The organism is Labrys sedimenti, from assembly GCF_034424805.1.
In the GTDB taxonomy this organism is placed as follows: Bacteria; Pseudomonadota; Alphaproteobacteria; order Rhizobiales; family Labraceae; genus Labrys; species Labrys sedimenti.
Genome location: NZ_JAXOUF010000023.1, coordinates 1 through 43,188, shown reverse-complemented (window position 1 = coordinate 43,188; position 43,188 = coordinate 1). Strand labels below are relative to the sequence as shown.

The 43,188-nt window shown below is 64.3% G+C and carries 42 protein-coding genes; 24 read left to right on the top strand and 18 right to left on the bottom strand.

Annotated features, from left to right (window positions below):
- Positions 1 to 90: 90 nt before the first annotated feature.
- From ruvC to ruvB, 4 genes are all read left to right on the top strand, one after another.
- Positions 91 to 609 (top strand): crossover junction endodeoxyribonuclease RuvC, encoded by a 519-nt coding sequence (gene ruvC / locus U1R88_RS31265; RefSeq protein ID WP_068285683.1) that lies wholly within the window; start codon positions 91 to 93, stop codon positions 607 to 609.
- Positions 610 to 709: 100 nt separating this feature from the next.
- Entirely contained in the window at positions 710 to 1,528 is an 819-nt protein-coding gene (locus tag U1R88_RS31260; protein WP_322434810.1) for an isocitrate lyase/PEP mutase family protein, read from the top strand.
- A gap of 61 nt (positions 1,529 to 1,589) precedes the next feature.
- The gene (gene ruvA, locus U1R88_RS31255; protein ID WP_322434809.1) at positions 1,590 to 2,207 is read left to right on the top strand and encodes a Holliday junction branch migration protein RuvA; all 618 of its coding nucleotides are present in this window, start codon (positions 1,590 to 1,592) and stop codon (positions 2,205 to 2,207) included.
- The gene (gene ruvB / locus U1R88_RS31250) at positions 2,204 to 3,277 is read left to right on the top strand and encodes a Holliday junction branch migration DNA helicase RuvB (RefSeq protein ID WP_068285677.1); all 1,074 of its coding nucleotides are present in this window, start codon (positions 2,204 to 2,206) and stop codon (positions 3,275 to 3,277) included. Before ruvA ends, ruvB begins: the two co-directional genes overlap by 4 nt.
- 193 nt (positions 3,278 to 3,470) lie before the next feature.
- Here ruvB and pal read toward each other — a convergent pair whose 3' ends face one another.
- Entirely contained in the window at positions 3,471 to 4,001 is a 531-nt protein-coding gene (gene pal, locus U1R88_RS31245; RefSeq protein WP_322434808.1) for a peptidoglycan-associated lipoprotein Pal, read from the bottom strand.
- A gap of 361 nt (positions 4,002 to 4,362) precedes the next feature.
- On the opposite strand from pal, the gene U1R88_RS31240 reads away from it, so the two are divergent.
- The 6 genes from U1R88_RS31240 to U1R88_RS31215 all read left to right on the top strand — a co-directional run bounded on the left by U1R88_RS31240 (position 4,363) and on the right by U1R88_RS31215 (position 11,242).
- Positions 4,363 to 5,412, top strand: a complete 1,050-nt coding sequence (locus U1R88_RS31240) for a sulfate ABC transporter substrate-binding protein (RefSeq protein WP_425545511.1) — start codon at positions 4,363 to 4,365, stop codon at positions 5,410 to 5,412.
- A gap of 243 nt (positions 5,413 to 5,655) precedes the next feature.
- Positions 5,656 to 6,696, top strand: a complete 1,041-nt coding sequence (locus U1R88_RS31235; RefSeq protein ID WP_425545510.1) for a sulfate ABC transporter substrate-binding protein — start codon at positions 5,656 to 5,658, stop codon at positions 6,694 to 6,696.
- 162 nt (positions 6,697 to 6,858) lie between these two features.
- Positions 6,859 to 7,713, top strand: a complete 855-nt coding sequence (gene cysT, locus U1R88_RS31230) for a sulfate ABC transporter permease subunit CysT (RefSeq protein ID WP_068285671.1) — start codon at positions 6,859 to 6,861, stop codon at positions 7,711 to 7,713.
- Positions 7,706 to 8,611 carry a sulfate ABC transporter permease subunit CysW gene (gene cysW / locus U1R88_RS31225; RefSeq protein ID WP_322434807.1) on the top strand — a complete coding sequence of 302 codons (906 nt, stop codon included), beginning with the start codon at positions 7,706 to 7,708 and terminating at the stop codon, positions 8,609 to 8,611. The genes cysT and cysW overlap by 8 nt, the downstream gene beginning before the upstream one ends.
- 167 nt (positions 8,612 to 8,778) lie before the next feature.
- The gene (locus tag U1R88_RS31220) at positions 8,779 to 9,891 is read left to right on the top strand and encodes a sulfate/molybdate ABC transporter ATP-binding protein (RefSeq protein ID WP_322434806.1); all 1,113 of its coding nucleotides are present in this window, start codon (positions 8,779 to 8,781) and stop codon (positions 9,889 to 9,891) included.
- Positions 9,892 to 10,225: 334 nt separating this feature from the next.
- On the top strand, positions 10,226 to 11,242 hold the full coding sequence (locus U1R88_RS31215; protein WP_322434841.1) for a bile acid:sodium symporter family protein: 1,017 nt from the start codon (positions 10,226 to 10,228) through the stop codon (positions 11,240 to 11,242).
- Positions 11,243 to 11,329: 87 nt separating this feature from the next.
- On the opposite strand, the gene tolB is transcribed toward U1R88_RS31215, so the two are convergent.
- The 5 genes from tolB to ybgC all read right to left on the bottom strand — a co-directional run bounded on the left by tolB (position 11,330) and on the right by ybgC (position 16,440).
- Positions 11,330 to 12,634, bottom strand: a complete 1,305-nt coding sequence (gene tolB, locus U1R88_RS31210) for a Tol-Pal system beta propeller repeat protein TolB (RefSeq protein WP_245314653.1) — start codon at positions 12,632 to 12,634, stop codon at positions 11,330 to 11,332.
- A gap of 67 nt (positions 12,635 to 12,701) precedes the next feature.
- Positions 12,702 to 14,069 (bottom strand): cell envelope integrity protein TolA, encoded by a 1,368-nt coding sequence (gene tolA, locus U1R88_RS31205; protein WP_322434840.1) that lies wholly within the window; start codon positions 14,067 to 14,069, stop codon positions 12,702 to 12,704.
- Between the two features lie 147 nt (positions 14,070 to 14,216).
- Positions 14,217 to 14,672 (bottom strand): ExbD/TolR family protein, encoded by a 456-nt coding sequence (locus U1R88_RS31200; protein ID WP_068285661.1) that lies wholly within the window; start codon positions 14,670 to 14,672, stop codon positions 14,217 to 14,219.
- Between the two features lie 40 nt (positions 14,673 to 14,712).
- A complete protein-coding gene (gene tolQ / locus U1R88_RS31195; protein WP_068285660.1) occupies positions 14,713 to 15,432 on the bottom strand; it encodes a protein TolQ in 720 nt (239 codons plus the stop codon).
- A 564-nt stretch (positions 15,433 to 15,996) separates the two neighbouring features.
- Positions 15,997 to 16,440: a tol-pal system-associated acyl-CoA thioesterase gene (gene ybgC, locus U1R88_RS31190; protein WP_322434805.1), complete on the bottom strand. Its 444-nt coding sequence runs from the start codon at positions 16,438 to 16,440 to the stop codon at positions 15,997 to 15,999.
- 188 nt (positions 16,441 to 16,628) lie between these two features.
- Between ybgC and ybgF the strand changes: the two genes are divergently transcribed.
- The 4 genes from ybgF (at position 16,629) to U1R88_RS31170 (ending at position 21,787) form a co-directional block, all read left to right on the top strand.
- Positions 16,629 to 17,786, top strand: a complete 1,158-nt coding sequence (ybgF, locus tag U1R88_RS31185; RefSeq protein WP_322434804.1) for a tol-pal system protein YbgF — start codon at positions 16,629 to 16,631, stop codon at positions 17,784 to 17,786.
- 65 nt (positions 17,787 to 17,851) lie between these two features.
- Complete coding sequence (gene tilS, locus U1R88_RS31180) at positions 17,852 to 18,895, top strand: tRNA lysidine(34) synthetase TilS (protein ID WP_322434803.1); 1,044 nt, start codon at positions 17,852 to 17,854, stop codon at positions 18,893 to 18,895.
- Between the two features lie 244 nt (positions 18,896 to 19,139).
- Entirely contained in the window at positions 19,140 to 21,065 is a 1,926-nt protein-coding gene (gene ftsH, locus U1R88_RS31175) for an ATP-dependent zinc metalloprotease FtsH (protein WP_068285654.1), read from the top strand.
- 305 nt (positions 21,066 to 21,370) lie between these two features.
- Positions 21,371 to 21,787, top strand: coding sequence for a hypothetical protein (locus tag U1R88_RS31170; protein WP_082979612.1), 417 nt, complete (start codon positions 21,371 to 21,373; stop codon positions 21,785 to 21,787).
- A 99-nt stretch (positions 21,788 to 21,886) separates the two neighbouring features.
- Here U1R88_RS31170 and U1R88_RS31165 read toward each other — a convergent pair whose 3' ends face one another.
- Entirely contained in the window at positions 21,887 to 23,689 is a 1,803-nt protein-coding gene (locus tag U1R88_RS31165) for an ABC transporter transmembrane domain-containing protein (RefSeq protein ID WP_425545509.1), read from the bottom strand.
- Between the two features lie 334 nt (positions 23,690 to 24,023).
- On the opposite strand from U1R88_RS31165, the gene mgtE reads away from it, so the two are divergent.
- Positions 24,024 to 25,397 carry a magnesium transporter gene (gene mgtE / locus U1R88_RS31160; RefSeq protein WP_068285652.1) on the top strand — a complete coding sequence of 458 codons (1,374 nt, stop codon included), beginning with the start codon at positions 24,024 to 24,026 and terminating at the stop codon, positions 25,395 to 25,397.
- 147 nt (positions 25,398 to 25,544) lie between these two features.
- Positions 25,545 to 25,772: a 50S ribosomal protein L31 gene (rpmE, locus tag U1R88_RS31155; RefSeq protein ID WP_068285651.1), complete on the top strand. Its 228-nt coding sequence runs from the start codon at positions 25,545 to 25,547 to the stop codon at positions 25,770 to 25,772.
- Between the two features lie 236 nt (positions 25,773 to 26,008).
- Here the strand turns inward: rpmE and U1R88_RS31150 are convergent, their stop codons facing one another.
- Entirely contained in the window at positions 26,009 to 27,217 is a 1,209-nt protein-coding gene (locus tag U1R88_RS31150) for an MFS transporter (protein WP_322434802.1), read from the bottom strand.
- 113 nt (positions 27,218 to 27,330) lie between these two features.
- Here U1R88_RS31150 and U1R88_RS31145 point away from each other — a divergent pair, with 113 nt between their 5' ends.
- A complete protein-coding gene (locus tag U1R88_RS31145; RefSeq protein WP_322434801.1) occupies positions 27,331 to 27,960 on the top strand; it encodes a TetR/AcrR family transcriptional regulator in 630 nt (209 codons plus the stop codon).
- Here U1R88_RS31145 and U1R88_RS31140 read toward each other — a convergent pair.
- Both U1R88_RS31140 and U1R88_RS31135 read right to left on the bottom strand, forming a co-directional pair.
- Entirely contained in the window at positions 27,950 to 28,141 is a 192-nt protein-coding gene (locus tag U1R88_RS31140; protein ID WP_068285647.1) for a DUF1192 domain-containing protein, read from the bottom strand. The genes U1R88_RS31145 and U1R88_RS31140 overlap by 11 nt on opposite strands.
- A 19-nt stretch (positions 28,142 to 28,160) precedes the next feature.
- Complete coding sequence (locus U1R88_RS31135; protein ID WP_322434800.1) at positions 28,161 to 29,075, bottom strand: DUF1444 family protein; 915 nt, start codon at positions 29,073 to 29,075, stop codon at positions 28,161 to 28,163.
- A gap of 213 nt (positions 29,076 to 29,288) precedes the next feature.
- Here U1R88_RS31135 and U1R88_RS31130 point away from each other — a divergent pair, with 213 nt between their 5' ends.
- Positions 29,289 to 30,008 carry a DUF1013 domain-containing protein gene (locus U1R88_RS31130; protein ID WP_322434799.1) on the top strand — a complete coding sequence of 240 codons (720 nt, stop codon included), beginning with the start codon at positions 29,289 to 29,291 and terminating at the stop codon, positions 30,006 to 30,008.
- Between the two features lie 468 nt (positions 30,009 to 30,476).
- On the opposite strand, the gene U1R88_RS31125 is transcribed toward U1R88_RS31130, so the two are convergent.
- Positions 30,477 to 30,767: a hypothetical protein gene (locus U1R88_RS31125; protein WP_322434798.1), complete on the bottom strand. Its 291-nt coding sequence runs from the start codon at positions 30,765 to 30,767 to the stop codon at positions 30,477 to 30,479.
- A 130-nt stretch (positions 30,768 to 30,897) separates the two neighbouring features.
- Between U1R88_RS31125 and gcvA the strand changes: the two genes are divergently transcribed.
- Positions 30,898 to 31,818 carry a transcriptional regulator GcvA gene (gene gcvA, locus U1R88_RS31120; protein ID WP_068285639.1) on the top strand — a complete coding sequence of 307 codons (921 nt, stop codon included), beginning with the start codon at positions 30,898 to 30,900 and terminating at the stop codon, positions 31,816 to 31,818.
- A gap of 64 nt (positions 31,819 to 31,882) precedes the next feature.
- On the opposite strand, the gene U1R88_RS31115 is transcribed toward gcvA, so the two are convergent.
- A complete protein-coding gene (locus U1R88_RS31115; RefSeq protein ID WP_322434797.1) occupies positions 31,883 to 32,107 on the bottom strand; it encodes a YdcH family protein in 225 nt (74 codons plus the stop codon).
- A 367-nt stretch (positions 32,108 to 32,474) separates the two neighbouring features.
- Between U1R88_RS31115 and U1R88_RS31110 the strand changes: the two genes are divergently transcribed.
- The 3 genes from U1R88_RS31110 to U1R88_RS31100 all read left to right on the top strand — a co-directional run bounded on the left by U1R88_RS31110 (position 32,475) and on the right by U1R88_RS31100 (position 34,902).
- A complete protein-coding gene (locus tag U1R88_RS31110) occupies positions 32,475 to 32,654 on the top strand; it encodes a YdcH family protein (RefSeq protein ID WP_068285636.1) in 180 nt (59 codons plus the stop codon).
- A 172-nt stretch (positions 32,655 to 32,826) separates the two neighbouring features.
- Positions 32,827 to 33,996 carry a DUF6600 domain-containing protein gene (locus U1R88_RS31105; RefSeq protein WP_322434796.1) on the top strand — a complete coding sequence of 390 codons (1,170 nt, stop codon included), beginning with the start codon at positions 32,827 to 32,829 and terminating at the stop codon, positions 33,994 to 33,996.
- An 81-nt stretch (positions 33,997 to 34,077) separates the two neighbouring features.
- Complete coding sequence (locus tag U1R88_RS31100; RefSeq protein WP_322434795.1) at positions 34,078 to 34,902, top strand: creatininase family protein; 825 nt, start codon at positions 34,078 to 34,080, stop codon at positions 34,900 to 34,902.
- 146 nt (positions 34,903 to 35,048) lie between these two features.
- On the opposite strand, the gene U1R88_RS31095 is transcribed toward U1R88_RS31100, so the two are convergent.
- From U1R88_RS31095 to U1R88_RS31080, 4 genes are all read right to left on the bottom strand, one after another.
- A complete protein-coding gene (locus U1R88_RS31095) occupies positions 35,049 to 36,128 on the bottom strand; it encodes an ABC transporter ATP-binding protein (RefSeq protein ID WP_322434794.1) in 1,080 nt (359 codons plus the stop codon).
- A gap of 20 nt (positions 36,129 to 36,148) precedes the next feature.
- Complete coding sequence (locus U1R88_RS31090) at positions 36,149 to 36,934, bottom strand: ABC transporter permease (protein ID WP_068285630.1); 786 nt, start codon at positions 36,932 to 36,934, stop codon at positions 36,149 to 36,151.
- Positions 36,931 to 37,830, bottom strand: coding sequence for an ABC transporter permease (locus U1R88_RS31085; protein WP_068285628.1), 900 nt, complete (start codon positions 37,828 to 37,830; stop codon positions 36,931 to 36,933). The genes U1R88_RS31090 and U1R88_RS31085 overlap by 4 nt, the downstream gene beginning before the upstream one ends.
- A gap of 71 nt (positions 37,831 to 37,901) precedes the next feature.
- Positions 37,902 to 38,945 carry an ABC transporter substrate-binding protein gene (locus tag U1R88_RS31080; protein WP_322434838.1) on the bottom strand — a complete coding sequence of 348 codons (1,044 nt, stop codon included), beginning with the start codon at positions 38,943 to 38,945 and terminating at the stop codon, positions 37,902 to 37,904.
- A 451-nt stretch (positions 38,946 to 39,396) separates the two neighbouring features.
- Here U1R88_RS31080 and U1R88_RS31075 point away from each other — a divergent pair, with 451 nt between their 5' ends.
- Positions 39,397 to 40,686, top strand: a complete 1,290-nt coding sequence (locus U1R88_RS31075; RefSeq protein ID WP_068285624.1) for an adenylosuccinate synthase — start codon at positions 39,397 to 39,399, stop codon at positions 40,684 to 40,686.
- Positions 40,687 to 40,892: 206 nt separating this feature from the next.
- Positions 40,893 to 42,209, top strand: coding sequence for a hypothetical protein (locus tag U1R88_RS31070; protein WP_322434793.1), 1,317 nt, complete (start codon positions 40,893 to 40,895; stop codon positions 42,207 to 42,209).
- Between the two features lie 16 nt (positions 42,210 to 42,225).
- Here U1R88_RS31070 and rnk read toward each other — a convergent pair whose 3' ends face one another.
- Together rnk and U1R88_RS31060 are read right to left on the bottom strand one after the other, a co-directional pair.
- Positions 42,226 to 42,627, bottom strand: coding sequence for a nucleoside diphosphate kinase regulator (gene rnk, locus U1R88_RS31065; protein ID WP_322434792.1), 402 nt, complete (start codon positions 42,625 to 42,627; stop codon positions 42,226 to 42,228).
- A 273-nt stretch (positions 42,628 to 42,900) separates the two neighbouring features.
- Positions 42,901 to 43,188, bottom strand: a 288-nt coding sequence (locus U1R88_RS31060) for a hypothetical protein (protein WP_322434791.1), incomplete at its 5' end; no start/stop codon positions are given.

The following is a 43,188-nucleotide window of genomic DNA, read 5'->3' as shown; positions in this document are numbered from 1 at the left end:
ATCGCGACATGCTCGCATGTCGCGATGTCCGCTCTTGGAAGCCCGACCTTTTTTCGAAGAAAGAGCGGACAGGATGTCCGCGCTCCGATCATGTCACAGACCCCCATCCGCATCCTCGGCGTCGACCCAGGCCTGCGCCGCACCGGCTGGGGCGTGATCGAGGTGCTGGCCAACCGGCTGTCCTTCGTCGCCTGTGGCACGGTGTTTTCCGACGACAATGAGGAACTCGCCCACCGCCTGCTCGAGCTGCATACGGGTCTCACCGAGGTGGTGACTCGTTTCGAGCCGGACGAGGCGGCGGTGGAGAAGACCTTCGTCAACAAGGATGCCACGGCAACCCTCAAGCTCGGCCAGGCCCGCGGCATCGCCATGCTGGTGCCGGCCCAGGCCGGCCTTGCCGTCAACGAATATGCGCCGAACCTGGTCAAGAAGACCGTGGTGGGCTCCGGCCATGCCGACAAGAAGCAGATCCGCCTGATGATCAAGGTGCTGCTGCCCAAGGCCGACCCGAAGTCGGATGACGCAGCCGACGCCCTCGCCGTCGCCATCACCCATGCCCATCACCGCACCAGCCACAATCTGGCAGCGATCCTGAAGCGGTCCTCCTGAGACGCTGGCTCTCGCAGATGCCCGTGCTCCTAGTAAATAGCGCTTGCCACCCGGGTTTACCGCCCCTAGAACAAACCGTGAATTTATCCAAGGATTCGCCATGACCCAGGCTCGCCGTGCCGCCGCCTTCTCCGAACTGCACCAGCGCTCCGAACTTTTCCTCATCCCCAACGCCTGGGATGCCGGGTCCGCCAAGCTTCTGGATTCGCTTGGCTTTTCTGCCATCGCCACCACCAGTGCCGGCCTGGCCTTCACGGTGGGGCGCAAGGATGGCCAAATGTCGCGCGAGGAAACTCTCGCCAATGCCAGGGCCATCGTGGAAGCCACCGGCCTGCCGGTGAGCGCCGATCTCGAAAATGGTTTCGGCGACGCTCCCGAGGACTGCCAACGCACCATTCTCGCCGGCATCGAGGTGGGGCTTGCCGGCGGCTCGATCGAGGACGCGACCGGCCGGCCCGACCAGCCGATCTATGAATTCGGCCACGCCGTCGACCGCGTACGCGCCGCAGCCGAGACGGCACGCGCCGGAGGGTTCGTGCTCACCGCCCGCGCCGAGAACTTCCTGCACGGCATCGCCGACCTCGACGACACCATCCGCCGCCTGCAAGCCTTCCAGGAAGCGGGAGCGGAGGTGCTCTATGCGCCGGCCCTGACCCGTCTCGACCAGATTTCCAGCGTGCTTGCCGCGATCGACAGGCCGCTCAACGTCCTGTTCACCGTTGGCGGGCAGGATTTCACCGTCGCCGATCTCGCCAGGCTCGGCGTGCGCCGCGTCAGCGTCGGCGGCTCCTTCACCCGCGCGGCCTTCGGCGCCCTGAAGCGGGCCGCCCTCGAACTGCGCGACCAGGGCACCTTCGGCTTTGCCAAGGACGCCATGTCCTATGCAGAACTCAGCGCCCTGTTCGGCAAGGGCACCTGAGATTCGTGAAGCGGGCGCACGAATCAATCGAAACCGCTAGATATGGCCCGATGAGGGTCCCATGATCGGCAAATTGCGCGGCATCGTTGACAGCTATGGCGAGGACTGGGTGATCCTCGACGTGCAGGGCGTGGGCTACATCGTCTATTGTTCCAGCCGCACGCTCGGCACCCTGCCCTCTCCGGGCGAGGCGACCATGCTCGCCATCGAAACCCATGTGCGCGAGGACCAGATCCGCCTGTTCGGTTTCTCCAGCGACAACGAGCGTGACTGGTTCCGCCTGCTGCAGACCGTGCAGGGCATCGGCACCAAAGTGGCGCTCGCCATCCTGTCGACGCTCAAGCCCGCCGATCTCGCCTCCGCCATCGCCCTGGGCGACAAGGGGGCGGTGGCACGCTCGCCCGGCGTCGGCCCGAAGGTCGCCCAGCGCATCGTCACCGAGCTCAAGGACAAGGTACCGAGCTTCGGCCATGTTCCTGCCGACGTCATCAGCCTGCAGGCCGATATCGGTGAGCAGCGCGCCGCCGGTCCTGTCAGCGATGCGGTGTCGGCCCTGGTCAATCTCGGCTATGCCCAGACCCAGGCCTCGGCGGCCGTCGCCGCCGCTCTGCGGGAGGCGGGTGAGGGCGCCGAGACGGCCAAGCTCATCCGCCTCGGCCTGAAGGAATTGTCACGATGAAGCCCACGCGCAAGAGCGCCGGCGGCGAGGCGCCCAAATCCGCCCGCCTCCTGAGCGGCGATTCGCGCGACGAGGATGCGACCGATTCCAAGCTGCGCCCGCAGGACCTCGGCGAATTCGTCGGCCAGGCCAAGGCCCGCGAGAATCTGTCGATCTTCATCGAGGCCGCCCGCAAGCGCGGCGATGCCCTCGACCATGTGCTGTTCGTCGGGCCGCCGGGCCTCGGCAAGACCACCTTGGCCCAGATCGTCTCGCGCGAACTCGGCGTCAATTTCCGCGCGACCTCCGGGCCGGTGATCGCCAAGGCTGGCGATCTTGCCGCTTTGCTCACCAATCTGGAAGAGCGCGACGTCCTGTTCATCGACGAGATCCACCGCCTCAATCCGGCCGTGGAGGAAATCCTCTACCCGGCCATGGAGGATTTCCAGCTTGACCTCATCATCGGCGAAGGACCGGCGGCGCGATCGGTGCGTATCGATCTCGCCAAATTCACGCTGGTGGGCGCCACCACCAGGGCCGGCCTGCTGACCACGCCGCTGCGCGACCGCTTCGGCATTCCGATCCGCCTGCAGTTCTACACGGTGGAGGAGCTTGAGCTGATCGTGAAGCGCGGCGGCCGGGTGATGGGCACGCCGATCGCCGAGGACGGCGCCAACGAGATCGCCCGCCGGGCCCGCGGCACGCCGCGCATTGCCGGGCGCCTGCTGCGACGCGTGCGCGACTTCGCTTCGGTGCTCGGCGCCGAAACCATCACCAGAGCCATCGCCGACAAGGCCTTGAGTGCATTGGAAGTCGACCAGGCCGGGCTCGACGCCATGGATAATCGCTATCTCAACCTGGTGGCGTTGAGCTTCGGCGGCGGCCCGGTTGGTATCGAGACGATCGCCGCCGCGCTGTCGGAGCCGCGCGACGCCATCGAGGACATCATCGAGCCCTATCTGATCCAGCAGGGCTTCCTGCAGCGCACCCCGCGCGGCCGGGTGATGACGCCGCATGCCTATCGCCATCTCGGCCTGGCGGTGCCAAGCTCGACACCGCCGCAGATGCCGCTGTTCGGCGACGAGGATTGACGCAGCTCTTGGAAAACAAGAGGCGGACGAGACGTCCGCGGTCCCAGCATGGACGTTGCCGTTGCAAACCTCGCAAGGTTCGTGTGACCAACGCCTCGGCTGGGACCGCGGACATCACAGCGACATGCGTGCATGTCGCGATGTCCGCCTCAAAACACGCAGGATCAGGCGGGCCGAAAGGCCCGCCCTCGACTCAGGAATTGCCGCCGTTCAGCACGGTGACGGCGCGGCGGTTCTGCGACCAGCAGGAGATGTCGTTGCAGGTCGCGACCGGGCGCTCCTTGCCGTAGGAGATGGTGCGCATGCGGCCGCCCGAAATGCCCTGCGCCATCAGATAGTCGCGCACCGACTGGGCGCGGCGCTGGCCGAGGGCGAAGTTGTAGTCACGCGTGCCGCGCTCGTCGGCATGGCCTTCGATGGTGACGGAGTAGCGCGGATAGGCCTTCAGCCACTGGGCCTGCTTGTTCAGCGTCTGCTGCCCTTCGGGGGTGATGTCGGACTGGTCGACGAGGAACAGCACACGATCGCCGACATTCACGACGAAATCCTGCTGGCTGCCGGGCGAGGCTGCACCGCCAGCGCCATAGCCGCCGCCACCGGCGCCGCCAGGACCGCCGAGGCCGCCATCGGCTCCCGACTTGCTCTTACAGGCCGCCAGTGCGAGCACGCAGGTCATTGCAGCGGCAAAGCGCAGTGCGGGGACCGCGCGCAGAGACGTCATCATTCCGGTTACTCCTCCGGTCGTCAGAATTGGTAAATCAGCCATAGCGAAAGCTGGTTAATCGAACGTTCTGGAAACACGGCCCGCGGCGATTTCTTGGCGGTCGCGCAGCCATCGCGCTCTACCGCAAGAGCCAAACTGCCACTATGGTTAACCAAGTGCTGATCAATTCCGGCACAATGGTGGCCCCGGCTGGGCTCAAGCGAGGCGCACCGTCATTCCCGGCGACTGTCGCATTCATGTCACACATCCTCGACGTGTGAATTGCGACATAATACTTTTACTCTATGCATTTTATAGATTGACAAGGTTGATTGATTTAGTGGAGATTTGGTCAAGCTTCTCTCGACTGGAAACCGAACCCATGACGATCAAAACGCTTCGCCTGGCGCGACTGAGGGACACGCTCGGCGTCCTCCTGGTCCTCGGCCTCGTGCTCTGGCTGATTTTCGGCGCGCTCGCAGGGGCTCGCGCCGCCGAATTGCTGAATGTCTCCTACGACCCGACGCGCGAGCTCTACAAGGAGGTCAACGCCGCCTTCATCGCCGACTGGAAGGCCAAGGCCGGCGAAGATCTGACCATCAAGCAATCGCATGGCGGTTCGGGCAAGCAGGCGCGCTCGGTGATCGACGGCCTCGAGGCCGATGTGGTGACCCTCGCACTGTCCGGCGACATCGACGCCATCGCCACGGCAACCAAGAAGCTGCCCGACAATTGGCAGTCGCGCCTGCCGCACAATTCCTCGCCCTACACCTCGACCATCGTCTTCGTGGTGCGCAAGGGCAATCCCAAGGGCGTCAAGGACTGGGACGACCTGGTCAAGCCCGGCATCGCCGTGATCACGCCCAATCCCAAGACCAGCGGCGGCGCGCGCTGGAACTATCTGGCCGCCTGGAGCTATGCCTTCGACAAGAATGGCGGCGACGAGGCCAAGGCCCGCGACTTCGTGGCCGCCCTCTATCGCAACGTGCCCGTGCTCGACTCGGGCGCCCGCGGCTCCACCGTCACCTTCGCCCAGCGCGACACCGGTGACGTGCTGATCGCCTGGGAGAACGAGGCCTTCCTGACGCTGCAGGAGTTCGGCGCCGACAAATACGAGATCGTCTCGCCCTCCTCCTCCATCCTGGCTGAACCGCCGGTCGCCATCGTCGATGCCAATGTCGACGCCAAGGGCACCCGCAAGCAGGCCGAGGCCTATCTCAACTTCCTCTACACCCCGGCGGCCCAGAAGATCATCGCCCACAACTTCTATCGGCCGATCGATGAAAAGGCCGCCGATGCGGCTGATCTCGCCCGCTTTCCCAAGCTCAAGCTGGTGACGATCGATGACGCCCGCTTCGGGGGCTGGAAGACCGCCCAGCCCAAGCATTTCGGCGATGGCGGGGTCTTCGACCAGATCTACAAGCCGCAATGAGGCGACCGACCGAAGAAGCGAAACGGGCCTGCGGGCCCGTTTCTTTTTGGGAAAGCCCCGCAGAACGATCCCTGTCCTGCTCAGCCGTCCAGTCGGCGTTCTCAGCCAGCACAGCTCGCATATAACACATTATTATTGTGGATTTTAGCACATTTAACACATTGACAATGTCGATTGATTTAGTGGATATATAGAGAAGTTGTAAATTCTCCTTTCCCACTTCCAGGTTGTGAAATGACCGGCATGACGAGCCTCACCCGCCTTCGCGACACCCTTGCCGTGCTGCTGGCCCTCGGCTTCGTGCTGTGGATGACCTTTGGCGCCCCTTCGCGCGCCCACGCTGCCGAGCTCCTTAATGTCTCCTATGACGCCACGCGCGAGCTCTACAAGGAGATCAACAAGGCGTTCGCAGCGGATTGGAAAGCCAAGACGGGCGAGGACCTCACCATCAAGCAGTCCCATGCCGGTTCCGGCAAGCAGGCACGCGCCGTCATCGACGGGCTCGACGCCGACGTGGTGACGCTGGCGCTGTCCAACGACATCGACTCCATCGCCAAGGCAACCAAGAAGATCCCGGAGAACTGGCAGTCCCGCCTGCCGCGCAATTCCACGCCCTATGCCTCCACCATCGTCTTCGTGGTACGCAAGGGCAATCCCAAGGGCATCAAGGACTGGGGCGACCTCGTGCGCCCCGACGTTGCCGTGATCACCGGCAATCCCAAGACCGGCGGCGGCACGCGCTGGAACTATCTGGCCGCCTGGGGCTACGCCTGGGACAAGACCGGCGGCGACGAGACCAAGACCCGCGATTTCGTGGCCGCGCTCTACCACAACGTACCGGTGCTCGACTCGGCCGCCCGCGGCGCCACCATCACCTTCGCGCAGCGCGAGGTCGGCGATGTGATGATCGCCTGGGAGAACGAAGCCTTCCTGACGTTGAAGGAATTCGGCGAGGACAAGCTCGAGGTCGTGGTGCCCTCGATCTCGATCCTGGCCGAGCCGCCCGTGAGCATCGTCGACGCCAATGTCGACGCCAAGGGCACCCGCAAGCAGGCCGAAGCCTATCTCAATTTCTTCTACACCCCGGCCGCCCAGAAGATCATCGCCCACAATGGCTATCGCGCGAGCGACGAGGCAGCCGCCGATCCGGCCGATCTCGCCCGTTTCGCCAAGTTGAAGCTGTTCACCATTTCCGAGCCGCAATTCGGCGGCTGGGCCAAGGTCCAGGCCAAGCATTTCGCCGATGGCGGTATCTTCGACCAGATCTACAAGCCGAAGGGGTAAAGGCACGTCATCCCGGACGCGATGCGGCACGCAGTGACGCTTCGCAGAGCCAAGACCGAGCTCCGAATAGAGCGCCTTTCTCGTTTTACGGTCCCGTGTCTGCGACGCAGCATCTCATGCTGCGTCGCAGACACGGGATGACATTCCACCCAGGAACCGCCCATGGCTCTTGCCGCCACCTTGCGAGCGCCCTTCGTCAAGCCGACCGCCCTGCCGGGCTTCGGACTGACGCTCGGCTACACGATCTTCTATCTCAGCCTGATCGTGCTGATCCCCCTCGCCGCGCTGTTGCAGAAGGCGGCAGTGCTCGGCCCTTCCGGCATCCTGGCGATCGCGGCCGAGGGACAGGTTGCCGCGGCCCTGAGGGTCACCTTCGGCATTTCCCTCGTCGCCGCCCTGGTCAATGTCGTCTTCGGCGTCATCGTCGCCTGGGTGCTGGTGCGATATGACTTCCCAGGCAAGCGCCTGGTCGACGCCGCCGTGGACCTGCCTTTTGCCCTGCCGACAGCCGTGGCGGGCCTGGCCCTGTCGAGCCTCTATGCCACCAATGGCTGGATCGGCCAGTTCTTCGCCCTTGCCGGCATCAAGGTCGCCTTCACCACCAAGGGCATCTTCGTCGCCCTGGTCTTCATCGGCCTGCCCTTCGTGGTGCGCACGCTGCAGCCCGTGCTGGCCGAGATCGACAAGGAGATCGAGGAAGCCTCGGCCACGCTCGGCGCCACCCGCTTCCAGACCGTGACGCGCGTGCTGCTGCCCCCGCTCCTGCCCGCCGTGCTTACCGGCTTCGCCCTCGCCTTCGCCCGCGCGGTTGGCGAATACGGTTCGGTGATCTTCATCGCCGGCAACATTCCCTATGTTTCCGAGATCGTGCCGAGCCTGATCTTCCAGAAGCTCGAGCAGAACAAATATGCCGATGCCGCCGCCATCGCCATCATCATGCTGGCAATCTCCTTCGCCATGCTGCTGGCGATCAACCTGATCCAGGCCTGGAGCCGCAGGAGGATGGGCGATGCCTAATTCGACCTCCGAACTGGCGATCGAGCTTTATCGCGAACCGCCGGTCAGCCGCGAGCATGCGGTCACCACCGAGACGTCCTGGGTTCGCTGCATCCTGATCGGCATCGCCCTGGTCTTCCTCGCCGCCTTCCTGGTGCTGCCGCTGATCGAGGTGTTCTACCAGGCCTTCCGGAGTGGGGCTGCCGCCTATTTCGAGTCCTTCGAGGACCCGGATACCCAGACCGCCGTCTGGATGACCCTGATCGTCGCCCTGATCGCGGTGCCGCTCAACATCGTCTTCGGCGTGATCGCAGCCTGGGCCGTGGCCAAGTTCGACTTCAAGGGCAAGAGCCTGCTCATCACCCTGATCGACCTGCCCTTCTCGGTCTCCCCCGTGGTGGCGGGCCTCGTCTTCGTGCTGCTGTTTGGCGCACAGGGCCTGCTCGGCCCCTGGCTATCGGCCCATCGCATCCACATCATCTTCGCCCTGCCCGGTATCGTGCTCGCCACCATCTTCGTGACCTTCCCCTTCGTGGCCCGCGAGCTCATTCCGCTGATGCAGGCCCAGGGCAAGGCGGACGAGGAGGCGGCGCTGACGCTGGGCGCCTCGCCGCTCAAAATGTTCTGGACCGTGACCGTGCCCAACATCCGCTGGGGCCTGCTCTATGGCGTGCTCCTGTGCAATGCCAGGGCCATGGGCGAGTTCGGTGCGGTCTCCGTGGTGTCGGGCCACGTCATCGGCGGCACCAACACCATGCCGCTGCACATCCAGATCCTGTATGAAGGCGGAGGCTCGGCCGCGATCGCCGCCTTTGCCGTCGCCTCGCTGCTGGCGATGCTCGCATTGGTGACCCTGGTGGCCAAGACGCTGCTCGAATGGCGCTATGGCGACGAGCTCGCCCACGGCGCCAAACATTGAGGCCGGGATGACCAAGATCACTCCCTCTCCTTTGTCATTGCCGGGTTTGGCTCGGCAATCCAGCCGCTGGCGCGGACGCCGTGCAAACTGGATGCCTCGCCCAAGCCCTGGCATGACGAAACCGCCACTGTTTCTCCCCGAACTAACCCCGCCTTGAGGATAGATCCATGGACATCCGCGTTACGGGCCTGACCAAGAGCTACGGCGTCTCGCCGGCCCTGCACGGCATTGATCTCAATATCAAGTCGGGCGAGCTCCTCGGCCTGCTCGGTCCTTCCGGATCGGGCAAGACCACGCTGCTGCGCATCATCGCCGGGCTGGAGCGCCCGACCACCGGCACCGTCTTTTTCGGCGCCGACGACACCGCCGGCCTGACGGTGCAGGAACGCCGGGTCGGCTTCGTGTTCCAGCACTACGCGCTGTTCCGCCACATGACGGTGGCCGACAATGTCGCCTACGGCTTGAGGGTGCGTCCGCGTGCCAAGCGGCCCGCCGAAGCGGAAATCGTCAGGCGCGTGGCCGAACTCCTCGATCTGGTGCAGCTCGGCGCCTTCGGCCAGCGTTACCCGTCCCAGCTTTCCGGCGGCCAGCGCCAGCGCGTCGCTCTCGCCCGCGCCCTCGCCGTCGAGCCCAAGGTGCTGCTGCTGGACGAGCCCTTCGGCGCCCTCGATGCCAAGGTCCGCAAGGATCTGCGCAGTTGGCTGCGCACCATCCACGACAAGACCGGTCACACCACCATCTTCGTCACCCATGACCAGGACGAGGCGCTGGAGCTGTCCGACCGCATTGCCGTGCTGGACAAGGGCCGCATCGACCAGCTCGGCGTGCCGGACGAGATCTACGACCATCCGGCCACGCCCTTCATCTTCGGCTTCATCGGCGAGTCCAGCCGCGTGCCGGTGGCGATCTCGCAGGGGCGCATCCTGCTCGACGGCACGGCCCTGCCCTTCAATGCCGACGGCCTGCCGGACGGGCCGGCCAGCCTGTTCGTGCGCCCGCACGACGTCACACCGGTCGACCCGGGCGCTTCGGCCCTCAACGGGCTGATCGTGGCGCAGCGCCGCGTCGGCGCCACCCGCCGCCTTGAGGTCGCCCTGGGTACGCAGGGCACGGTGGTGGAAGTCGACACGCCGAGCCTGCGCAGCAGCGAGAACAACAAGCCGGTCGGCCTGAAACTGCTCAACGCCGCGGTTTTCGCCGGCAATGGCGAAGTCCGTTATTTCCGGGGCGCCGCCACCGAGCCCGTCGTGGTCCGGCCGAGCGCCTTCCAACGCGCCTGAACCCGTCGCTATAGCGTTTTGCGATTTGACGGAGTCACTTCGAATCGGAAAGACGTGTCGGAACAAGGAGCTAGAGAGAAATTGCGGTTCGCACAAACCGCACTTCGCTCCAATGCGGGGCCGCCGCCTCTGCGACATCTTTGCCCCGAGGCGCATGCATAGCAGGTCTGCGCCGGCCCACTCGCCGCGGGTGAGGCTTCCGCCCTTCGCAAGGATGGGTTAACGCTGAGCGGCATTCCAAGGCAGCGGTCTCGCCGCCGTCCGTTTGCGCAACGCCGTCTTTCCCGGTTAGGTGGTCATCAACTTGCTCTCGCGCTTCCGCCCCGACAATTTCATGCTGATGCTCCTGGGCGTCGTGGCGTTGGCGAGCTTCCTGCCCATCTCAGGACGGCCGGCCGAGATATTCGGAGCCCTGGCCAATGGTGCGATCGCCCTGCTCTTCTTCCTGCACGGCGCCAGGCTTTCGCGCGACACGGTGATCGCGGGCCTGTCGCATTGGCGTTTGCACCTGATCATCCTGCTCGCGACCTATGCCCTCTTTCCGGTGCTGGCGCTTGTCCTCGATTATGGCCTGGTGTCGATGCTGACACCGACGCTCGCCAGCGGCATCCTCTTTCTCGCCATCCTGCCCTCGACGGTGCAGTCCTCGATCGCCTTCACCTCGATAGCGGGCGGCAATGTCCCGGCCGCCGTCTGCGCGGCATCGGGCTCCAACATTCTCGGCATCTTCATCACGCCGCTGCTGGCCGGCCTGCTCTTCGCCTCGCGCGGCGTGGGCTTTTCGGGCTCGGTGCTGATCACCATCGTCACCCAGCTCCTGCTGCCGTTCGTGCTCGGCCAGGTGCTGCAGCCCTGGATCGGCGGCTTCGTGCGCCGGCACCGCTTCGTGCTTGGATTCGTTGACCGCGGCTCGATCCTGATGGTGGTGTATCTGGCCTTTTCCGAGGCCGTCACGGGCGGGTTGTGGCGGCAATTCTCGGCCACGGCCCTGCTCACCATGGTGTTCGTCGATGCTGCCCTGCTCGCTTTGGTGCTCCTGATCACCACCTATGGCAGCCGTCGCCTGGGCTTTTCCAAGGAGGACGAGATCACCATCGTGTTCTGCGGCTCCAAGAAGAGCCTGGCCACCGGCGTGCCGATGGCAACCGTGATCTTCGCCGGCCAGAATATCGGGGCGATCGTGCTGCCGCTGATGCTGTTCCACCAGATCCAGCTGATGACCTGCGCCATCCTGGCCCAGCGCTATGCGCGCCGCCTGAAGGCCCTCGCGGCGAGCAAGGAAGAAGACCCGACCGAGGATTGGCCCGAAATCGAGCCTGGCGCTCAGGAAGCGTCATCCCGGGCCAAATAAAAACCCCTCCCCGGCGTTGAAACCGGAGAGGGGAACTTTCGCGTGCACGGGCCAGGTTGCCCGCGCCTCGGGAGCCTGCCTCTTGCGTCAGGCCTGTTTGGACAGGGAAGCAGACCAAGCCGGGTCAGAGGCAAAGCCCTGCGTCGGCACCCGCTGCTCGGGCGTGCCGAAGATCGAGGCCTGCCAGAGCTGCGGACCCTGGCCGAGATCGCGGAACCACATCAGATAGAGGCCGTTCGGCGCCCAGGTCGGGCCTTCATTGTGGAAGCCCTCGGTGATCATGCGCTCGCCCGAACCGTCGGGATTCATGATGCCGATGCCGAACTGCCCCCCCTTCTGGCGGGTGAAGGCGATCAGGTCGGAGCGGGGCGACCAGACCGGCGTGGAGTAGCGGGCACCGCCCTCGCCGGAGGTGATGCGCTGCTGGTTTGAGCCGTCGGCACCCATGATGTAGATCTGCTGGGTGCCGCCGCGATCGGACTCGAACACGATACGGCCGCCATCCGGCGAATAGGAAGGCGAGGTATCGATCGCGCTGCCATTGGTGAGCTGCGTCGCCTGTTTCGTCTGCAGGTTGAGCAGCTGGATGGTCGAGGAACCGTTTTTCTCCAGGCTCATGATGACCTTGCGGCCGTCCGGCGAAAAGCGCGGCGAGAAGGTCATGCCGGGGAAGTTGCCGACAACCTGGCGCTGGCCGGTCTGGACATTGGTCAGGAAGACGCGCGGATCGGCATCGGCGAAGGAAAGATAGGTCAGTTCCTGCGTGGTCGGCGAGAAGCGGGGCGTCAACACCAGATCGGTGCCGCGGCTGAGATAGACGGTGTTGGCACCGTCCTGGTCCATCACAGCGAGGCGCTTCACCCGCTTGTCCTTGGACCCGGATTCGGAGATGAAGGCAATGCGCGTGTCGAAGGGACCGGGTTCGCCTGTTACCGCCTTGAACACGGCATCGGCAGCGACATGGCCCAGTCTCCGCCAGCTGTTGGCCGGTGCGGAGAACTGCTGGCCGGCAATCTGCTTACCCTGCGCGACATCCCAGACCCGAACCTGGATGCCGAGGCCGCCGCCTGCGGGCACCACTTGGCCTGCGACGACTACCTGTGCGTTGAGCGTCTGCCAGCTACCGAAATTCGGCGTGGCATTGGGGCCGACCTGTTCGACGAAGGCCTTGGAATCGATCGGCTGGAACAGGCCGGAGCGGCTGAGATCGTTGCTGATGATGCCGGAAAGATCGCGCCCACTGCCGCTGATGCCCATGACGGCAACCGAGACGGGCTGGATACCGCCCTGACCTCGGCCCCTGAGTTCCAGGATGGGAGCAGCCGACTGCGCCCAGGCCGGCACGGTCGCGAGGCCTGCGAGCGCAGAAATCGCCCCAGCGCTGGCCTGCATAAATCCGCGTCGATTCAGATTCATTCGCATGTGTCTCTCGTCACGTTCGGCCATGTTGCCCGGAAGATCAGAAGCCGCCGGGTTCATGGGTGTAGTTGAATTCTTTCCATGCCGCGTAGGTCTGCGGATTGAACGGCAGGGGGTTATCGGCGGTGATACAGCGCTTGATCGCCCGGATCAGGGCATTGCCGGTCGCGGCATCACTCGAATTCACCAAGCTCGGGGCAGCGGCGAGGGTACCGTCGGAGTTCATCGACAGCTTGACCTTGGCAAAGGCCGAGCCTGCATTCACGCCGAAGTTCGGCGGCATGCAACGCGTTACCTGCTTCTCGACCATCCGCCCCATCGCAGCCTGTTCGCTCAGGCTGAGCCTGGGCGCATTGGCATCCTGTCTGCCGGTCGTCCCAGTCTGGTTGACATTGTCGCGGGTATTACCAGCGCGGCCAGACGGCTTGCTCGGCGTCGTGGCGGGGCCATTGCTTGCCACCTGCGGGCCTTCCTTGGCCTTGCGCTTGGCCAGGATGCCATCGATGCCGTCGAGCTGCTTGGCGTTCTTGGCCGCGGCCGCCTGCTTGGCCGCCTCGGCCTTCTTGTCGGCAATGGCCTTGTCGATGGCAGCCTGGCGCTCGGCGTCAGCCTTGGCCTTGGCGTCCGCCAGCTGCTTCTGCTTCTCGGCCTCGGCCTTCTTCGCAGCCTCAGCTTCGGCGAGCTTGCGCTGCTTCTCGGCTTCCGCCTTCTTGGCTGCCTCGGCCTCGGCAATCTTGCGCTGCTTGTCGGCTTCCGCCTTCTTGGCAGCCTCAGCCTCGGCAACCTTGCGCTGCTTGTCGGCTTCCGCCTTCTTGGCCGCTTCAGCCGCCTCGGCGAGCTTCTGCTGGCGCTCGGCCTCCGCCGCTTCCTTGGCCGCAGCCTCGGCCTTGGCGGCAAGCTCGGCACGAGCCTCGGCCTGCGCCTTGGCAGCGGCATCGGCGGCAGCCTTGGCCTGGGCCGCCTTCGCGACGGCGTCCGCCTTGGCCTGCGCGGCCTTCGCTGCGGCAGCGGCCTTGGCCTGCTCCTGCGCCTTGGCAGCCGCCTCGGCAGCGGCAGCAGCCTGCGCCAGCTTGGCGAGGGCCTGCGTGTCCGGTTTCGGATCGGGCTTGGGCGTCGGCGAGGGCGGCGGGGCGGCGTCGGACGTGTCGGCGACTTCGGCATCCGGCACGTCACGCGAAGGCGGTGTCGGCGGAGCCTGCACCTGCTGCGGCGCTTCCTGCCCGCCGCCACCACTGGCCGACGGTGTCGGATCGCCCTTCATGATCTGGTCGTATTGTTCCGGCGTGACCATGTCCACCGGGACGGCCGGGGCCGAGTCGAGCGGCTTGGCGGCCGGAAACGCGAACAGCAACGCTCCCAGCAAAACTACATGCACCGCCGCCGAAACGGGAAGTCCATAATCACGCATCGTACTCAAACCGGCCTTTCAAACCCCAATCCCGACGTCATCGCCTGCTCGATATTCCGCGACGTCGCCAAGTTACCCCGTCTCCGTGCCGCCCGCCTGTCAGTGTGAGCATCAGCCGAAACGAGGGAAGTGCGAGCATTCCCGTTTCTAGCTCTGCGGCTGGGTCACCAGCGCTGCCTTCTTGAACCCGGCGCCGGTGATGTCGCTCATCACCTTGGCGATCTGATCCCAGCTCGCCTTGCCGTCGCCCTTGACGAAGATACGCTCTTCCGCCCCGGCCCCGTTCTCCGTCATCGCCTTGAGGCGACCGAGCAGATCAGGCTCCGGCTTGTCGCTGTCGTTCAGATAGGACTGGCCGTCAGCCTTGATGGAGACGGTGATCGGGCGCTTGTCCACCGAGATGGCCTTCGCCTGGGTCTGCGGCAGATCGATATCGACGCCCTGGGTCAGCAGCGGTGCGGCGACCATGAAGATGATGAGCAGCACCAGCATGACGTCGATGAACGGCGTCATGTTGATATCGGCGATCGGCGCCTTGTGACGGCGCCGGCGGCGCGTCCCGCCGCCCGAGCCGCCGGATCCTGTCGCAACACTTCCACCCATGATGCTTTCCTTGAATGAAGGACCGGAACGAGGCGGCCGCTCAGGCGGCCAGGCGCTCGTCGATCTGGCGCGACAGGATGGCGGAGAATTCGTCGGCAAAGCCTTCCAGGCGAGCCTGCTGCTTGGCGACTTCCGCGTTGAACTTGTTGTAGGCGATCACCGCGGGAATGGCGGCGACCAGGCCCATCGCCGTAGCGAACAGCGCCTCGGAAATGCCGGGCGCCACCGCTGCCAGCGAGGTGTTCTTGGTGGCCGCGATCGACTGGAAGGCGGTCATGATGCCGACGACCGTGCCGAACAGGCCGATGAACGGGCTGGAGGAACCGACAGTGGCGAGCACCAGGAGCTTGGATTCAAGACGTTCCACCTCGCGCTGAACGGTGACATCCATCACCTTCTCGATGCGGGCCTGCAGGCCGAGGAAGGAGCGGCCGGGCGATTCGAGAGAGCGCTTCCACTCGCGCATAGCCGAGACGAACAAGCCGGCCATGCCGTAGTTCTGACGCTGCGACAAGGACCGATAGAGTTCTTCCAGGCTCTGGCCCGACCAGAACACCTGCTCGAAGCGGTTCATCGCGGCACGCGACCGGGAGAACAGGATGGCCTTGTCGATGATGATGGCCCAGCACCATACCGAGGCTGCCATCAGACCCAGCATGACGATCTGGACGACCAGACCGGCATTCATGATCAATCCGAGCAAGCTCACATCGGTTACCGGAGCCAGGGCCGTCTGGGCCATATCGGCGGTCGCTTCCATTCCTTCAATTCCTCGTCCTGAGGCCGGCGGGCCAAAGCCGATCCCGTGGATCGGCGTCTTCTCAGTCTATCCGGTCCGCAGGGGATCGGCACATTCGTAGCTAGGCAGATCCGCGCAAGATCGGCATATTCGCAGCAATACTCGGCGAGCCCGATCTCGATCCTGAGCTTCAAGCCAAGATCAAGCCTGCCTCAGGCGCCGCCCCGGCACACACCAAACACTACTCGGGAAATCCACGCGCCTGATTGTGCAGAGCAACAACTCCAGGCGTCACGGGCTCCTTTTGACGTTTGAATGTGACCGCAGTACGGCACCCCTTCCCAACCGCGATACGCGGCGGATTCCAGGCCTATTGATCATCGGTACCGTTAATGTCGGGTTACGGCCGGCCTCGATTCGCGAATTCTTATTTACGATGCACCGCAACATTGATGGCCGCGACTTCAACGTCGAGCAATTACTGATACCGACTGAAACGTTCTGCGATTTGAGGACAACGACCCAGATCGCCAAGAAGTGTTGAAACAAAATGTTGGAGCCAAAAAGCGTTCACGCTGCGAGGCACTATGCCTTGGACAGCACAATGCGCAGACTCTCCGGCAAGCGCTGCGGCCTGCCGTTACGGATACAGACCACCAGCACCTTGGCGGTGGTCAGGACTTCGTCGCCCCGCCGGATGATCTGTTCGAGATGCAGCGAGGGCCCGCGTACCTCGTCGGCCTTGGTTTCCACCTCGATGATGTCGTCCATCAAGGCAGGACGCAGGAATCCGACCTCAATCGAACGTACGGCGAAGGCGATGCCCTCCTCACGATGAAGGGCGAGCTGGTCGACCCCGAGCGCGCGGATGAACTCGGTCCGCCCGCGTTCGAAGAAGCGCAGATAATTGGCGTGATAGACGATGCCGGAGAAATCGGTGTCTTCGTAATAGACCCGAAGAGGCAGCCTGTGGCAGATATCGTTAAGCACGCCACCGAAATTTGGCGGGGTTTGCGCCTTTTCTATCATGGGGAAAGCCGTTTGTTCAAAGTTTCGCCTGACTTGACCTGTGTGGTATCGACGTGACCGGAGCATGATGCGTTGTGATGAGAGCACGCCTTGCTCGAATGCCGAGTTTCGACCCATCCTTGCGATTTACGGCGATTCCGCCAGATCGCAGAACGCTTTGGATTGATTGCAACCGAATGAGCCGCCCTATGCTCCGCCCCGCTTCCGCCGCGCTTTTGCTGGCCGTGACCCTGGCCCTGCCCTCGGGCCTGGTGCGCGCAGCGTCCTATGACGAGGGACTGATGCCGCCTGGCAGCGTCGGGCAAGACCAGTCCGCGCAGGATAATGGCTACACGCCCGACCAGCCCTATCCCCAGCCGCCAGCCCAAGCCACCTACCCTGCCCAAACCGAGTATGACGGCAACGTCACCGGCTCGACCTATGAGCAGCCCACGGCGGCCACAGCCGCGGCGCCCAGCGCGTCACAAGGCGGCTATGTCGTGGCCCAGGAATCCACCATGGGCGATCTCCTCGTGCGCGTACAGCGGCTGGAGGGCGAGAACCGCCGGCTGCTTGGCACCGTCGAGGATCTGCAATCCCAGGTGCGCCGCCTCCAGGATGACATGAAGCGCCAGCAGGAGGATACCGAATATCGCCTGCAGGCTCTCGAAGGCGGCGGCAAGGCGTCCGCTCCGAAGCCGGCCCCCAGCGCGCCCTCGCGCCAGAAGAGCGGGCAGAACGCTCCCCCCGCCACGCAGCCCAATTCCCTGGGCAGCCTTCCCGCCGGCGGCGGCAACGACGTCGCCATGCAGGACTCCACCAGCGACGTTCCCGATCAGGCTCCGCCGCCATCGACGCCGCGCCCACGCAATTCCACCGTCTCCCCCGGCCTGCCGGGCATTGCCGTCGACACGTCGCGGCCGATGGCGAGCAATGAACCCAATGCCGGCGCCGAGCCGGCACCCACGGCCCCGGCAACCCCGGAAGCCGAATATGCCGCCGACTATCGCCTGATCGAGACCCAGCGCTACGATCAGGCCGAGGCTGCCTTTCGCAACTTCATCGCCAGCCACCCCAAGGACAAGCGCGTGCCCGACGCCGTGCATTGGATCGGCGAGAGCCTCTATCAGCGCAAGCAATATACCGACGCAGCCGAGCAGTTCCTGAAGGTCACCAAGAGCTACGCCAATTCCAGGCGCGCCCCGGCGAGCATGCTCAAGCTCGGCATCACATTGGCGGCCATGGGCGAGAAGGATGCGGCCTGCGCCGCGCTCCAGGCCGTCGGCAGCAAATATCCCAAGGCCGGCCCGACCATTCTCAGCGGTGCCGATCGCGAGATCAAGAAGAACGCCTGCAAGGTCGGGTGATCCCGGCCTTCGGCGCCCGGGACACCGCCATGGCGGATGCCAGTCATGCATCCGGGAGCCGTACCTTGTCCGCACCCATTGCCCTGGGAGAGCTTCGCACCCTCTTTGCCGATTTCGGCAATCGCACGCATGTCATCCTCGCGGTCTCGGGGGGCGCCGATTCCACCGCCCTGATGTTGCTGGCCGCACGCTGGCGCGAGCAAGACCCGCAAACCCGCCTCACCGTCGCAAGCATCGATCACGCCCTGCGTCCCGAAAGCGCTGGGGAATGCCGTATCGTTGCCACGAAGGCCGCGGAACTCGGCCTGCCCTGCATCGTCAGGCGCTGGGAGGGCAGCAAGCCGGCCGCACGCCTGCAGGAAGCTGCCCGCAACGCCCGTTATGCCCTGCTGTCTGAAACCGCGGCCGAAATCGGAGCGGATGCGATCGCCACGGCCCATACGCTCGACGACCAGGCCGAAACCGTGTTGATGCGCCTGATGCACGGCTCTGCCGTCGACGGCCTGGCCGCGATGCGCCCCGTCGTGCCTCTGGCTGGTCTCAGCCTCATCCGCCCCCTGCTCGGCACGACCCGAGCCCGGCTGGTAGCGACCCTCCAGGCCGCCGGCATGGCCTGGCTCGAGGACCCGTCCAATCGCAATGCCCGATTCGAGCGCGTACGCCTGCGCGCTCTTCTCGCCCAACTTGCCCCGTTCGGCCTCGATCCGGAGCGCCTGGGCCTGCTCGCCCGCCGGGCCGCACGCAGCGGTGACGCGCTGGAAGCCATCGCAGCCGAGCGTTTCGAGGTGCTCGTTCATCGGGAGCAAGACTGCCTGCGGCTCGACGGCCACGGCCTTGCGGCCTGTCCTGCCGATATCAGACTGCGCATCCTGGAGCGGGCCGTGCTCGATATGCGGGACAAGAGCCGGGGGTCGGCCTATGGCCTGCGCCTCGAGCGCCTGGAGGCGCTGGCGGCGGCGCTCGACCAGGCTCTCGACGCGAGGGAGGGTCAGGGTGGCCCCTGGCAGCGCAGCCTCGGCGGCACGCTGCTGCGGCTGGACAAGTCCGGCAATCTCCAGGTTACCCGCGAGCCCGAACGCCGGCGCGGCATCACGAAAACCAAGATGTAGAAATTGTCATTTTCCGCCAGCCTTGCCCTAGAAGCGGCAAAATAATGGCCTATTTCAAGAAATTAGTGGCGCATGCGCCACTCGAATCTTCACCGTGACAAGCCCTCGGCACTTCTATAAGGGAGCGCAGGGCTATCTATCCCACCGGCTTGCCTTGGCATTTGGCTCGCCTGTGCCTATTTTAGCCGCGATATGCTGTGGCGTCTCCTGCAGAAGGCAGGCCGTCCGCCGCGAAAGGCGAGAGATGAACGCGAACTTCCGAAATTTTGCGCTTTGGGTGATTGTCGTGCTGCTGCTGCTGGCACTCTTCACCCTGTTCCGGCAGACGGGCAGCCAGAGCGCCGCCGCCGACGGCTCGATCTCCTATTCGGAATTGGTGAAGTCCGCCAAGGAAGGCAAAATCAAGGATGTCACCATCCAGGGCAGCGAGCTCAAGGGCACCTACGTCAATGGTGGCACAGGCTTCACCACCCAGTTGCCCAATGATCCGAATCTGGCCAAGACGCTGAACGACCTCAACGTGCAGGTCAGCGCCGCCCCGCCCGCCGAAACACCGTGGCTCCTGCAGTTGCTGCTGCAGGCTCTGCCGATCCTGGCGCTGATCGGCGTGTGGATCTTCCTGTCCCGCCAGATGCAGGGCGCCGGCGGCAAGGCCATGGGCTTCGGCAAGTCCAAGGCCAAGCTGCTGACCGAGGCCCATGGCCGCGTCACCTTTGATGACGTCGCCGGCATCGACGAGGCCAAGGAGGACCTGCAGGAGATCGTCGAGTTCCTGCGCGATCCCCAGAAGTTCCAGCGCCTGGGCGGCCGCATTCCGCGCGGCGTGCTGCTGGTCGGCCCCCCTGGCACCGGCAAGACGCTGACGGCGCGTGCCGTCGCCGGCGAAGCCAATGTGCCCTTCTTCACCATTTCCGGTTCCGACTTCGTCGAGATGTTCGTGGGCGTCGGCGCCAGCCGCGTGCGCGACATGTTCGAGCAGGCCAAGAAGAATGCGCCCTGCATCATCTTCATCGACGAAATCGACGCGGTCGGCCGCCATCGCGGCGCGGGCCTCGGCGGCGGCAATGACGAGCGCGAGCAGACGCTGAACCAGCTGCTGGTCGAGATGGACGGCTTCGAGACCAATGAGGGCATCATCATCATCGCGGCGACCAACCGCCCCGACGTGCTCGATCCTGCCTTGCTGCGTCCCGGCCGCTTCGACCGTCAGATCGTGGTGTCGAACCCCGACCTCTCGGGCCGCGAGAAGATCCTGCGCGTGCATGTGCGCAAGGTTCCGCTCGCCCCCGACGTCGACCTCAAGATCATCGCCCGCGGCACGCCCGGTTTCTCCGGTGCGGACCTGATGAACCTCGTCAACGAGGCCGCCCTGCTCGCGGCGCGCCGCAACAAGCGCATGGTCACCCATCTTGAGTTCGAGGACGCCAAGGACAAGATCCTGATGGGTGCCGAGCGCAAGACCATGGCTATGTCGGAAGAGGAAAAGCGCCTCACCGCCTACCACGAGGCGGGCCATGCCATCGTCGGCCTCAACGTGCCCAAGGGCATCCCGGTGCACAAGGCCACGATCATCCCGCGCGGCCGCGCGCTCGGCATGGTGAAGTTCCTGCCCGAGGGCGATCGCTACTCGATGAAATATATCGAGTTTACCTCCCAGCTCGCCGTCGCCATGGGTGGTCGCGTGGCCGAGGAGATGATCTTCGGCAAGGAGAACATCACCTCCGGCGCCGCTGGCGACATCGAGCAGGCCACGCGCATGGCAAAAGCCATGGTCACCCGCTACGGCTATTCGGACGAGCTCGGTACCGTGATGTATGGCGAGAACCAGGACGAGGTCTTCCTCGGCATGTCCATGGGCCGCACGCAGAGCGTGTCCGAGGCGACGTCCCAGAAGATCGACGCCGAAGTGCGCCGCCTGATCAACCAGGGCTGGGACGATGCCAAGCACATCCTCACCGAGAAGCGGGATGACCTCGAAGCCCTGGCCCAGGCGCTGCTCGAATATGAGACGCTGACCGGCGACGAGATCCGCGACCTCCTCAACGGCAAGCCGCCGTCACGCGATCCGCTGGAGGAGCCCCAGACGACGCGGGGCTCGGCCATTTCTGCCGGCAAGCCGCGCCGTCCGCCGCAGCCGGAAGGCGGCATGGAACCAGCCCCCTCGGCCTGATGGGCCGTGACATCCAATCCGAAAAAGGCCGGTCTCTCGACCGGCCTTTTTCACGTCGCGAGTGGTTCCGCCAAGAAATGCTCCGTATCGCCCTGGCGGATGATCGCGATGGCGCCAACCGCAGAGGTCGCCAACCGGAACCACTTCGATAGTGTCACCGGCGAAACACCATCTTTTCTCACCTTGAATTGCCCCTGTTCAGCTCGCGGACGGTGAACTATGCAGCAATCGTCGCAGTGCCTCTGCAGGCGTAGCGGCGACCTCCTCCAGCCCAGCCGCCCCGGGCGGCAGACAGAGACAGTCCCATGCTGAAATATCTCGCCGGCGCCGCCGCGCTCGCACTCCTCGCTGCATCGCCTGCTGTAGCCCAGAGCTGCGCGCAGAACCTCAAGACCTCCGGCGTTCCCCTGCTCACCGGCCTGACTTACTCGACCTGGGCCGTCTTTCCCAAGGTCGCCCCCGCCAAGGCCCTCGACAATGTCGGGCGCGCCTTGTCCGCCGAAGGCATCGACGTCGTCAGCGTCGACAAGCGGGCCGGCGTGCTGATCGCCGACCAGGACAGCGCCAACAACGGCCGTCTCCAGACCATCCGCGTCACCGCCCGCAAGACCGGCAACGGCACCCGCATCGATCTGCAATTCCATGTGCAGGCCGGCCAGATCGCCACGCAGGACGCCCTGCGCTCCCACATCTGCCGCGTCGTGAACGCTGCGGGACGATAACAGCGCAGTTGGTGTGCCGATCTTCAGATCGGCGTCCGCGGAAACACCGCGTACATCGATAGGGGAAATGCCGTTCTGAAGACCGGCACACCGCTTGTCTCAGGCTGCATCCCTGAACTGCAGCTGCGCCAGCCGCGCATAGAGGCCGCCGCGTGCCACCAGGGCCTCGTGCGTGCCCTCTTCAACGATGCGACCATCATCGAGCACGATGATGCGATCGGCGGCCTGCACCGTGGCCAGGCGATGGGCGATCACCAGCGTGGTACGCTCGGTCATCAGGCCATCGAGGGCCGCCTGGACCGCCTTCTCGCTTTCGGAATCGAGCGCCGAGGTCGCCTCGTCGAGAAGCAGCACGGGCGCATCCTTGAGGATGGCGCGGGCGATGGCGATGCGTTGGCGCTGGCCGCCTGACAGCGTCACGCCGCGCTCGCCGATCGGGGTATCGTAGCCCTGCGGCATGGCACGGATGAAGCTGTCGGCCGCAGCCAGGCGGGCCGCTTCCTCCACCTCGGCATCGCTGGCATCGGGACGGCCGAAACGGATATTGTCGCGGGCGGTCGCCGCGAAGACCACCGGGTCCTGCGCCACCACGGCGATGCGCTGGCGCACGCGCTTGGGGTCGGTCTGCGGCAGTGCCACCCCGTCCAGCCTCACGTGCCCGAACTGGGGATCGTAATAGCGCAGCAGGAGCTGGAACAGCGTGCTCTTGCCCGCGCCGGACGGTCCGACGATGGCAACCGTCTCGCCCGCCCTCACGGCAAGATCGACATCATGCAGCACCGGCTTGTCCGGCTGGGTGGGATAGGCGAAGGTCACGCCCTCGAAGGCGACGGCACCGCGCGCCGGCTCGGGGAGGGCAAGCGGCCGGGCGGGCGCCGAGATCGCCGGCCTTTCGCCGAGAAGCTCACCCAGGCGCTCTGCGGCGCCGGCCGCCTGTACGATTTCCGCCCAGACCTGGCCGAGCTCCGAAAGGGCGCCGGCGCCGAACACCGCATAAAGCACGAATTGCGACAACGTGCCGGCCGTCATGGTGCCGGCGACCACGTCATGGGCGCCGAGCCAGAGCACGCCGACCACCGAGGCGAACACCAGGAACAGCGCGATCGCCGTCAGCACCGCGCGCGAGCGGGTCGAGGTCGCGGCAGCCTGATAGGCATTTTCCACTTCACCCGAGAAACGCCCGATGGCAAGCCGTTCGGCCGTGAAGGCCTGCACCACGCGCATTGCGCCGATGATCTCGCTGGCATAGGCGGAGGCGTTGGCCAGTGTGTCCTGCGCCTTGCGCGAGCGGGTGCGCACGGACCGGCCAAAGGCGACCAGCGGCAGCACGATCAGCGGAATGGCGATCAGCACCAGCGCCGAAAGCTTGGGGCTGGTCCACACCATCATCACCACGGCCCCGGCAAACAGGAAGAGGTTGCGCAGCGCAACGGAAGCGGAGGAGCCGAAGGCGGCCTTGATCTGCGTGGTGTCCGCCGTGAGGCGCGAGAGCACTTCACCGGTCTTGACCGTGTCGAAGAACAGAGGCGAAAGCTGGGTGAGATGGGCAAAGACGGCAGTACGGATGTCTGCGACCACGCGCTCGCCGAGGGTCATCACCAGATAGTAACGGGCCGCACTGGCCAAGGCGAGAATAAGCACCACGCCTGTCATGGCCAGGAAGTAGGAATCGATGGCGGCGGCATGTCCCACCGAGAAGCCGAAATCGATCATGCGGCGCATGGCGACCGGCACCACCAGCGTTGCCGCCGCCGCCACCGTCAAAGCCAGGAAAGCCAGCACGATGCGGCCGCGATAGGCCAGGGCATAAGGTGCCAGCGCCGCCAAAGGGCGCAGAGACCGGCTGTTCCTGGCGGTTTCCGCGGTATTCTCTCGGATTTTCGGGTCAGTTTCCGTGGCCACGTACTGTTCTTCCTTTCGAGCGCGCGGGACAATGCCCCGCTGTGGGCGCGGCTGCAATCGCACCGGCCCAAACCGCTTCAGTTTGCCGCGCTCTCCATATTATCGCGCAGTGCAAAAAAGCGCTTGACTGCGACGGCGCAGAGGCGCAAGTCGCGATTGTTCCGGCCTTTGGATTTATTCCAAAGGAATCGTCCCTGGCCGGGCCCCACGAGATCAACGAGATCATGCCAAGCGACAGTAGCAGTCGAATGTTCGCGCCGTTGACGGCTTGTAAGGACTGACCGTTCGCGGGCTCCTCCTTCCGGCTGGCAACGGCCGAGAGGAAGGAAGAGCCATGGAAGACCTGGCTGAAAAGACGGTTGACGTCGCTGACCGCGACATTCTCGAGGTGTGCCTTGGCCTCGAGCACGTAGCCGACATCGTCGAGTTGCTCAACGAGCAGGAGATCGAGGAGCAGGCTCGCGTCCTCGTGCACCTGCCCGACGAGCGCGCGATCGAAGTGCTCGACCAGCCCGGCCTGGATGATCCCGCCGCACTGATCGAGGCCCTGCCCGCCGAACGGGCGCTCAAGCTGATGGCCGGCATGTCCTCGGACCGTGTGGCGGATGTCTTCCGCTACATGGACGATCCGCCGCGCACCGATCTGCTCAACCGGCTCGATCCCGAGACCCGCGCCTCGCTCGACAGGCTGCTGTCCTACCCCGAGGACACCGCCGGCGCGCTGATGACCACCGAGTTCGTCTCCGTGCCCTCGTCCTGGACGGTGGAGCAGACGCTCGACCACATCCGCCGGGTCGAGCGCACGCGCGAGACGATCTATTCGGTCTATGTCCTCGATCCCAAGACCCGCCAGCTCCTGAAGGCCGTGGCACTGCGCCGGCTGATCACGGCCGACCCCAAAGCCTCGGTGCTGACGGCCGCCCGTTTCGACAAGCCGATCACCGTCGCCCCCACGGCCGACCGCGAGGAAGTGGCAAGGCTGATCGCCAAATACGACCTTCTGGCCGTGCCGGTGGTCGACGATGCCATGCATGTCATCGGCATCTGCACTTTCGACGACATCATCGACGCCATCGTGGCCGAAGGCACCGAGGACGCCCAGAAGTTCGGCGGCATGGAAGCCCTCGACGACCCCTATGACCAGATCGGCTTCTGGTCGATGATCAAGAAACGCGCTGGCTGGCTGTCGGTGCTGCTGCTCGGCGAGATGCTCACGGCGAGCGCCATGCAATTTTTCGAGGGCGAACTCGAGAAGGCGGTGGTGCTCACCCTGTTCATCCCGCTCATCATGTCTTCAGGCGGCAATTCCGGCTCGCAGGCGACCTCCCTGCTCATCCGTGCGCTGGCGCTGAGCGAGGTGAAACTGAAGGATTGGTGGCGTGTGGCCCTGCGCGAGCTGCCCACCGGCATCGTGCTCGGCGCCATCCTCGGGTTGATCGGCATCGTGCGCATCGTGGTCTGGCAGAAGGCCGGCTTCTACGATTACGGGCCGCATTGGGCGTTGCTGGCCCTGACCATCGGCTGCGCCCTCACGGCGATCGTCACTTTCGGCTCGCTGACCGGTTCCATGCTGCCTTTCCTTCTCAAGAAGGTCGGCTTCGACCCCGCCAGCGCCTCGGCCCCCCTGGTGGCCACGCTGGTCGATGTGACCGGTCTCGTCATCTACTTCACCGTTGCCCTGGTCATTCTGAGGGGAACGTTGCTGTAGCCCGCGCAGAAAGGCGGTTTCCGCATGTGAGAAATGCGGGGCCAGTGCTTGTATCCGGACCGAAATTGCGCTATCGAGCCGCCCACTCATTCGAATTTGACTTGTCCGACCGGGGTAGCGCTCCGGCACAGAGCAGGATTTGACCCCATGAAGGCCGACATTCATCCCGACTACCACAAGATCAAGGTTGTCTTCGTCGACGGCACCGAGTTCTACACCCACTCGACCTGGGGCAAGGAAGGCGACACCCTTCAGCTCGACATCGACCCCAAGACCCATCCGGCTTGGACCGGCGGTTCGCAGCAGCTCCTCGACCGCGCTGGCCGCGTGTCGAAGTTCAACCAGCGTTTCGCTGGCATCAGCTTCAAGCGCTAAGAACAAACATTCGGATATCGACGCTAGCGGGCCTTCGGGCCCGCTTTTGTTTTGGACATGTGCCTGCGACGGAACATCGGCATAAAAAGAAGCCGCGATAAGATATCGCGGCTTGTCCAAGTCGAAACAGGGAGGCGTCAAACAGAGTGAACAGGAGCCACTCGAACATCCAGCAAGCTGGAATGGCAGCGAGGCTATCGCAGAAGTCTTGATATTCGGTTAACGCTCGATTCTGATCAGGCAGCGGCCGCGCAGAGCCCGTCCTCCTTCGATACTGGCGTCAACCGGCACGAACCCAGCAGTGCAGCCGTCAGCGCAACGATGCCGGCTGCAAGCGAGATCCAGAAGCCGTCGGCGGCGCCAAAACGGTCGATGACCCAGCCCGAGGCGAAGGACCCGGCCGCCATGCCGATGCCGATGCCGGTCATCGCCCAGGTGATCCCCTCCGTGAGCTTGGCCGCCGGGACATGCCGCTCGATCAGGCCCATCGCGGTGATCAGCGTCGGCGAGATCGACACACCGGACAGGAACAGCAACAGCGCCAGCATCCCTACATTGGAGACGAACAGCAGCGGCATGGTGGTGGCCGCGGCGACCGCAATGGCGATCACGAACTGGCGCTCGAGCGCCATCCTCAGCTTCAGCGCCCCGAATACCAGGCCGACGACGAGCGAGCCTGCAGCATAGCCGGCGAGCACGAAGCTGGCCGCACCGGCCTGCCCCAATTGCCTGGTGAAAGCGATCACGGTGACCTCGGCCGTTCCGAAGATGGTGCCGATGGCAACCAAGACGAAGGTCAGGATCTGCACCGACGGCAGGCGGATGGCCGAGGAACCGCCGCCTTCGGCGAGCCGGACGGGCGGCTCGGTGGATTTCTGCACCACGAACAGCGCCGTGCCGACGGCAAGAAACACGGTCGAGACCAGGGGACCGGCTTCCGGGAACCAGGCCACGCTCAGGCCGACCGAGAGGATCGATCCAGCCATGTGGACGACCTCGTCGGCTACCGATTCGAAGGCGAAGGCCGTGTGCAGTTGGGGCGTGTCGCGATAAAGCTCCGACCAGCGAGCCCTGACCATGGCCGGCATGCTGGGCATGGTGGTGGCGAACAGCGCCGCGGCGAACAGGACCCAGGCCGGCCAGTTGAAATGTGCGGCCAGCAGCAGAATAGAAAAGGCGGCAACCGACAGGCTGGCGGCGGGAACGAGGACCCGGCTCTGGCCGTAGCGATCCACCAGCCGGGAGATCTGCGGGGACATGAAGGCATTGCCGAGGGCGAAAGTGGCCGATACGGCGCCGGCCAGCCAATATTCACCATGGGTCTGGGAGATCATGGCGACGATCCCCATGGTCACCATCGCGAGCGGCAGTCGCGCCAGGAAGCCGGCGGCCGCGAAGGCCTTTGCCCCCGGCGCTCGAAAGATCTGGCTGTAAGGATTGGACATCGGGCACTCCAAAGGGGAAGAGAATGCATTGACATACGTAGCGTATGTATTCGACATAGTTGCATACGTATCGTATGTCAAACAATATACGTGGCGTATGTGAAAGAGATGACATGACCCGTAGGCCGCGAGCCCAGATGATCGTCGAGACTCGTGCCAAGCTGGTCGCCGCAGGGCGCGCGGCCTTCGGCACTTTCGGTTATGCGCAGGCGTCGATGGACGATTTCACCGCGGCGGCCGGCCTGACGCGCGGCGCGCTCTATCATCATTTCGGCGACAAGAAGGGCCTGTTCGCGGCGGTGATCACGGAACTCGACGCCGAAATGTCCAAGCGGCTCTCCGCGATTTCAGCCCAGGCCGACGATCCCTGGCAGGGTTTCGTCGCCGAATGCTCGGCCTATATCGAAATGGCATTGGAGCCTGAGATCCAGCGCATCCTGTTTCGCGACGGTCCGGCCGTCCTCGGTGATCCATCGCAATGGCCGAGCCAGGATGGCTGCATCGCCTCGATGAGCGCGACATTGGCCGCGCTGAAGCGGAACGGTGTTCTCAACGATGTCGACCCGGAGGCTGCGGCCCGGCTGGTCAATGGCGCAACCTGGCATGCCTCGCAATGGATCGCCAATGCCGCCGATCCCAGGGCAGCGTCAAAGCAGGCGGTGAAGGCCTTTCATGCGTTATTGAACGGCCTTCTGCGTCATCCCGCTGAACGGCAGAGCTCTCCTGAAAGGTTCAAGTCTTGAAAAAAGCGCTTGCCGCCGAAAGCGAGGCTGCCTTGCTGGCCCTGGCTTCCTCCAGGCGCACGATCTCCTGTTTCAGGGCCGCGATGCGTTCCTCGAGTTCATGCAGCGACAGGGTCGAGAGGTCCTGCCCGATCTGATGTGCCACCGTTACCTTTCGCGGCTCGTCATCGAATACAGCCATGTCGCCTCCTCACTTCCCATCAGATCCGGCGCTGCTCGACGAGCTCGGCCGCGGTGGCCACTCTAAACCCATTCGCCTCGATTACGAAAAGCTCATCGGTGAGCGGATGTGAGCGCGACTTGGCATCTTCGCTCACCTTTGCGGCAAAACCAGCCCGCGCCGAAAAATCGGGCGTCCAGGCCACCAGGAAATCCCGATTGGGAATGCCGGCGATGGCAAGGTCGCTGCCCAACGCCCGCAGCAGTCTTTGCCGGACCGAGGGCAGCAGCAGGCGGGCGGCATCATAGCCATCATTGGTCAGGATGGTGACGTAGGCACCGCGGCCTTTCGCCGATTTCTCGGCCTCGATCGCCAGCTTGCCGGAGGCAGCCTCCAGCCCGTCCAGAGCTGCTTCATGAATCGCATCGGCATCGACGCCCCATGTCTTCAGATCGTCCGTCGTAACGAGCGCATAGCGCTCACCCTGATCGAGCGCATAGGCAATCACCACCTTGGCCGCCAGGTCTCGTGACACTAGCGCCTCGGCCTGCTGGCGATATTCGATCGGCACGACCTGCAGGCGCAGTCTGGCTCGCGCCTCCGACCAACGCGCGCGCTCTTCGTCATCGGCGGGCCTGACTGCGACGATCCGGTCGAAAAAATCGAGGATCTGTCCTTCGCGATCCATCCCCCGCGCCGTGCCGAGCTGACGCTGCAGATTACCGAGATAGACCTGGAGCGTATTCTCACCGACCTTGACATGAAGACTCTCGGGATCGTCGCCGGGCAGCGTAAATGCCAAAGCAGGCCGTTGCCGGCGCAGCACGGCGGCCACCTCCCCGCGAAAGCTCTCGTCGGCACGCGCCGCCACGGCTGTGACGCCGGCGGCGGCCAGAGCAAGCAGTGTCTGCAGCACCCCGCGACGTCCGATTCCGCCCTGGCTCCGCCCCGTCATCACCCCCTCGCGCATTCGCCCCTCGAGGTGATCACCATAGCCAGGGCACCTCCCTGTCTACAATCCTGGCGGGAAAGCGGCGTAACAGGCTTTCCTTTCGGGCCGACGACGACTATATGAAGTGTTGAATCCCGACAATCAGCTCGCGTCGGGCTTCGTTCCAGGAGGCTGGAGCGAGGCGGCAGCGAGCCCATGCTTTCCGAGGAGATGCAAATGTCGACCGCCCCGCTGATGCCGAAGGCCACTGCTGTCTGGCTGGTTGAGAACACCGCCCTCACCTTCGACCAGATCGCCGAGTTCTGCAAACTGCATCCGTTGGAGGTCAAGGGCATCGCCGACGGTGAAGTCGCGGCCGGTATCAAGGGCCAGGATCCCGTGATCTCCAACCAGCTTACCCGCGAGGAGATTGCCCGCGGCGAGCGCGATTCCCATCATCGTCTCCGGCTGGCAGAGCCGAAGGTCAAGATCGCCGTCGCCAAGGTCAAGAAGGGTCCGCGTTATACGCCGGTCTCGCGGCGCCAGGACCGTCCCAACGCCATTCTCTGGCTGGTCAAGAACCATCCCGAACTCAAGGACGCCCAGATCATGCGTCTGGTCGGCACCACCAAGACGACGATCGCAGCCATCCGCGACCGCACCCATTGGAACACGGCGCAGCTGACCCCGGCCGATCCGGTCATGCTGGGCCTGTGCACGCAGATCGACCTGGACTTCGAAGTCGCCCGGGCCTCCAAGGACCGGCCGCCCGAGGCCGAAAGCGCCACGCTGCTGCCCGCCGAGATCACCACGGGACCGGCGGCCGACCGCAGCCAGAGGCAGGACGACCCCTTCGCCTCGCTCGGCAACAAGCCGCGCCAAACGGAAGACGAGGACGAGCTCGACGTCGCCAACGTGTTCGCCAAGCTCAAGGGCATCAAGCAGAAGGAAGACTGACGCCCTCGGCGACCGGTCCGCATCAATCATTCGAAAAGGGCTTTTCCGCCGACGCGGAAGGGCCCTTTTTCTTGCGAAAGCCATCCGCCGACAGTGTCCGCGATCCCGGGTGCTGCACCTTAACCCAACCCCTTTCAAGGTGTTTGGACCAGGTCGCGGGAAAAGGCTGGGAAAGGGCATCGAGACCCCTCATCCGCCCCTTCGGGGCACCTCTTCTCCCGCAAGGGGAGAAGGTAACTGGCAGGCGCAGCGCCACGAAAACTGTCCCCTTCTCCCCTTGGGGGAAAAGGTGCCGGCAAGCGGATGAGGGGCTGCACCACCCTATCCCGACCTTTTCCCGGTTTGTTCGAAACACCTTGAAAGGGCTGCACCTTAAACCCAGGCTCTCCTGCGCGGGATCCCGGCCACGCAAAAGGGCGCGATCGATGATCACGCCCTCTCATCCGGCAGAATTACGGGTGTCTGTCCTTATGGAAGCGCGCGCCCGAACTCGTCGCGCACACCCTCGTAACGGACATAGCCGACAGGCAGCACGTCGTTGTCGCCATAAAGGTCGCGCTGGTACCCCGCCATCGCCGCGGCCTGCCGCTGTTCTCTAAGCTGCGCCAAGCCGGCGGAGATCGCCTCGACGAAGGAGGCGACGGCACCGACCACAGCGGCGGCGATCGAATAATGCAGGCGCACCTGCGTCCCGTGCAGGGCGGGGGCATAGCTCCAGTGGCGGCCCCATTCATCTTCGTGAAATTCGACGCTCGACATACTCGTACCCTCAACAAAAAGTAAATGCGCTCTCGCGATATGTTTTCTATTTTCAATGCTTTATGGTAGATTATCAACGGAGATGACCTTTCTTCACCGTCAATAAAAACTTGATGATCACGGGGTGGGCATGAGCAAATCGGGAGCCGGACTGGGGGCACTGTGGACCTTTGCCGTCGCCGCTCGCCATCTGAGCTTCGCCAAGGCTGCGATCGAGCTCGACGTGACCCCCGCTGCGGTCAGCAGCCAGATCCGCGCTTTCGAAGACCGCCTCGGTACCCGGCTGTTTTTTCGCACCAGCCGCAGCATGAAGCTCACCCATGCCGGGGAAGAGCTGCTCGAATCGACCAGCGGCGCGCTGCGCACCATCGATGAGGCCCTGCGCCGGGCCGCCAACACCACCCAGCGCATGAGTTTCACCGTTTCTTCCGGTTCATCCTTCGCCGCCAAATGGCTGGTGCCGCGCCTGCCGCGTTTCCGCCAGCAATTTCCAGACATCGACATGCGCATCGACATTTCCGACACGCTCGCCGATTTCAGCCGCCAGGAAATCGACGTTGCCATCCGCTTCGGCCGCGGCGCCTATGCCGGCCTACGCTCAGATCGCCTCTTCGTCGAGGACGTCTTTCCGATCTGCAGCCCGCAGCTTCTGCACGGACCCGTCCCCCTGAGGGAACCCGACGACCTGCAATATTTCACCCTGATCCATCTCGACTGGCACAGCCAGGATTCGATGTGGCCGGACTGGCGCATGTGGCTGATGGCCGCCAAGGCGGACAAGCCCGATCCCACGCGCGGCCTGCATTTCAGCCAGTCGATCATGACCCTGCAGGCAGCCGTGGACGGCCAGGGCGTGGCGCTCGGCAATACCAGCCTGGTGGGCGACGACCTGGCCGCAGGCCGGCTGGTACGCCCCTTCGACCTGTCCTTGAAGATCGCGCCGGAATTCGCCTATCACCTGGTGGCGCCGAGGGCCAAGGCGGACAAGCCGATGATCAAGGCGTTCCGGGACTGGATGCTCGCCGACATCGCCAGCGGCAAGGCAGTTTGACCGCGCGGATCGCCCCCAGTCGCTGCCGACGCCACACCGGCGCCCTGCCCGGCGACCACAAGCGTCAGGCGATGATGTCCGGCGTGAGCAGGTCCTCGAGCAGGGACATGCGGTCCTTGAGATGGAGCTTGCGCTTTTTCAGGCGCTGAAGCTGCAGACGATCGGGAGTTCCCACCAGTTCCAGAGCGGCAATCGCGGCATCGAGATCGCGGTGTTCCTGGCGAAGCTGCCCCAGCTCCGCAACCATCGCGGCTTCCTCCTCCTCGGTGAGCGGATTTGACAAGCCCATACCCTTCCATTCCGAATGGCAGCTTCGGTATTTCGACCATTCTGCCGCTCCATGCCCCTCCGGGCACGGTGCCGAACTATGCCGAGCCGATTCCTCGCCCGCAAGCGCTGCGGCAAGATATCGCCATCTATTTACACCTGTTTGGCGAAGCTTGCCGGACAACTTTCACAAGCCCTTCCTAGGCCTTTGATCCCGCATTCTTTTTGCCCCCTCCACACTGCATTACCGTGCGGTAAGCTATTGTTCCGACTAAATTTATTGTTGCTTTGCACAATCGATTCAACGCCGGAATCCGCGATTTTCCTTCGACATGCACGCCTTTTCGTGAGAACGTTAAATGTCGGAACTGTGACACAAGGAGCCGTTAATGCCTGTGCAGTCGCATTTGGTCGAACTGGAGCGCAAACATCACGCTCTTGAAACGGAACTCACCATCGCACTGGCTCATCCCTCCTCGGATGACCTCAAAATCGCAGAGCTGAAGCGTAAGAAACTCCTTCTCAAAGACGAAATCGCAAGATTGAAGAGCGCCGAGAGGCTGCACTGAACCAGTCAACGCTGGTGTATGCTGACCGCCGGACCGGAGCAGAATCCGGTACCGGCGGTTTCATTTTGTGGCCGGATCTCAATTGATCCACGTGCCAATTGATACGGACAACTTCCCCAGACAGGCTCAGGATTGGCTGCGATCGAAGCAATAACCCATGGAGGGGTTTGCTATGGCCAGCACGATACGGCGTTGGGGGACTAACCTCGTTTCTTCCTTCCTGCTGGCTTGCGCCATCCTGCCCGGTGCCGTTGCCGACCGGGCCCAGGCCGCGCCGGCCGCCGCCATCCAGGCACAGGCGCCCAGTCTCGACGAATTCAAGGCCGTGTTGTCGGGTTATGGCCAATACATCTATTCAGAGCGCTACGGCGACGTCTGGAAACCTTCGGTGGTGCCGGCCGGCTGGCATCCCTATCCAGCCTGCCGCTGGGTCTATGACCGTACTTACGGCTGGACCTATGACGATCCCACCGTCTGGGGCAGGATCATCCATCACTATGGCCGCTGGGCCTCGGACGGCAGCAATGGCTGGGTCTGGATACCTGGAACGCAATGGAGCCCGGCCTGGGTGATCTGGCGCGGGGGTAGCGACTGGACCGGCTGGGCGCCGACACCACCCGCGACCGACCAGCAGGAGATCAGCCTCGCCAATTTCAACGTCGACCGGCAATGGACCTTCATCGAGACGGCCAAGCTCGGCAATCGCTGCGACAGCGGGCCTTCTGCCGCGCCGGCCGGCACCTTCGCCGGCAGTACGCCCGTGACCCGCATCAAGATCGTGCGCGGCATTGCCGTGTTCGTGCTGCCGCAGCCTGCCAGCATGATCGACTATGACACCGGCCCAGTGGCGCCCTGGTCGAACGAATTCCTGGGCGAGTGGCTGCTCTGGCTGAACACCGCCGCCTCAGCCGCCTCGCTCAGCGTCGGCGACAGCCTTGCCGCCTGCGCCCCTCCCCCGCCCCCAGAGGCACCCGCGGCCACGCCCGTCGCTTTGCCCGCCCCCGCGACGCCGCGCATGAAATCCTGGAGCCCGCCGCCGCCCCGCTCCACCCGACGGCGGGAATTGCGGCCAGTCGCGACGCCGGAGATCCCACCTACCCGACGTCGGGTCTATGGCGAGCCCGACCCCTATTATGGCGACGAGCCGCCGATCTACAGCCCGCCGCGTCGTCGCCGCCCACCTGTCTGGGTCGAGGGGCCGGTTGTCCAGAGGCCGCCCCGTTATCCCAGGCCGGGTCCCGTGATCACCCCTTCCAACAATCCGTCCACGCCCAATTCAGGCCAGCGCTACCGCCGGCGGCCACTGCCCGCCCCCGACAGCGCTCCGTCATCCGGGTGGTGATTCGGTGGTCGCAGCAGGCAGGGCGTTGAAATAGTGCCTCGCAGCGCTATGATTCAGGCAGTTCCCGTCCTGGATTCGATCATGCCCACCACCGCCTCCCTGCCCCGCCGCCATTGGTTCGAAATGACGACGGAAGATTTCCGCACCGGCGATACCGCCAGCTGGATCGCCGTGCTGCCGATCGCTGCCGTCGAACAGCATGGGCCCCATCTGCCTGTCGGCGTCGACAGTATGATCATGCAGGGCTATCTTGAGCGCGCCATCCCGCTGATCCCGGCCGATATCCCGGCGACCTTCCTGCCGATCCAGACCATCGGCAAGTCCAACGAGCATCTGGAATTCCCCGGCACGCTCAGCCTGTCGGCCGAAACCGTGATCCGGGCCTGGACCGAGATCGGCGAGAGCGTGCATCGTGCCGGCATCAAGAAGCTCCTGATCGTCAATTCCCATGGCGGCAACATGTCGGCGATGGACATCGTCGCCCGCGATCTGCGCGTGCGCCACGGCATGCTGGTGGCCTTCACCTCCTGGCACATGTTCGGCTATCCCAAGGGTGCCTTCTCGGACGACGAAACCCGCCTGGGCATCCATGCCGGCGAGATCGAGACGGCGCTGATGCTCGCCTTCCGCCCCGACCTCGTGCGCATGGACAAGGCCAAGGACTTCCGCCCTGTTACCTATGAGATGGAAGAGATCTTCAAATATCTGCGCACTGGCCGCCCCGGCGGCTTCGGCTGGATGGCCCAGGACATTCGCCCCGAGGGAGCTGCGGGCGATGCCAGCAAGGCGACGTCCGAAAATGGCCAGCTCTCGGCAGAGTTCGGCGCACAGGCTTTGGTCGACCTGCTCAAGGATATCCGCGACTTCGACCTTTCGCGGCTGAGGAACGGGCCGCTGAAAGACTGAGCGCGGTGGCGCCAAGCGCCGGATGAGGGGTTGATGAAACCTCTCTCTTTATTGGCGGCTCCCCGGAAGGTGATCAGGAAGGGTCGCAAGACCCTTCATCCCCCTGCCGGGACCTTCTCCCACAAGGGGAGAAGGGAGCTCTATTCTCAAGCCGCGACCTTCTCGGCCTCTTCCAGCAATTGCAGGTCGCCGCGGCCGAAGGAGACGGTGACGTCCTCGCCCATCTGCGGCGGCGGGGCGCCCGGGTTGTTGAAGGTATCGAGCGAAACCACATTCTCGTCGAAGCGCACGCGGATGCGCACGATCGATCCGAGGAAGCTGACGAGCTCGATCCGCCCCGTGAGACTGTTGCGGCTCTCGCCGCCTGCACCCAGCACCACGGCTTCCGGGCGCAGGGCCAGCGTGCGCGTCTCGCCGTTGCTGGCGCCCTGCAGGCCGCGGCTGGTCACGACCTCCTGCCCATCGACGGAGAAGCGACCGGCAGCGGCATCGACGACCTTGCCGGTGAGGAAATTGAGTGTGCCGACGAAGGAGGAGACGAAGCGGGTCTTGGGGAAATTGTAGATCTCGAAGGGGGTGCCGACCTGCTCCATCTGCCCGGCGCTCATCACCACGATGCGGTCGGACATGGAGAGAGCCTCTTCCTGGTCGTGCGTGACGAACAAGGTGGTGATGCCGAGTTCCTGTTGCAGCACCCGGATCTCGTCGCGCAAGGACACACGGATCTTGGCGTCCAGAGCCGAGAGGGGCTCATCCAGCAGCAGGATCTTCGGGCGAACCGCGATCGCTCGCGCCAGGGCCACGCGCTGCTGCTGGCCGCCGGAGAGCTGGAAGGGATAGCGGTCGGCGATCTGCGGCAGCTTGATCATCTCCAGCATCTGCTTGACGCGGGCGTCGATCTCCGACTGCGACTTCTTGGCGATCTTCAGGCCGAAGCCGATATTCTCGGCCACCGTCATGTTGGGAAACAGGGCATAGGCCTGGAACACCATGCCGACATTGCGCTGGTTTGGCGCCAAGCCCGAGATCTCCTTACCGTCCATGCGAATCGAGCCGGCGGACGGCGTTTCGAAGCCTGCAACCATGCGCAGGACCGTGGTCTTGCCGCAACCGGAGGGGCCAAGCAGGGTGATGAATTCACCCTTCTGGACCGACAGATCGAAGCGCTTCACCACCTGGTTGGCGCCGAAGCTCTTCTGCAGCCCGGTGATCTCGAGAAAGGACATGCTGGCCTCCCAGTGCCGGTTCAACGTGCCGCCCGTGCGCCGCGCGAGCGGCCGACGAGTTGCAGCAGGCCCATGCAGGCCCAGGTGATGACGAAAGCGACGATGGCGAGCGCCGACGGCTCATAGGCCCGGTTCGCGCCGATCAATTGCAGATAGGTACCGAAGACCGGCCGGTTGAGCAGGCTGGCAAAAGTGAATTCGCCGATGACGATGGCAAAAGCGATGAAGGAGCCGCTGAGCACGCCCGAGCGAATGTTCGGCAGGATGACCTGCCAGAGGATGGTGAAGCTGCTGGCTCCCAGGCTCTGGGCCGCCTCGGTCAGGGTCTTGACATCGATGGCGCGCAAGCCCGCATCGACGGAACGATACATATAGGGCAGCGCCAGCACGACATAGCCGAAGGTCAGCAGGAGGTCCGTGGTCCACTCGCTGTCCGTCAGAGGCAGCCAGGACGAGGAGTTGAACATGCGGATATAGCCGAAGACGATGATGATCGCCGGAATCACCAGCGGCAGCAGCGTGACGAACTCGACCGGCGAGCGCCAGCTCGGCAGGCGCAGGCGCACCAGATAGGCTGCCGGCACCACCAGCACGATGCTCAGTACGATGGTGGCGAGCGCCAGCAGGATCGAGCGGATGAAGGCGTTCTGGAACTCCGCCTGGGCGAACACCACGCGATAGGCCTCGAAACTGTACTGCCCGCGCAGCATGCGTAGCGAGAACTCGAAGGTGGAGAGCAGCGGGATGATGAAATAACTGATCGCCAGGAGGATGATCAGCCAGGACAATACGGAGGATTTCTTCATCGCACCCACCGCTCGCTATAGCTGCGCAGCCAGATATAGGCGCCGCTGGAAATGCTGGTGATCACCACCATGCCGAAGGCGATGGCGTAGCCCAGATTGGGATTGCTGAGCACGTCGCCGCGGATCTGGGCGAAGAGCTGGATTGGGATGATCGGCAGGCTGGATCCGGTTAGCGCATAGGCGGTCGCCACTGCGCCGAAGGCATTGGCGAACAAGAGCAGCGTCGCGCCCAAGATGCTCGGCAGCAGGATCGGCAGGGCGATGTGCCGCCAATAGTGGAAATTACTGCCACCCAGCACGGCATTGGCCTCGCGCCATTCACGTTTCAGCCCATCCAGGGCCGGCGCTATCACCAGCACCATCAGGGGAATCTGGAAATAGAGATAGACCAGGGTCAGGCCAGTGAAGCTGAGGATGTTGAAGCCGGTCGAGTAGAGGTTGAAGCCGAGCCAATCCCGCAGCAGGACGGTGACGAGGCCGACCCGACCCAGCGTCGCCAGGAAGGCGAAGGCCAGCGGCACGCCGGCGAAGTTCGAGGCGACGCCCGAAAATGTCATCACGGCCCCACGCATCCATTCCGGCAGGCCGCCGAGAATAACCGCATAGGCCACGAAGAAACCGATGAAGGCACCGCCGAGAGCAGAGGCGAAGCTGATCTTGATACTGAGCCAGAAGGAGGAAACGATCGCCGGATTGGTGAAGAGCTCGGCGATGTTGCCGAAGGTGAAATGTCCTTCCCGGTCGAAGAAGGCCCCGACCAGCAGCAAGGCCGTCGGAACCACCAGGAAGAGCAAGGCGAAGAGCACGAAGGGCGCCATGCCCAGCACGGCCAGCCCTCCACTGGCTCTGGCCGAGCCTGGAGCTGCAGCTGGGGCAGTGTTTGCGGTGGTATTCATCGCGGCGACCACAATAGCATGCGTCCCGCCCGGAGAAACCGGGCAGGACGCGCAGGAGATGACAAACGATCTTACTTGACGGCGGCGCCGACCACGCTGTCCCAATCCTTGGTGATCTCGGCCTTGGCGGCGCTCTGCTCATCAAGCGTCGGGAACACGGCCTTGGCATAGGCTTCGGCCGGCGGGAGCTTGGCAAGCAGGTCTGCCGGGATCTTCTTGTTAGCGACGAGGTCGTTGAAGCGGATCGGGTGACAATAGCCCTTCAGATAACCGATCTGGCCCTCGTCGGAGTAGAGATACTCCATCCACAGCTTGGCGGCGTTGGGATGGGGCGCATAGGCGCTGATGGCCTGGACATAGACGCCGGCAACCACGCCGCTGGCGGGAATCACCACGTCGACGTCGGGATTACCTTTGAGCGTGTCGCGATCGGTGAGGGCGTTGTAGTCCCAGCGCAGCACGATGGGGGTCGCACCCTGGGCCAACGAGGCGGCCTTGCCGATGGTGGGCACGAAATTGCCCTTCTTGTTCAGCTCTGCGAAGAATTTCAATCCTTCTGCTGCAGCCTTGCCGGCATCGCCCTTGGCGGCCGACAAACCGGCGGCATAGACGCCCTGGATCGCCTGGTTGGCGGTGCGGGGGTCGCCGGCCAGCGCCACGGCATTGGCGTAGTCGGAGCTCAGCAGGTCGGACCAGTCCTTCGGCGAATTCTTGACGATGTCCTTGTTCACCTCGAAAGCCAGAACACCGTAATAGTCGCCATACCAATAGCCGTCGGCATCCTTGGCATTGTCGGGAATGGAAGCCCAGGTCGCCACCTTGTAGGGTTGGATCAGGCCGTCCTTCTTGGAGGTCGGACCGAAGGAAAGGCCGACGTCGATCACGTCGGGAGCCTGCGGGCCGGTATTGCCCTTGTTGGCCTTGATGGCCTCGACTTCGTCGCCCGAACCGGCATCCGGATTGAGCTCGTTGACCTTGAGGCCATACTTGGCCTTGAAGCCTTCGATGATGGCGCCATAGCCACACCAGTCGTGCGGCAACGCGATCGTGGTGAGCTGGCCTTCCTTCTTGGCTGCGTCGATCAGTTCCTGGCTCTGGGCAAACGCGCTGCCCATCGAAGCCGCCAAGGCCAGCACGGATACCGATGTGATACCCAGCCACGTTTTCCTGCTCATTGTCCAACTCCTTGATGGTGCCGCAAGGCCCATTTTCTCCGTAAGGGTTTTTACAGCGGCGCTGGTATCAATGACGGTTGACACTTTTGTGTCAATAGCGGCTGTCATATATGACAGCCCGTAAATTCACTGTTTGCAGCTATTTTTACGGGTTTACGACACCCGCCCGATCCGTTAGGAAGTGAAAAAGCCCGGCCATCGGATGAGCCGGGCTTTTGCGTGTCCGGGTTTTGGAATTCCGCGCGAAAGCGTTTCGCGATTTTGGTGGATCCACCGAGAATCAGAAAACGCATCGAAGCGAACGAACCGGGGCAAAACGGCGTTTCTACCTGAACGCGTTTTGCTCTCGGGAATTTCGGGGCCGAGGGCCAGAGAGAGAAGGGAGATCACCATGGCCAATGTCGTCGTGGTCGGGTCGCAATGGGGCGACGAAGGCAAGGGTAAGATCGTCGACTGGCTGTCGGAACAGGCCGACGTCGTCGTACGTTTCCAGGGCGGGCACAATGCCGGCCACACTCTCGTCATCGGCGACAATGTCTACAAGCTGTCGTTGCTGCCCTCGGGCATCGTGCGCGGCAAGCTCTCGGTGATCGGCAATGGCGTGGTGCTCGACCCGCGCGCCTTCATCGCCGAGGTGAAGAAGCTGAAGGAACAGGGCGTGTCCGTGACGCCCGAAGCCCTGCGCATCGCCGAGAACACCCCGCTCATCCTCTCCCTGCATCAGGACCTCGACCGCCTGCGCGAGTCGGCGACCGACGGCACCAAGATCGGCACGACCGGTCGCGGCATCGGCCCTGCCTATGAAGACAAGGTGGGCCGGCGCGCCATCCGCCTGATGGACCTGGCCGATCTCGGCGCCCTGCGCCCGAAGATCGCCCGCCTGCTCAACCACCACAATGCGCTGCGCCGCGGCACCGGCCAGAGCGAAATCGATCCGGAAGCGCTCTATCAGGAACTGGCGGACGTCGCGCCGCAGGTGCTGCCCTTCATGGACGATGTCGGCGCTTTGCTGGACAAGGAGCGCAAGGCCGGCAGCCGTATCCTGTTCGAGGGCGCTCAGGGCGCTTTGCTCGACATCGATCACGGCACCTATCCCTATGTGACTTCCTCCAACACGGTCGCGGGGCAGGCTGCCGTCGGCTCCGGCCTCGGGCCGGGCGCGCTCGATTACGTGCTGGGCATCACCAAGGCCTACACCACGCGCGTGGGCGAAGGGCCCTTCCCGACCGAACTCACCGACGAGACCGGCCGCCTGATCGGCGAGCGCGGCCGCGAATTCGGCACGGTCACCGGCCGGGCCCGCCGCTGCGGCTGGTTCGATGCCGCTTTGGTGCGCCAGACCATACGCACCTCCGGCATCACCGGCATCGCCCTCACCAAGCTCGACATCCTCGACGGCTTCGAGACCATCAAGGTGTGCGTACGCTACGAGCTGGACGGTCGTGAAATCGACTATCTACCGGCCAGCCAGGCAGCCCAGGCGCGCGTGAAACCCATCTATGAAGAGATCGAAGGCTGGCAGGAAACCACGGCCAAGGCCCGCTCCTGGGCAGATCTGCCGGCGCAGGCGATCAAATATGTGCGCCGCATCGAGGAACTGATCGGAGCGCCGGTGGCCGTGCTCTCCACCAGCCCCGACCGTGACGACACGATCCTTGTGCAAAATCCCTTTCAAGTCTAAGAGCAGACCTAATCCCGTCAGATTCGGGCATTAGTGCGTGATCTGCTGCGATGGCACTGCGCGGGTTGCGATCCGCGCGGCGCTTGCATTGTCCGGCGACGATCTTGTTCTCCGGGGCAGGATCAGGCGTGGTTTCCGCCATGTCTTGGCCGCCGGACTTGTCTGCAGCGGATCATGGGCCCCGTGAAGAGATCGAGCCAGAACGCGTGTCGACGGACTATTTTCCTCCCATTCAGCGAGCCGTGCAGGGTCTTTCCCCCAATACGCAGGAAACCCGCCAGGCGCTCTATGAGAAAGCCCGCTCCGCCCTTCTCCGCCAGCTCAATGCTGCCGATCCCGCGCTGACCGAAGGACAGATCGCCAGGGAACGCAACCTGCTCGAAGAGGCGATCCGGCGCGTCGAGCACCATTATGACGAGGCCGAGTTCACACCGGAGCCGGTAGCCTCCGAGCGTCCGGCCGCCCCCCTTTCCCAATCCGACGGCGAGCCGGCCGATGACGACGTCTCGGACCGGGAGGCGCCGCCCTCCGTCCCGTCGCGGCCGGACGGCGTGCCGGCTTTTGCCGAGCGCAAGGCCGAGAAACGGCGGCCTCAGGCGCCCCGCCGCAGCAGGTCCAACGGCAATCTCAGGCGGTATGCCATCATGGCCGCGACGGCAGCCGTCATCATCGGCGGGGGCGCTGCCACCGCGCTCTATTTGCGCGGAAGCGACGACAGCCCGGTGCTGGTGCCTCAGCAGGCGACCGCGCCGCAGACGGCGCCCAAGCCGGCGGCCGAGCCCGGCAAGCTGAACGACCGGCTCGGCGGCGAACCGGCCGCGCCCCCGGCCGACATTGCCACCGGTAATCCTCCGCCCCCGACACCCGCGCCCGCCGCCCCGCAGCCTGCCGAGCCGGCACCGGCCCCGCAGGTGCCCTCTGCGCCCGCGCCGCTACTGCCCTCGACCCAATCCGAAGCGCCGGAGGGGCAGCGCGCGCGCCTGATGGAAGAAGATCCGAGCGCCCCGATGAAGGGCCGCCTCTTCGAGGGCACCGTTAACTGGCGCACGGAATCGCAGGCCAGCGGTACCAACGGCCCGCTCGACACCGTCGTCGTCGGCGAGATCAACGTTCCTGACCGGAAGATGAAGGTGCTGCTCACCCTCAGGCATAATTCCGATCGTTCCCTGCCGGCGAACTACCTGCTGAACATCCAGATGAGCGTGCCGGCCGACTACCCGAGCGGCGCCGTCGGCGACGTCAAGAGTGTCAACGTCAAATCCGACCCGCAGGTCCCCGGCTTGCAGCTTGACGGCGCCTTGATGAAGGTCACGACGGGCGTGTTCCTGATGGGCCTGCTCGACCCACCGGACGAGAAGGGCCGCAACGCCAAGATGTTGCAGGCCAATCAGTGGTTCGACCTGGTGTTCACCTTCGCCAATGGCCGCAACGCTGTGTTCACCTTCGAGAAGGGACCGACGGGCGAGAAGGTCTTCAACGACGCCATGGCCGCCTGGAACGCCGACGCCGCCGCGGCACAATAGGTCACTGGCGCCCCTTTCAGGACGCCTTCACGGCCGTGACCCGCAATTCGTGCTCGCGACCGTCACGGGCCTTCCAGGTGATCGACTGCCCCGGCGACAGGCCAAGCAAGGCCGTGCCGATCGGCGTGAGGATCGAGACCTTGCCCTCGGCAATATCGGCCTCGCCCGGGTAGACCAGCTTCACCTCGCGCGGGATACCGCCTTCGGTCTCGAAGGTGACGATGGAGCCGATCTGCACCACATTGTTCCCGACCTGTAGTGCGGGGACGATCTCCGCCCGGTCGAGTTCGCCGAGCAACGCCTCGGCCACTTCCGGGAACCTATCGAGGGCGGAGGTCGCGAGCTGGGTCAGGCGCTCGAAGTCGACATCGTTCACGATGATGCTGGGCTTGGCCTGATTCTTCGGGGGCTGATTCATGATTGGATACCTCAAAGTTGGGCGCGACGCGGCGCGCCCGCCTGCCCGCGGCTATCCGCTGGGCATGGCGACAAGAAGGGATGCCGCCGGCCCTCGCGCTTGGCGCGAGTCTGCCGACTGAAGCGTTGCGATTTAAAAAGATTGAGAATGCGCCGATGACAAGCCGCGCCCAATGAGGAGCGGCGCGCCCCGCAGCTCGGGGCGCAAACGGCCGAGCCCGGGGCTACGCTTCCGCGATCGGGAAGAGACGAAGGGTGATTTTGACCACGGTGCTCATGGCTCCACCATGTTGGTCGCCACCGGTCCTGTCAAGCCGGCTCGAACGATGTCTCTCCACCGACCGGAAATGTCGAGGCCGAAGGTGTTTTCTGTTGCGGTAGCTGGGCTTCCTGGCCCAGAAAATGTGCCGAGGCAAAGAAGTCGGCCCGAAATGCGAATTTCTCGAACCGCATACGGCCCAAGGAAAAGCCGCCCGAAGGCGGCTTCAGACTGCTGACAAACCCCGTCATTTTTTGGCGGGGTTATTTCATGTGTTTGATGCAAGGGTTTGAGTGTCAGGCT

Excerpts from the sequence above, each read along its gene's own strand:
- ruvC (WP_068285683.1), top strand. The coding sequence starts at position 91 with ATGTCACAGACCCCCATCCGCATCCTCGGCGTCGACCCAGGCCTGCGC.
- U1R88_RS31260 (WP_322434810.1), top strand. The coding sequence starts at position 710 with ATGACCCAGGCTCGCCGTGCCGCCGCCTTCTCCGAACTGCACCAGCGC.
- ruvA (WP_322434809.1), top strand. The coding sequence starts at position 1,590 with ATGATCGGCAAATTGCGCGGCATCGTTGACAGCTATGGCGAGGACTGG.
- ruvB (WP_068285677.1), top strand. The coding sequence starts at position 2,204 with ATGAAGCCCACGCGCAAGAGCGCCGGCGGCGAGGCGCCCAAATCCGCC.
- pal (WP_322434808.1), bottom strand. The coding sequence starts at position 4,001 with ATGATGACGTCTCTGCGCGCGGTCCCCGCACTGCGCTTTGCCGCTGCA.
- U1R88_RS31240 (WP_425545511.1), top strand. The coding sequence starts at position 4,363 with ATGACGATCAAAACGCTTCGCCTGGCGCGACTGAGGGACACGCTCGGC.
- U1R88_RS31235 (WP_425545510.1), top strand. The coding sequence starts at position 5,656 with ATGACGAGCCTCACCCGCCTTCGCGACACCCTTGCCGTGCTGCTGGCC.
- cysT (WP_068285671.1), top strand. The coding sequence starts at position 6,859 with ATGGCTCTTGCCGCCACCTTGCGAGCGCCCTTCGTCAAGCCGACCGCC.
- cysW (WP_322434807.1), top strand. The coding sequence starts at position 7,706 with ATGCCTAATTCGACCTCCGAACTGGCGATCGAGCTTTATCGCGAACCG.
- U1R88_RS31220 (WP_322434806.1), top strand. The coding sequence starts at position 8,779 with ATGGACATCCGCGTTACGGGCCTGACCAAGAGCTACGGCGTCTCGCCG.
- U1R88_RS31215 (WP_322434841.1), top strand. The coding sequence starts at position 10,226 with ATGCTGATGCTCCTGGGCGTCGTGGCGTTGGCGAGCTTCCTGCCCATC.
- tolB (WP_245314653.1), bottom strand. The coding sequence starts at position 12,634 with ATGCAGGCCAGCGCTGGGGCGATTTCTGCGCTCGCAGGCCTCGCGACC.
- tolA (WP_322434840.1), bottom strand. The coding sequence starts at position 14,069 with ATGCGTGATTATGGACTTCCCGTTTCGGCGGCGGTGCATGTAGTTTTG.
- U1R88_RS31200 (WP_068285661.1), bottom strand. The coding sequence starts at position 14,672 with ATGGGTGGAAGTGTTGCGACAGGATCCGGCGGCTCGGGCGGCGGGACG.
- tolQ (WP_068285660.1), bottom strand. The coding sequence starts at position 15,432 with ATGGAAGCGACCGCCGATATGGCCCAGACGGCCCTGGCTCCGGTAACC.
- ybgC (WP_322434805.1), bottom strand. The coding sequence starts at position 16,440 with ATGATAGAAAAGGCGCAAACCCCGCCAAATTTCGGTGGCGTGCTTAAC.
- ybgF (WP_322434804.1), top strand. The coding sequence starts at position 16,629 with ATGCTCCGCCCCGCTTCCGCCGCGCTTTTGCTGGCCGTGACCCTGGCC.
- ftsH (WP_068285654.1), top strand. The coding sequence starts at position 19,140 with ATGAACGCGAACTTCCGAAATTTTGCGCTTTGGGTGATTGTCGTGCTG.
- U1R88_RS31170 (WP_082979612.1), top strand. The coding sequence starts at position 21,371 with ATGCTGAAATATCTCGCCGGCGCCGCCGCGCTCGCACTCCTCGCTGCA.
- mgtE (WP_068285652.1), top strand. The coding sequence starts at position 24,024 with ATGGAAGACCTGGCTGAAAAGACGGTTGACGTCGCTGACCGCGACATT.
- rpmE (WP_068285651.1), top strand. The coding sequence starts at position 25,545 with ATGAAGGCCGACATTCATCCCGACTACCACAAGATCAAGGTTGTCTTC.
- U1R88_RS31150 (WP_322434802.1), bottom strand. The coding sequence starts at position 27,217 with ATGTCCAATCCTTACAGCCAGATCTTTCGAGCGCCGGGGGCAAAGGCC.
- U1R88_RS31145 (WP_322434801.1), top strand. The coding sequence starts at position 27,331 with ATGACCCGTAGGCCGCGAGCCCAGATGATCGTCGAGACTCGTGCCAAG.
- U1R88_RS31140 (WP_068285647.1), bottom strand. The coding sequence starts at position 28,141 with ATGGCTGTATTCGATGACGAGCCGCGAAAGGTAACGGTGGCACATCAG.
- U1R88_RS31135 (WP_322434800.1), bottom strand. The coding sequence starts at position 29,075 with ATGACGGGGCGGAGCCAGGGCGGAATCGGACGTCGCGGGGTGCTGCAG.
- U1R88_RS31130 (WP_322434799.1), top strand. The coding sequence starts at position 29,289 with ATGTCGACCGCCCCGCTGATGCCGAAGGCCACTGCTGTCTGGCTGGTT.
- U1R88_RS31125 (WP_322434798.1), bottom strand. The coding sequence starts at position 30,767 with ATGTCGAGCGTCGAATTTCACGAAGATGAATGGGGCCGCCACTGGAGC.
- gcvA (WP_068285639.1), top strand. The coding sequence starts at position 30,898 with ATGAGCAAATCGGGAGCCGGACTGGGGGCACTGTGGACCTTTGCCGTC.
- U1R88_RS31115 (WP_322434797.1), bottom strand. The coding sequence starts at position 32,107 with ATGGGCTTGTCAAATCCGCTCACCGAGGAGGAGGAAGCCGCGATGGTT.
- U1R88_RS31110 (WP_068285636.1), top strand. The coding sequence starts at position 32,475 with ATGCCTGTGCAGTCGCATTTGGTCGAACTGGAGCGCAAACATCACGCT.
- U1R88_RS31105 (WP_322434796.1), top strand. The coding sequence starts at position 32,827 with ATGGCCAGCACGATACGGCGTTGGGGGACTAACCTCGTTTCTTCCTTC.
- U1R88_RS31100 (WP_322434795.1), top strand. The coding sequence starts at position 34,078 with ATGCCCACCACCGCCTCCCTGCCCCGCCGCCATTGGTTCGAAATGACG.
- U1R88_RS31095 (WP_322434794.1), bottom strand. The coding sequence starts at position 36,128 with ATGTCCTTTCTCGAGATCACCGGGCTGCAGAAGAGCTTCGGCGCCAAC.
- U1R88_RS31090 (WP_068285630.1), bottom strand. The coding sequence starts at position 36,934 with ATGAAGAAATCCTCCGTATTGTCCTGGCTGATCATCCTCCTGGCGATC.
- U1R88_RS31085 (WP_068285628.1), bottom strand. The coding sequence starts at position 37,830 with ATGAATACCACCGCAAACACTGCCCCAGCTGCAGCTCCAGGCTCGGCC.
- U1R88_RS31080 (WP_322434838.1), bottom strand. The coding sequence starts at position 38,945 with ATGGGCAGCGCGTTTGCCCAGAGCCAGGAACTGATCGACGCAGCCAAG.
- U1R88_RS31075 (WP_068285624.1), top strand. The coding sequence starts at position 39,397 with ATGGCCAATGTCGTCGTGGTCGGGTCGCAATGGGGCGACGAAGGCAAG.
- rnk (WP_322434792.1), bottom strand. The coding sequence starts at position 42,627 with ATGAATCAGCCCCCGAAGAATCAGGCCAAGCCCAGCATCATCGTGAAC.